Source organism: Pseudomonas putida NBRC 14164 (assembly GCF_000412675.1).
Lineage (GTDB): Bacteria > Pseudomonadota > Gammaproteobacteria > Pseudomonadales > Pseudomonadaceae > Aquipseudomonas > Aquipseudomonas putida.
In genome coordinates this window covers 397,580-455,250 of record NC_021505.1, presented here as the reverse complement: position 1 = coordinate 455,250, position 57,671 = coordinate 397,580, and the positions used below count along the sequence as shown (strand labels likewise).

45 protein-coding genes and 1 pseudogene (2 of these 46 running past the window's edge) are annotated in these 57,671 nt (G+C 62.6%); 21 read left to right on the top strand and 25 right to left on the bottom strand.

Going from position 1 to position 57,671, the window contains the following annotated elements; all coding sequences use genetic code 11:
* The 8 genes from PP4_RS01955 to PP4_RS01920 form a co-directional block, all read left to right on the top strand.
* Nucleotides 1–638 carry the 3' end of a DUF294 nucleotidyltransferase-like domain-containing protein gene (locus PP4_RS01955; RefSeq protein ID WP_016497661.1) on the top strand. Its footprint begins 1,300 nt before the window's first position, so 638 of the gene's 1,938 nt are visible here — the last part of the coding sequence; its start codon lies beyond the left edge, outside the window; the stop codon is at nt 636–638.
* Nucleotides 635–1,345, top strand: coding sequence for a 3'-5' exonuclease (locus tag PP4_RS01950; RefSeq protein WP_016497660.1), 711 nt, complete (start codon nt 635–637; stop codon nt 1,343–1,345). The genes PP4_RS01955 and PP4_RS01950 overlap by 4 nt, the downstream gene beginning before the upstream one ends.
* A 269-nt stretch (nt 1,346–1,614) precedes the next feature.
* Entirely contained in the window at nt 1,615–2,133 is a 519-nt protein-coding gene (locus PP4_RS01945; RefSeq protein WP_016497659.1) for an RNA polymerase sigma factor, read from the top strand.
* On the top strand, nt 2,130–3,086 hold the full coding sequence (locus PP4_RS01940; protein ID WP_016497658.1) for a FecR domain-containing protein: 957 nt from the start codon (nt 2,130–2,132) through the stop codon (nt 3,084–3,086). Before PP4_RS01945 ends, PP4_RS01940 begins: the two co-directional genes overlap by 4 nt.
* A gap of 220 nt (nt 3,087–3,306) precedes the next feature.
* A complete protein-coding gene (locus PP4_RS01935; RefSeq protein ID WP_016497657.1) occupies nt 3,307–5,742 on the top strand; it encodes a TonB-dependent siderophore receptor in 2,436 nt (811 codons plus the stop codon).
* A 55-nt stretch (nt 5,743–5,797) separates the two neighbouring features.
* A complete protein-coding gene (locus PP4_RS01930) occupies nt 5,798–6,910 on the top strand; it encodes a PepSY-associated TM helix domain-containing protein (RefSeq protein WP_041167499.1) in 1,113 nt (370 codons plus the stop codon).
* On the top strand, nt 6,907–7,092 hold the full coding sequence (locus PP4_RS01925; RefSeq protein WP_016497655.1) for a hypothetical protein: 186 nt from the start codon (nt 6,907–6,909) through the stop codon (nt 7,090–7,092). Before PP4_RS01930 ends, PP4_RS01925 begins: the two co-directional genes overlap by 4 nt.
* Before the next feature lie 66 nt (nt 7,093–7,158).
* Nucleotides 7,159–9,936 (top strand): dermonecrotic toxin domain-containing protein, encoded by a 2,778-nt coding sequence (locus PP4_RS01920; protein ID WP_016497654.1) that lies wholly within the window; start codon nt 7,159–7,161, stop codon nt 9,934–9,936.
* A gap of 18 nt (nt 9,937–9,954) precedes the next feature.
* Here the strand turns inward: PP4_RS01920 and PP4_RS01915 are convergent, their stop codons facing one another.
* The 8 genes from PP4_RS01915 to glnE form a co-directional block, all read right to left on the bottom strand.
* A complete protein-coding gene (locus PP4_RS01915; protein WP_016497653.1) occupies nt 9,955–11,397 on the bottom strand; it encodes a lipopolysaccharide kinase InaA family protein in 1,443 nt (480 codons plus the stop codon).
* Nucleotides 11,397–12,149 (bottom strand): lipopolysaccharide kinase InaA family protein, encoded by a 753-nt coding sequence (locus tag PP4_RS01910; protein ID WP_016497652.1) that lies wholly within the window; start codon nt 12,147–12,149, stop codon nt 11,397–11,399. Before PP4_RS01910 ends, PP4_RS01915 begins: the two co-directional genes overlap by 1 nt.
* Entirely contained in the window at nt 12,146–12,880 is a 735-nt protein-coding gene (locus PP4_RS01905; RefSeq protein WP_016497651.1) for a lipopolysaccharide kinase InaA family protein, read from the bottom strand. Before PP4_RS01905 ends, PP4_RS01910 begins: the two co-directional genes overlap by 4 nt.
* Nucleotides 12,880–13,686, bottom strand: coding sequence for a lipopolysaccharide core heptose(I) kinase RfaP (gene rfaP / locus PP4_RS01900; RefSeq protein ID WP_016497650.1), 807 nt, complete (start codon nt 13,684–13,686; stop codon nt 12,880–12,882). Before rfaP ends, PP4_RS01905 begins: the two co-directional genes overlap by 1 nt.
* Entirely contained in the window at nt 13,683–14,807 is a 1,125-nt protein-coding gene (locus tag PP4_RS01895) for a glycosyltransferase family 4 protein (RefSeq protein ID WP_016497649.1), read from the bottom strand. The genes rfaP and PP4_RS01895 overlap by 4 nt, the downstream gene beginning before the upstream one ends.
* Complete coding sequence (gene waaC, locus PP4_RS01890) at nt 14,807–15,865, bottom strand: lipopolysaccharide heptosyltransferase I (RefSeq protein ID WP_016497648.1); 1,059 nt, start codon at nt 15,863–15,865, stop codon at nt 14,807–14,809. Before waaC ends, PP4_RS01895 begins: the two co-directional genes overlap by 1 nt.
* Nucleotides 15,866–16,915 carry a lipopolysaccharide heptosyltransferase II gene (gene waaF / locus PP4_RS01885; protein ID WP_016497647.1) on the bottom strand — a complete coding sequence of 350 codons (1,050 nt, stop codon included), beginning with the start codon at nt 16,913–16,915 and terminating at the stop codon, nt 15,866–15,868.
* 226 nt (nt 16,916–17,141) lie between these two features.
* Complete coding sequence (glnE, locus tag PP4_RS01880; RefSeq protein ID WP_016497646.1) at nt 17,142–20,075, bottom strand: bifunctional [glutamate--ammonia ligase]-adenylyl-L-tyrosine phosphorylase/[glutamate--ammonia-ligase] adenylyltransferase; 2,934 nt, start codon at nt 20,073–20,075, stop codon at nt 17,142–17,144.
* 383 nt (nt 20,076–20,458) lie between these two features.
* Here glnE and aceE point away from each other — a divergent pair, with 383 nt between their 5' ends.
* The 5 genes from aceE (at nt 20,459) to PP4_RS01855 (ending at nt 29,268) form a co-directional block, all read left to right on the top strand.
* Nucleotides 20,459–23,104: a pyruvate dehydrogenase (acetyl-transferring), homodimeric type gene (gene aceE / locus PP4_RS01875; RefSeq protein ID WP_016497645.1), complete on the top strand. Its 2,646-nt coding sequence runs from the start codon at nt 20,459–20,461 to the stop codon at nt 23,102–23,104.
* A 13-nt stretch (nt 23,105–23,117) separates the two neighbouring features.
* Nucleotides 23,118–24,755, top strand: a complete 1,638-nt coding sequence (gene aceF / locus PP4_RS01870; protein WP_016497644.1) for a dihydrolipoyllysine-residue acetyltransferase — start codon at nt 23,118–23,120, stop codon at nt 24,753–24,755.
* Between the two features lie 361 nt (nt 24,756–25,116).
* On the top strand, nt 25,117–27,804 hold the full coding sequence (locus PP4_RS01865; protein WP_016497643.1) for a putative bifunctional diguanylate cyclase/phosphodiesterase: 2,688 nt from the start codon (nt 25,117–25,119) through the stop codon (nt 27,802–27,804).
* 168 nt (nt 27,805–27,972) lie between these two features.
* Nucleotides 27,973–28,641, top strand: coding sequence for a peptide-methionine (S)-S-oxide reductase MsrA (gene msrA / locus PP4_RS01860; RefSeq protein WP_016497642.1), 669 nt, complete (start codon nt 27,973–27,975; stop codon nt 28,639–28,641).
* 3 nt (nt 28,642–28,644) lie between these two features.
* The gene (locus PP4_RS01855; RefSeq protein ID WP_041167498.1) at nt 28,645–29,268 is read left to right on the top strand and encodes a glutathione S-transferase; all 624 of its coding nucleotides are present in this window, start codon (nt 28,645–28,647) and stop codon (nt 29,266–29,268) included.
* Nucleotides 29,269–29,415: 147 nt separating this feature from the next.
* On the opposite strand, the gene creD is transcribed toward PP4_RS01855, so the two are convergent.
* From creD to rloA2, 5 genes are all read right to left on the bottom strand, one after another.
* On the bottom strand, nt 29,416–30,744 hold the full coding sequence (gene creD, locus PP4_RS01850) for a cell envelope integrity protein CreD (RefSeq protein WP_016497640.1): 1,329 nt from the start codon (nt 30,742–30,744) through the stop codon (nt 29,416–29,418).
* A gap of 200 nt (nt 30,745–30,944) precedes the next feature.
* The gene (gene creC / locus PP4_RS01845) at nt 30,945–32,381 is read right to left on the bottom strand and encodes a two-component system sensor histidine kinase CreC (RefSeq protein WP_016497639.1); all 1,437 of its coding nucleotides are present in this window, start codon (nt 32,379–32,381) and stop codon (nt 30,945–30,947) included.
* Entirely contained in the window at nt 32,381–33,061 is a 681-nt protein-coding gene (creB, locus tag PP4_RS01840) for a two-component system response regulator CreB (protein WP_016497638.1), read from the bottom strand. Before creB ends, creC begins: the two co-directional genes overlap by 1 nt.
* 210 nt (nt 33,062–33,271) lie before the next feature.
* Nucleotides 33,272–34,225 (bottom strand): IS110 family transposase, encoded by a 954-nt coding sequence (locus tag PP4_RS01835; RefSeq protein ID WP_016497637.1) that lies wholly within the window; start codon nt 34,223–34,225, stop codon nt 33,272–33,274.
* Between the two features lie 245 nt (nt 34,226–34,470).
* Nucleotides 34,471–34,971: a retropepsin-like aspartic peptidase RloA2 gene (rloA2, locus tag PP4_RS01830; protein ID WP_016497636.1), complete on the bottom strand. Its 501-nt coding sequence runs from the start codon at nt 34,969–34,971 to the stop codon at nt 34,471–34,473.
* Between the two features lie 182 nt (nt 34,972–35,153).
* Between rloA2 and PP4_RS01825 the strand changes: the two genes are divergently transcribed.
* The 3 genes from PP4_RS01825 (at nt 35,154) to PP4_RS29760 (ending at nt 38,407) form a co-directional block, all read left to right on the top strand.
* On the top strand, nt 35,154–36,041 hold the full coding sequence (locus PP4_RS01825) for an acyltransferase (protein WP_016497635.1): 888 nt from the start codon (nt 35,154–35,156) through the stop codon (nt 36,039–36,041).
* Nucleotides 36,042–36,272: 231 nt separating this feature from the next.
* Nucleotides 36,273–37,622 carry an APC family permease gene (locus tag PP4_RS01820; RefSeq protein ID WP_016497634.1) on the top strand — a complete coding sequence of 450 codons (1,350 nt, stop codon included), beginning with the start codon at nt 36,273–36,275 and terminating at the stop codon, nt 37,620–37,622.
* An 89-nt stretch (nt 37,623–37,711) separates the two neighbouring features.
* Nucleotides 37,712–38,407 (top strand): RHS repeat-associated core domain-containing protein, encoded by a 696-nt coding sequence (locus tag PP4_RS29760; RefSeq protein ID WP_016497633.1) that lies wholly within the window; start codon nt 37,712–37,714, stop codon nt 38,405–38,407.
* A gap of 76 nt (nt 38,408–38,483) precedes the next feature.
* Here the strand turns inward: PP4_RS29760 and PP4_RS01810 are convergent, their stop codons facing one another.
* Complete coding sequence (locus PP4_RS01810; protein ID WP_016497632.1) at nt 38,484–39,059, bottom strand: DUF2780 domain-containing protein; 576 nt, start codon at nt 39,057–39,059, stop codon at nt 38,484–38,486.
* Between the two features lie 194 nt (nt 39,060–39,253).
* On the opposite strand from PP4_RS01810, the gene PP4_RS29755 reads away from it, so the two are divergent.
* Nucleotides 39,254–40,015: an RHS repeat-associated core domain-containing protein gene (locus PP4_RS29755; RefSeq protein WP_080642752.1), complete on the top strand. Its 762-nt coding sequence runs from the start codon at nt 39,254–39,256 to the stop codon at nt 40,013–40,015.
* A gap of 191 nt (nt 40,016–40,206) precedes the next feature.
* Here PP4_RS29755 and fdhA read toward each other — a convergent pair whose 3' ends face one another.
* The 7 genes from fdhA to PP4_RS01775 form a co-directional block, all read right to left on the bottom strand.
* Nucleotides 40,207–41,406: a formaldehyde dehydrogenase, glutathione-independent gene (gene fdhA / locus PP4_RS01805; protein ID WP_016497631.1), complete on the bottom strand. Its 1,200-nt coding sequence runs from the start codon at nt 41,404–41,406 to the stop codon at nt 40,207–40,209.
* A 270-nt stretch (nt 41,407–41,676) separates the two neighbouring features.
* Nucleotides 41,677–42,534: a formyltetrahydrofolate deformylase gene (purU, locus tag PP4_RS01800; protein WP_016484540.1), complete on the bottom strand. Its 858-nt coding sequence runs from the start codon at nt 42,532–42,534 to the stop codon at nt 41,677–41,679.
* Nucleotides 42,535–42,546: 12 nt separating this feature from the next.
* Nucleotides 42,547–43,179, bottom strand: coding sequence for a sarcosine oxidase subunit gamma (locus PP4_RS01795; protein WP_012270121.1), 633 nt, complete (start codon nt 43,177–43,179; stop codon nt 42,547–42,549).
* 179 nt (nt 43,180–43,358) lie between these two features.
* Entirely contained in the window at nt 43,359–46,373 is a 3,015-nt protein-coding gene (locus PP4_RS01790; RefSeq protein WP_016497630.1) for a sarcosine oxidase subunit alpha, read from the bottom strand.
* The gene (locus PP4_RS01785; RefSeq protein ID WP_016484537.1) at nt 46,370–46,705 is read right to left on the bottom strand and encodes a sarcosine oxidase subunit delta; all 336 of its coding nucleotides are present in this window, start codon (nt 46,703–46,705) and stop codon (nt 46,370–46,372) included. Before PP4_RS01785 ends, PP4_RS01790 begins: the two co-directional genes overlap by 4 nt.
* Before the next feature lie 14 nt (nt 46,706–46,719).
* Nucleotides 46,720–47,970, bottom strand: a complete 1,251-nt coding sequence (locus tag PP4_RS01780) for a sarcosine oxidase subunit beta family protein (RefSeq protein ID WP_016484536.1) — start codon at nt 47,968–47,970, stop codon at nt 46,720–46,722.
* 15 nt (nt 47,971–47,985) lie between these two features.
* Entirely contained in the window at nt 47,986–49,239 is a 1,254-nt protein-coding gene (locus tag PP4_RS01775; protein WP_016497629.1) for a serine hydroxymethyltransferase, read from the bottom strand.
* 323 nt (nt 49,240–49,562) lie between these two features.
* Between PP4_RS01775 and PP4_RS01770 the strand changes: the two genes are divergently transcribed.
* Nucleotides 49,563–50,603 carry a threonine aldolase family protein gene (locus tag PP4_RS01770; protein ID WP_016497628.1) on the top strand — a complete coding sequence of 347 codons (1,041 nt, stop codon included), beginning with the start codon at nt 49,563–49,565 and terminating at the stop codon, nt 50,601–50,603.
* 105 nt (nt 50,604–50,708) lie between these two features.
* On the opposite strand, the gene mcpH is transcribed toward PP4_RS01770, so the two are convergent.
* From mcpH to PP4_RS01755, 3 genes are all read right to left on the bottom strand, one after another.
* Nucleotides 50,709–52,646, bottom strand: coding sequence for a methyl-accepting chemotaxis protein McpH (gene mcpH, locus PP4_RS01765; protein WP_016497627.1), 1,938 nt, complete (start codon nt 52,644–52,646; stop codon nt 50,709–50,711).
* Nucleotides 52,647–52,841: 195 nt separating this feature from the next.
* Nucleotides 52,842–53,144, bottom strand: a complete 303-nt coding sequence (locus tag PP4_RS01760; RefSeq protein WP_016484532.1) for a cell division protein ZapA — start codon at nt 53,142–53,144, stop codon at nt 52,842–52,844.
* Nucleotides 53,141–53,371, bottom strand: coding sequence for a hypothetical protein (locus PP4_RS01755; protein WP_016497626.1), 231 nt, complete (start codon nt 53,369–53,371; stop codon nt 53,141–53,143). Before PP4_RS01755 ends, PP4_RS01760 begins: the two co-directional genes overlap by 4 nt.
* A 276-nt stretch (nt 53,372–53,647) precedes the next feature.
* On the opposite strand from PP4_RS01755, the pseudogene PP4_RS29750 reads away from it, so the two are divergent.
* A pseudogene (locus PP4_RS29750) lies at nt 53,648–54,418 on the top strand (MCP four helix bundle domain-containing protein); the annotation flags it as partial.
* Nucleotides 54,401–55,273, top strand: coding sequence for a methyl-accepting chemotaxis protein (locus tag PP4_RS29745; RefSeq protein ID WP_408002852.1), 873 nt, complete (start codon nt 54,401–54,403; stop codon nt 55,271–55,273). The pseudogene PP4_RS29750 and the gene PP4_RS29745, both read left to right, overlap by 18 nt.
* Before the next feature lie 132 nt (nt 55,274–55,405).
* On the opposite strand, the gene gbcB is transcribed toward PP4_RS29745, so the two are convergent.
* On the bottom strand, nt 55,406–56,506 hold the full coding sequence (gene gbcB, locus PP4_RS01745) for a glycine-betaine demethylase subunit GbcB (protein ID WP_016497624.1): 1,101 nt from the start codon (nt 56,504–56,506) through the stop codon (nt 55,406–55,408).
* Between the two features lie 308 nt (nt 56,507–56,814).
* Here gbcB and gbcA point away from each other — a divergent pair, with 308 nt between their 5' ends.
* On the top strand, nt 56,815–57,671 hold the 5' portion of the coding sequence (gene gbcA / locus PP4_RS01740; RefSeq protein WP_016484527.1) for a glycine-betaine demethylase subunit GbcA. Its footprint extends 436 nt past the window's final position; the window shows 857 of its 1,293 coding nt (coding positions 1–857); its start codon is at nt 56,815–56,817; its stop codon lies off the right edge, out of view.

The window sequence follows — 57,671 nt, the reverse complement described above, 5'->3', positions numbered from 1 at the left end:
TCATGGCCGGCAACCCTGACCTGTGCCTGTCACGCAGCGAGTGGGCACGGCGCTTTGCCGGCTTTGTTCGTGAAGCCAGCCCGGAGAACCTGCTGGGCTCGAGCATCTACTTCGACCTGCGCGTGGTGTGGGGCGATGAGCAAGGTTGCGAACAACTGCGCCAACGCCTGTTGGACCAAGTGGCCGACAACCGCATCTTCCAGCGCATGCTGGCGGAAAACGCCTTGCGCCAGCGCCCGCCGGTGGGCCGCCTGCGCGAGTTCGTGCTGACCCGCCAGGGCAATGACAAGGCCGCCACCCTCGACCTCAAGGTTCAGGGCCTGACGCCCTTCGTCGACGGTGCCCGGCTATTGGCGTTGGCCAATGGCGTCGGTGCCTGCAACACCCTGGAGCGGCTGCGCCAGCTGGTGGCCAAGGGCGTGATCGAGCCACTGGATGGCGCGGCCTATGAAGAGGCTTACCACTTCATCCAGCAAACCCGCATGCAGCAGCACCAGCGCCAGGCTCGCGACAACCTGCCTTACTCCAACCGCCTCGACCCGGACAGCCTCAACCACCTGGACCGGCGCATCCTGCGCGAGGCGCTGCGCCAGGCCCAGCGCCTGCAAAGCAGCCTGGCCCTGCGGTACCAGCTATGAGCCTGTTCACCTGGCTACGCCCCAGCGCGCCCGAACTGGACCCCGCCACACGCCAGCGCCTGAGCCGGTTGCCCAAGCCCACGCCGCTGGGGGTATGCACCCTGCGTGAACAGCGCTGGGTGGTGCTGGACCTGGAAACCAGCGGGCTCAACCCCAACCGGGACCAGGTATTGTCGATTGGCGCAGTGGCCATCGAAGACGGCGCCATCGATTTTGCCCAGCAGTTCGAACGCACCCTGCACAGGCCTTTGCAGAAGACCAACGCCAGCGTGCTGATTCATGGCCTGGGCCCCGGCGCCCTTGCCGCCGGTTGCGACCCGGCCGAGGCCCTGCTCGACTTGCTCGATTTCATTGGCAACAGCCCGGTGCTGGCGTTTCATGCGCCCTTCGACCAGCGCATGCTGGCCCGTGCGCTGAAGGAAAGCCTTGGGCATCGTCTGCAGTCACTGTTCCTCGACGTTGCCGAACTGGCGCCGATGCTAAACCCCGACACGGTGCTGCGCGAGGCCGGGCTGGATGACTGGGTGGCGCGGTTTGGTTTGCAGGTGGAAGAGCGCCACCATGCCAGTGCCGATGCCCAGGTGACCGCAGAGCTGGCGCTGATACTGTTCAGCCAGGCCCGGCGCCAGCAGCTGGACAGCCCGTTGCAACTGGAGCAGCGGTTGCGTGGGTGGCGGCGGCGCAAAGCACAGAGTCATGGCCTGTAGCTTTGCATTGGCCTGACTGGCCCAATCCCCGGCAAGCCAGCTCCCACGGTACTGCACAACCCCTGAAAAGTACTCGACACCTGCTCCACAGGGCTGCACAAGGCTTGAAAATCATACGATCCCTGTGGGAGCTGGCTTGCCGGCGATTGGGCCATCAGCCTTTTCCATGGTGGCAATCCGATAAGCGTCCATTGCACCCACCCCCTCCCCTCTGCAACAATCGCGAATAATTATCGTTAGTTAATGCATTCGTTCCGGGGGGACGCTGCTTGTCTTCAGCACAGAGCCCACACGCCGATCTGGTCGGTGCGCTGTACCGCGACCACCGCGGCTGGCTGCTCGCCTGGCTGCAACGCAGCATGGCCTGCCGCCAACGTGCCGAAGACCTGAGCCAGGACACCTTCGTGCGCCTGCTCGGCCGTGAGCAGCTGGACACGCCCCGCGAACCCCGTGCGTTTCTGGCCGCCGTGGCCAAAGGGCTGATGTTCGACCACTTTCGCCGCGCCGCGCTGGAACAGGCCTATTTGGCCGAGCTGGCGCTGATCCCGGAAGCCGAACAACCTTCCCCGGAAGTGCAGCTGCTGATCCTCGAAGACCTCAAGGCCATCGACCGGCTGCTCGGCAAGCTGTCGAGCAAGGCCCGGGCGGCATTCCTGCACAACCGCCTGGACGGCATGGGCCATGGCGAAATCGCCGAGCGCCTGGGTGTGTCGGTGTCGCGGGTGCGCCAGTACATCGCCCAAGGCATGCGCCAGTGCTATGTGGCCCTGTACGGGGAACCGACGTGAGCAACGCACCGGTTTCGTCCCAGGTACTGGAAGCTGCCATCGCCTGGAAACTCAGCCTCGGCGACGCCAGCGGCACGCCCGATGAACGCAACGAATTCATGCGCTGGCATGCCGCCAGCGAAGAACACGCGCGTGCCTGGCGCCAGCTCGGCGCCATGGACCAGCGCGTCAGCGCCGCGGCCGGCCCGGCACGCCAGGCGTTGCTGCAATCACGCACCAGCCTGCGTCGACGCATCGGCAATGTGGGCGGCGGGCTTGCTGGCATGTTCCTGCTCGGGTCGCTGCTAGCCTGGGTCGGCGCACCGTCGCTGGCCCCAAGCTACTGGCTGGCCGACCAGCGTACCGCTACCGGCGAGCTGCGTACCCTGCGCCTGGAAGACGGCACACTGCTGAGCCTGAACACCCACACCGCCGTAGACATCGACTACGCCGGCGAGCAGCGGGTAATCGTGCTGCACCAGGGCGAGATCTCGGTCGAAACCGGCCACCAGGACCCGCGCCCGCTGCTGGTACGCACCGACGATGGCCGCCTGCGGCCTTTAGGCACGCGCTTCCTGGTGCGCCGCGAAGCCGACGGTACACGCCTGGAAGTACTGCAAGCCTCGGTCGCAGCCATGCCGCACAACAGTGGCGACGAGCAAGTGCTGCGCGAAGGCCAGCAGGTACTGATGAACGCCAACGGCCTCGGCCAGGTCGGCGCAGTACCGGTCGGGGCCGATGCCTGGACCCGCGGCATGCTGGTGGTGGACAACGTGCGGCTGGGCGACCTGCTGGCCGCACTGGGCAAGTACCGCAGCGGCCACCTGGGGGTAGACGAGCAAGTCGCCGACCTGCGCGTGACCGGCAGCTTCCCGCTGACCAACACCAACCTGGCGCTGGAGTCGTTGGTGCCGCCCTTGCCGGTGAAGATCGAGCGGCATACCCAATGGTGGGTCAACGTCGTTCCCAAATAAACCTTCTCTGGCCTCTTCGCGGGCTCGCCCGCTCCCACAGGTACCCCACAAGTTTCATGCTCTGTGGTGTACCTGTGGGAGCGGGCAAGCCCGCGAAGAGGCCGGTACAGGCAAACATTCATTTCAAATAACTCTCAATATTTTTCAGATTCACCCTGTCACTTTTCAATTCTCGCTCGGCAAGGAAGCAGCAAGCACTTACCCGTCGAGGAACCGCCGCATGTCCCGTGCCGTTGATCGTATCCTGCGCCCCAGCCTGATGGCCCTGGCCATCGGCCTGGCCGCCCCGCTGGCAAGCTCCGCCTTGTTCGCCGCCGAGCTATCCACGCCGCGCGCCTACAACCTGCCCAGCGCGCCGCTAGCCACCACCCTCAACCAGATCGCCAGCCAGGCCGGCATTGCCCTGGCCATCGACCCGGCACTGGTAAGCGGCCGCACCTCGGCCCCGGTAAGCGGCCAGTACGACGGCCTCGGCGCCCTGCAAGCGGCCCTGCGCGGTACCGGCCTGCAGTTGCAACAGAGCAGCGTGGGTAGCTACAGCCTGGTGGCCACACAAGAAGGGGCATTGGCGCTGCCAGAGACGGCCATCAACGCTACGTCCAATTATGAAAGCGCCTGGGGGGCGGTCGAGGGTTACACCGCAACCCGCACGGCAGCGAGCACCAAGACAGATACCGCCATCGCCGAACTACCCCGCTCGGTAAGCGTGATCACCCGGCAGCAGATGGAGGATCGCCCAGTACTCAGCCTGAATGATGCCCTGCGCTACACGGCAGGCGTGCAGAGCAGCGGCTACGGCTCCGACTCCCGCAGCGATTGGTTGCTGGTACGTGGTTTTGTGCCCACCCAGTTCCTTGATGGCCTGCCATTGCCCAAGGGGAACTATGCCACTCCCAAAATTGAACCCTGGAACCTAGAGCGCATCGCCGTGCTGCGCGGCCCAGCTTCATCAGTGTACGGTCAGACCCCGCCAGGCGGGCTGCTGGACATGACCAGCCGTCGACCGCAGCTGGAAAGCAGCCATGAAATCGAAGCCCAGGTTGGCAGCAACAATCACAAGCAGATCAACTTCGACAGCACCGGCAAGCTCGACGATGAAGGCCAGTTCCTGTACCGAGTGAGCGGTACCGTGCGTGACAGCGGCTCGCCGATCGACCATATACCGGACAAGCGCTATAACATCGCGCCCAGCCTGACTTGGAATATCAACGACGACACCAAGCTGACCTTCATCTCCCAGTACACCCGCGATGATACTGGCATTACTGGCCAGTTCTTGCCTCTGCAAGGCACCAAGCTGGACAGCCCGGCTGGCAAAATTTCTCACCACAAGAACTTGGGTGACCCGGATTGGGAATCCTACGACCGCACCTATTACCACTTGGGCTATGCGTTTGAAACCCGTCTGAACGATACTTGGCAGTTCCGCCAGAACCTACGCTATGCGCGCAACGAACTGGATTTCAAGGGCATTACTGCCGGTGGCTCGATCTGGCCAGCTGGGCCGGACGAAGCTGTCAGCGCCGATGGCACCGTGCAACGTACTGCCGGTATCGTCGAAGAAGATATCTCCCAGTTCGCAGTGGACAATAACTTCCAAGCCGATTTCCAGACTGGCCAGCTCGCCCATACCCTACTGCTAGGCCTCGACCATCAGCGCTCGGACAGCAATGCTCGCTGGCGTTGGGGCTCGGCCGGCGTGCCATCAAGCAATATCCATAACCCGGTATACGGCCAGGATTTCTCGAACGTCCAGTACTTCGACATGTACGACTACGATCAGAAGACCCAGCAGACCGGCCTGTACGCCCAAGACCAGATGGCCTTGGACAACTGGCGCCTGACCCTGGGTGGACGTGAGGACTGGGTGCACACCGGCACCACCTTCCACAATCAGGGCGATGCTACCAATACCCAGCGCGACAAGAAGTTCAGTGGTAACGCAGCACTCAGCTATGTGTTCGATAGCGGCCTGACGCCTTACATCTCCTATGCCGAGTCGTTCCAAGCCGCGACCGGCTCCGCCGTCAATAGCACCGATGCATTCAAGCCGACCGAAGGCAAGCAGTACGAGCTGGGTATCAAATACCAACCGCCAGGCAGCAAAAGCCTGTTCACCGCAGCTGTATTCGACCTGACGCAGCAGAACATGTCGGTGACCGAGGGTGGCGTCACCCGCCAGGTTGGCGAAGTGCGTGTGAAAGGCCTTGAGCTTGAGGCTACTTCGGATGTGAGCGAGAACCTCAAGCTGGTGGGCTCCTACACCTATAACGACAGCGAAATCACCAAAGGCACCAGTGAAGAGAAAGGCAAGCGCATGGCACAGGTTCCGCGTAACCAGGCCACTGCCTGGGCCGACTACACCTGGCACAGCGGGGCACTGGACGGCTTTGGCGTAGGCGTTGGCGTGCGCTATGTGGGCGACACCTACGGCAACACCACGAATACCGACTGGGGCCATGTGGGCTCGTACACTGTCTACGACGCCTCTGTACATTACGACCTGGGCCGCCTGAACAGCACACTCAAAGGCGTGACCGTGGCCGTAGATGCGAAAAACCTGTTCAACAAGGACTACCTGTCGACGTGCGACGGGTACTACTGCTACTACGGCGACGAACGCAACGTGGTCGCCAGCGTCAACTACAAGTTCTGAGTGAACGGGGGCCGCGTTGCGGCCCCCGTTCCAACAGGCAAAAATCGGTACCGTGATGAAAAGCCCAACCATCCGCCGCTGGTCCGTGATCCATACCTGGAGCAGCCTGGTCTGTACCCTGTTCCTGTTGCTGCTGGCACTCACCGGCCTGCCGCTGATCTTCCACCACGAACTCGAACACCTGCTCGGCGACGCCCCCGAACTGCGTGAAATGCCAGCTGGCACCCCGCACCTCGACCTGCAGCAGCTTGTACTGAAAGCCGAACAACACCGCCCCGGCGAGGTGGTGCAGTACTTCGGCTATGAGGAGGACGAACCCAACGGCGTGGTGGCCATCACCGCCGCTACCGCTGGCACCGACCCCAACCTGTCGCACACCTTCATGCTCGACGCCCGCACCGGCGAAGCAGTGGCCATGCCGGCTGCCAATGGCGGCTTCATGATGATCATGCTGCGCCTGCACGTGGACATGTTCGCCGGCCTGCCCGGCAAGCTGCTGCTGGCCTTCATGGGCGTGCTGTTCATCGTCGCGATTGTCTCCGGCACCGTGCTCTATGCGCCGTTCATGCGCCGTCTCGCCTTCGGCACCGTGCGCCACGAAAAGTCCCGCCGCCTACGCTGGCTCGACCTGCACAACCTGATCGGCGCAGTTACCCTGGCCTGGGCGCTGACCGTGGGCGTAACGGGCGTGATCAGTGCCCTGTCCGACCTGGTCATCGCGGCCTGGCGCAACGACAGCCTGGCAGCGATGGTTGCCCCCTACCGCGACGCGACGCCGCTCGTCGATCGCGCCCCAGCCACTCGCCTGCTGGAAATTGCCGAACAGGCCGCCCCCGGCATGCGCCCGGACTTCATCGCTTTTCCAGGCACGCGGTTCTCCAGCGAGCACCACTATGCGGTATTCATGAACGGTGCCACACACCTGAGTTCTCACCTGTTCACGCCGGTATTGATCGATGCTCGCACCCTTGCTGTGACTGCCGTAGGCGACCGTCCCTGGTACATGGATGCCATGGGCCTGTCGCAGCCGTTGCATTTTGGCGATTACGGCGGGCGACCGATGCAAATCCTCTGGGCTTTGCTGGACGTGCTGACAATCATCGTGCTCGGCAGCGGCCTCTACCTGTGGTGGGGCAAGCAGCGCAAACCCAGGGAGGTGCGCGCATGAGCCACAGGTCGCAATCCACTGCACGCCTCTTCGCATGGCCAGCGTTGATTGCCATGCTTGGGTTCCTGGGCCTGTTCGCCGCACTGCTTGGCGACGGTGGCTGGGACGTTCTGGCATGGGCCGGCCTGGGCCTGCCGGCCCTGTTGAGCCTGCGCGGGCTGCTCTGGCGTCGGGGGCGCTAGCCCGCTACCGCCACGCAACCGCAGGTATTGCCAGCATGGGGTTTTCCTCAACCAAGGACCCGCCCCATGCGCCCCCTCGAACAACTGGAACAGATCGACCGACAGATCAGTGACCTGCTCGGCGGCCTTCCGACGATTGCCCTTCAGCACCCCATCAACCCCGACACACGCACTTGGTTGCACGGCGAACTGGCCAGCTTCTGGACCACGGCCGATGAGCAAGGCGAAACCCCAAGACAAAAGCTGCTGGCACTGCGCAAGGCGCTGATGCTGGCCGAGGTTGAATTGCGCCTGGGCGACGAGACCTTGGGCTACCGCTCAGCCGATCAACTATGGGCCTGCCTGCAACAGCCACTACCCTCCCAGCGCAGGCATATGCCCCTGGCCAAAAGGCCACAGGTCTACCGCGTTCTGCTGGAAGGCCTACGGCCCAACTGGCGAAGCTACCTGCCAGGCACACTGATCATCGTTGCCGGCACCGCCGAGGGCCCTATGCTCACACCCGAGGATGCCGCAGGCATGGCGTTGCTGTGCAGCCTCTCACAAGGCGTTGAGGCCTTCGAGTCCCTTGCCGCACTGCACCAGGAGCTTTGCGAACGCCTGGAAGACCCACTCCAGAGCAAACCGCTGCTGCATCTGTACACTGACGCGCAGGCGGACCGCGTGCGGCTGTCACAGCGCCTGCGCTATGACTGGTACGCCGATAGCCTGCTGGAGGCCCAGATCGACAGTGTGATAGAAGCCCAGCGCCAACGCTTGAGTGACACCGGCTTGTGGAGCAGCTCACCCCAGCCCAACCGAATACATAAAGCCATGGAGCTCTGGCACGAAGTCGGCGCCAAACCCATCCTGCAGACACGTTACTCCCGATTGCTTGAGAAGAACCTGCCGAACTGGCTGCGCAATACATCTGCGCAAGGCCTGAGCCATATGATGCAGGCGATGCAAGAGCTGGTGGCAATCGCCGAGCAGGCTGCCGCACCGGGGGTGCTGAGCTTCAACGACTTCAAGCAACGCAATAGCCTGCTGGGCTGGGCCAACGCACGCCTTCGCGAGCGGCTGCGCCATGACCTGGGGTACGCCGCAGATCCCCGCGATATCAAGATCGTGGTCGTGCGTGCCCGCCGCACTGGCGCCGTCCTGCATCCCTTCGCCATCTCATCCTATGTCACCTATGCAGGCATGCGACGCGTGGGCGACGAGATGGTCGAAATGGTCGAGGAAATCAACACCCTCGAAGAGATCGCCCTCAAGAACTTGCCGTGGTTCGATACCGACTACTGGCTTACTGCCCGGGTGATCCATGCCCATGGCAATGCCATGCCCGCCGGGCTCACGCCGCAGTATGTCAAGCACATGGTCCGGGAACTGAACGTGGGTGACAGTTACGCAGAGTACCTGCGCACCCAACTTATCAGTTCCAGAGCGGGCAAATGGCGGCTCACTGCGCACAGCAAGGTCAACCGTGCACGCATGCACGCTGAAGCAGTCAAGGCGCGCTACGCAGGGCACTTTGGCGAAGACCCTTTCGAACACGGCTACAACTGGGTGCGCGCAGTGCTGGACCAACCACACAATGCCTTGCGTGCGCCGGTAGCAGGCTACCCGGTCACTGTCCGGCAGCTGAACATCATGGGTCATACCCTGCAGGGGGTGCTTCTGCTTAACAGCATCACCTACAAGTCTCCGGCATGTGTGCTGTACACCCCGGATGCCCCCGACCGCAGGGCCTGGCGGCGTTTCCGAACAACCCGCGAACTGCTTCGCACATTGCGCCAACAGCCCGCATTAAGAGCATACGTAGCCCTGCGCCTGCCATTGCTACCTGCCGTCACGGTGCAGCGGCTGCTGGACAAGGGGCGCATGAGCACACATTTGACGACACCTGAGATCAAGGACGACCTTTTCTTCGTTTACTACATGGCCGAAGCCCGGGCGCTGATCGCTCAGGCCGATGCCGACAGCATGACGACCAGGGAAGTGAACGTGGAATCGGTCATGGCGCTGAGCTGGCGCTTACTGGACTTCATCAGCCTGCTGCTGCCGAACCGTGCGCTGCTGGTGCTGTCGATCGGCCGCATGGCAATCGATATCTGGGACGGCGCCGAGGCCTTCAAGCAAGAGGATGTCGAAGGGGTGATGCGGCATGCGTATCAGGCGCTTAGCCACCTCAACGATGCAGGTACCAGTTTTCTGGGCTCCAGAGTGCTACGCCGATCCCTGCGCGGGATCCCCAAACAACCGCCACTGCCGCTGCCCGCACGCCAACAGGTACAACCGAGCAGCAGCCTGCGCTATCGCATAGACGGTATCTACGGTGAAGGTGTATACGAGCAAAGTTCGGTGTTTGGGGGGCAGTCGCTGTACTTCGTCAAGGACAACGACAACCGCTATTATCAGGTCAGCTTCGATGGCTACCGCTGGCGGGCCATCGACCCTGCCCAGCCAGACACCTACCTGCAGCAGCCGCTCAAGCGCAAGGCCGACGGGCAGTGGGTCATCGACTCACCGGTACTCTGGTACGACGGGCTGCCCGACCTTAAGCAGTTACTGCAAGACTGCTACCTGCAGGTGCCTGTGGCTGGCCTGCCACTGAATAGCGAACAAGGGCTCTTCGAGGCTGACGACCAGTTGTACCTGGGGCTCGAGAGCGGGCAGTTGCCGGTGCGCCGCCACCTGCTGCCGGATCATTACCACTTGCAGATGGCTAGCCCCGACAACGCCGGGGTGGTGCCGTGGGCGGTGATGCGTCACGAAAGCGGCCAGTGGCTGATACGCGTTCGCCAGGCAGGGCGCAGCAGTGACTGGCTGACACTGCCAGACCAACCACCGCCAGCCCAATGAAAGCCCGAACCGGCTGCCTTACTCGACCAGTTTTGGCAAAAGCCGGTCCAGTCGCTGATGCAAGGCACTGCCACTCGGCCAGTTGCGCAGCAGCCGTGCCCGGTCGCGGGCATAGGCCGGGGCGAAGCTGAGCTGGGTGGCGTGCTGGCACATGGCATCAAGGTCGATCAGCGACCACTGGCCGTTGTGCCAGAACAGGTTATGGCCTTTGAAGTCCCCATGGCTGATACGCTCGCGAATCAGCTGCTGCATCACATGGACCAAGGCATCCACTTGCTCCTCGGGTGCATCGCCACTTTCGACGTAGGGCGCGAAGCATGCCGTCAGGTCCGGGCCGTCGACATACTCGGTGACCAGGTAGGCACGGCTACGCAGGCCCAGCACCCGCTGTTCCAGCACCGCGAGAGGGCGAGGCGTGGCGATGCCGAGGAATTCCAGGCGGTGGCCTTCAATCCACGAATGCCAGGCCCGGCTCGGGCGCCAGAAGCGCTTGAACCAGTGCGCGGTGTTCTTGATGTTGTAGCGCTTGAGCACCAGCTTGCGACCGTTCACCTCGATACGCGCCACGCTGGCGGCGCCACCGGTCTTGTACAGGTGGCCCTTTTCGATCAGCGCATCGGCCTGCTCCAGCACCCGCTGCATGGCGTCGACTTCGGTGCGGCGGATCGCCTGCAAGCCCGAAAGGCTGCGCTGGACGCTGAACAGGCTGCACTCGCGGCCCGCTTTGTCCAGGTAGTCCTTCTGGCGCCAGTTGCGCACCTTGTCCACCTGCTTTTGCAGGGCTTCCAGGGGCAACGCATGCTCGGCGTTGGCCAGCAGGTAGTGCACCAGCAGCTCTTCGATGAACGGTTCCAGGCGCTTGGGCAACTGGGCGAAGAACACCCCGAGGTTTTCCAGCACCCGCGGGCGTGACAGTTGCTGGCCAGGCGTTTCGGCCTTGATACCGGCGCCGTCGATCAGGTACAGCTTGCCGCCATGGCGCAGCAGGTTGTCCAGGTGCAGGTCTTCCTGCCAAAGGCCCTGGGCGTGCATGTGCGCGACAGCCGTCAGTGCTTCACCCAATACCAGATGTTGCTCGTCAGCCAGCACCGGCAGGTTTTCCACCGCCGCCCAGGCATCGGCCAGGCTTTCGGCGCCGTCGAGGAATTCGAACAGCAGCCAGCCGCCCTCGCCTTCCTTGAGGCCATCGGCCAACAGTTTTGGCGTGGTCAGGCCTTGCTCGGCCAGCAGCTTCACACCTTGCAGTTCGCGCTGGAAATGCCGGGCGGCGTTACCGCCCACCAGCAGCTTGGCCAGCACCGGGGTTCCGCGCCACACTCCGGCGCCAACATAGCGCTGGCCCGGCAACACGCGCAGCAGGCTGAGCAGTTGCAACTCGGCGCTGCCGGCGGCATCCGCCAGGGTGATGTTCAAGGGCAACGACGGGCTGCGCCCGGCATCTTTCAGTTCGGACAAACGCATCAGCGGGCCTCTTTTTCACGACGGCGTTGCGTCAGGCGTTGCAACCAGTTGTTCACCAGCGTGCTGTCAGCCGGCTGCGCCAGGTAGGTCGCCAGCATTGTCCGCACATCGGCCTCGCTCCAGGCCGGGGCGCGGCGCAGCAGCGGCTCCAGGTCCTTGAGGCGGTCACGCATGCCGAGCAGCAATGGCCGGGTCTTTTCCAGGTCGATCAGTTGCGCGTCCCAGCCTTCACGGCGCTGGCGCAGGAAAATGTGCTTGGGGTAGAAGCAGCCATGCACCTGGCCGGCGCTGTGCAGGGTGCGCGCCAGCTGGCCGCACGCCTTGAGGATGCCATTGCGTTCGGCATCGCCCAGCTGTGGCCACTGGGCCAGCAGGCTGTCGAGGTCGGCCCACTCGTCCAGCGCGCGGGTCATCAGGATGGCCCGGTGCTTGCCGCCCTGCTTGCGCTCGCCATAGAACACCGCCTGCAAGGCCGGAATGTGCAGCTTCTGGTAGCGGCTGATGTTGCGGAATTCGCGGGCGAAGGTGGGCTCGCCAAACGGCCGGTGCAGGGTGCGGGTCAGGTAGTCGCTCTGGCGCTTGAGGTAGTAGCCCTTGCCTTCGAGTTCCAGGCGGAACACGCTGCTCCAGCCGCCACGGCCGGTGTTGGGTTCATCCACTGCCTCAAGTTGCAAGGCCCACAGCGCCTCGAAGTCGTCCAGGCCATGGCGTTTGAGCAGCGCGAGGTCCGCGCTGGCCAGGTAATCGGTCATTCCCTTCCCTCGAAAAAGCCCAGCACCTGGCGAATGCGCTTCTTGTCACGCTCATTCAGCCGGTCGCGGCCACGGTATTGCAGATAGAAACGCAGGCGCTGGGTGGCCGACAGGTGGTATTTGGCCACTTTGTCCAGGCACGCCAGGTCCTTGATCATCCGGTGCCGCCACATGAACCCGCGCCAGAAGTCGCCGGTGGGGCAGTCGATGAAGAATAGCGTGCCCTGGTCATCGACCAGCAGGTTGCGCCACTTCAGGTCGTTGTGAGCAAAGCGGTGCTCGTGCATGACCCGGGTATGGCGCGCCAGCTGGCGGCTGAGGTGGTCGACCCAGGCGCGGTCGGCAAGGCGCGCATCGTTGCGCTCGGCGAGTGCCGACAGGTCTTCGGTGTTCGGCAGCTCGCGGGTGATCATCGCCCCACGACCAAAGGCCAGGCCCTTGCGCTCCAGCCCCCAGGCCACCACTTCCGCGGTAGGGATGCCCCACTTGGCGAATTGCTTGAGGTTCTGCCATTCGGCCTTGATGCGCGGCCGGCCCAGATAGCGGCGCATGTGCTTGCCGGCGCCGGTGTAGCGCTTGACGTAGTAGTTGACCCCGTCACGCTCGATGCGCACCACCTCGCTGAGCGGGTCGCGGGTCAGGCGCTCGCCTTGCAGGGCAAATACCGCATCGAGGCTGCCGAAGTCCGTCGCCAGATGTTCGTAACCCGGCGCCAGTGTCCAGCCCGCCATCAGAGCGCATCCCCGTAGCGTTGTTTGCGGTCGTAGAGTTTCTGCGCCTTGCGCTCCAGCCAGGTGAGCAACTGGGCTTCGTCCTTCAGCACTTGGCGCAGCGGGCGCTGGAAATAACCCCGCAGGAAGCGCAGCTTGTCGCGCTGGGTCAGGCCGATGTCCAGCGCCGAGAAGTACAGCGCGGCCAAGTCCTTGTCGCGCCAGCGGCGGCTAATGGTTGCACGGGTCTGGGCGCGGTGCAGGTCGATCACCGACAGCTTGAAATCGTCCGCCGTTACCGGGCGGTCGGTGTGCAGCAAGAAGTGGCAGATGTAGCAGTCGCGGTGGTTGACCCCGGCGCGGTGCATGCCGCCAGTCATCTTCGCCACTTCGGCGATCAGCGCACGCTTCAGCCGCGGCTCGGGCGGCTGCTTGGCCCAGTCGATACTGAAGTCTTCCAGGCTGATGGTGGGCGCCAGTTCCTCGGTGATGATGAACGAGTGCTGCGTGGCCGGGTTGCTGCCCCGCTCGCCATAGGCGACTGCGGTCATGGTCGGCACACCCACCTCGTGCAGGCGCTGGATAGCCCGCCATTCCTGGCCGGCACCGAGCACCGGAAGCTTGGCGGTGAACAGGTTCTTGAAGATCTCGCCCCAGCCGATGCCGCGGTGGATCTTGACGAAAAAACCCTCGCCAGCCACTACGGTACGCAACGTGCGGCGCCCTTCCAGCTCGCGATAAACCTCGCCTTGCAGCGCTTCTACGGCATCGAAGGCATCACGCCCGGCCCACAGGCGCTTGAACGGTTCGGCCAGTATCAGCTTCATACGGTTTTCTGCCCCAGGATCACGTCGGCAGCATGCTGCGGCATGCTGTACAGATCGGCGGTTTCAGCAAACGCCAGGCCGTTGCGCGACCAGCTGGCGCGGGCCTGCGGGTCTTCGAGCATGCGTTGCAGGTAACCGTTGAGCTGGTCCTGTTCGAACGGTTCGTCCAGCACCAGGCCGCAATCGGCCTCGGCAATGTAGTGGGCGTAACCGCACACTTTGGACACCAGTACCGGCAGGCCGGCCACCAGCGCTTCAAGCAGCACGGTGCCGGTGTTCTCGTTGTACGCCGGGTGAATCAGCACGTCGGCACCCAGCAGGAAACGCGGGATGTCGCTGCGGCCCTTGAGGAACTGCACCTGGTCGCCCAGCCCGAGGGTGGCGCTTTGCAGCTGGAACACCTTGGGGTCGTCCTGGCCGATCACCATCAGCTTCGTGCGTTTGCGCAGGGCCGATGGCAGCGCGGCCAGCGCCTTCAGGCTACGGTCCACACCTTTGGTCTTGAAGCCCGAGCCAATCTGTACCAGCAACAGGTCGTCATCGCCCAGGTTGAATTCCTTGCGGAACTCGGCGCGTATCTCGGCAGCGTTGGCCGGCGCGCGGCGATCCTGGGAAATGCCCGGCGGCAGCAGGTGGAAGCGCTCCACCGGGGTGCCGTAGTGCTTGATGAACAGCGGCTGCTGCACCTCGGAAATCATCAACACTTCGGTGTGGGCGTCCTTGGCGAACACCGCACGCTCGTACTCGGCAAAGTGCCGGTAGCGGCCCCAGCGGCGGTACAGGCCGCCACGCAGGGTCTGCGCCTTGTCTTCGAAGCAGCCGTCGGCGGCGTAGTACACGTCCAGCCCCGGCATCTTGTTGAAGCCGATCAGGCGGTCGACCGGGCGCTTGGCCAGGTCGGCGGCCATCCAGGCGCTGAGCTTCTCGTTGCGACGGTGGTTGAAAATCGCCTTCACCGGCGCCACCAGCACTTCGAAGCCCGGCGGAATGTCACCCTCCCAGATCAGCGTGTACACACGGATCTGGTGGCCCCGCTTCTGGCATTCCAGGGCAATGCGCATGAAATCGCGCTGCAGCCCGCCGAAGGGGAAATATTTGTAAAGCACGAAAGCCAGTTGCATCAACGGACATCCTCAGCCAGCAGCAACGCGCTCAAGCGGCCCGCCACATGCTCGGGATTCAGGCGAGTGAAGCACAGCGGCCACTCGCGTTTCAGATCGAACCGGCGCAGGTCGTCAGCGCTCGGTTTATAGGTGCACTTCTTCTGCAGGCAGGGAGCGCAAGGCCAGTCACTGGCCTGGTGAATCTGGGTCCGTCCGTAGGCACCCGTCAGGCCCGGGTTGGTCGGGCCGAACAGCGAAATGGTCGGCACATCGAGTGCCGCTGCCAGGTGGCCAAGGCCGGTATCGACCGCCACACAGGCTTTTGCCGCCGCCAATACACGCGCAACGCCGGCAAGGTTCAATTTGGGGAGCACCTGGCAGTTGTTCAAGCCCTGTGCAATGCGCTCGGCGCGCGCCTTTTCGGCCGGGTTGCCCCAAGGCAGGCGCACTTCCAGCTTGCGCCGGCCCATGCGCTCGGCCAGCTCGCGCCAGTAGGCTTCGGGCCAGTGCTTGGTCGCCCAGGTGGTGCCATGCAAGAACACCACGTAAGGCGCGGCGGGCGGCAATTGCAGGCGCTCCAGGTCCAGCCCGTAGTCGCCAATGCCTTCTGGCAAGTCGTAGGCCAGGGCCATGGCGAACAGCTGGCGCACCCGCTCCACCGCGTGCTGGCCGGTGGCAACCGACAGGCGCCGGTCATAGAAGCGGCTGGCCCAGCCTTCACGGGCCGAGTAGCGGTCCAGGCCGGCGACCGGGGCCTTCACGTAACGGGTCAGCCAAGCCGACTTGACCAGGCCCTGGGCGTCAATCACCAGGTCGTACTTGCGCTCGCGCACACGCTGCTTGAACGCCTTCCACTCGCCGCTCTTGAGGGTTTGCCAAAGGTTCTTGCGCCAGCGGCGAATGGCCACCGGGATAACCTGGTCGACCGCAGGGTGCCAGCTGGGGATTTCGGCAAAGCCTTCTTCCACAACCCAGTCGAAACGAATGCCCGGGATGGCGTGGGCGGCATCGGTGAGCGCCGGCAGGGTGTGGATCACATCACCCAGCGACGAGGTCTTGATGATCAGTACCCGCACTTAGTCGACCTCGGCCACGGTATCGATCAGGTCCGGCCCGCTCAGGCTGTGCAGGGCGGCGATGACTTTGCCCGGTTCCAGCAGGCGCAGGCAGTTGTAGTGGCCGAAACGGCAGGTACGGTCGAAGCATGGGCTGCACTCGATACCGGTACGCACCACCTCTACCTGGTCGGCCAGCGGCGGGGTGAAGCCGGGCGACGTCGAGCCGTACACCGCCACCAGCGGGCGGTTCAGCGCGGCGGCCACGTGCATCAGGCCGGAGTCGTTGGACACCACGGCATGGGCACAGGACATCAGGTCGATGGCCTCGGCCAGCGAGGTTTCACCGGCGAGGTTGGACGATTCTTCACGCAAACCCGGGATCAGCCGGTCGCGGATCTGCTCACCGACCGGGTGGTCGTTCTTCGAGCCGAACAGCCATACCTGCCAGCCCTGGCGGACCATCGCGTCGGCCACCGCAGCGTAATGCTCGACTGGCCAACGCTTGGCCTCACCGAACTCGGCGCCAGGGCACAGCGCCAGCACTGGGCGGTCCAGCTCCAGGCCGAACTTGGCCAGTGCAGCATCGCGGCTTTGCGCTTCGATCTGCAGGCTGGGGCGCGGGTACGGCTGCGGCAGCTCGGCGCCGGGCGCGTAGGCCAAGGCCATGAAGCGCTCGATCATCAGCGGGTAGCGGGCCTTGTCCAGCTTGCGCACATCGTTCAGCAGGCCGAAGCGCAGTTCACCGCGCCAGCCGGTACGCTTGGGGATGCCAGCGAAGAACGGCACCAAGGCCGACTTCAGCGAATTGGGCAGCAGGATGGCCTGGTCGTACTGGCCGGCCAGGGATTTGCCGATACGCCGACGCGTAGCCAGCTCCAGCGCGCCGTGGCCGAGCGGGAAGCTCAAGGCTTGGCGTACCTCGGGCATACGCTCCAGGATCGGCCGGCTCCACTCGGGGGCCAGCACGTCGATCACGCAGTCGGGGTGCTGCTGTTTCAGGCACTGGAACAAGGTCTGCGCCATCACCATGTCGCCGACCCAGCTGGGGCCAATGATCAGTATTCTCATGCTTAGTCCAGAAACGCTCGGGGAGGCTACAGGCTGCGGTACAGCCTGGCCTCCCCTCTTTATATTCAGGCTATGTGGCGGACAGTGTAACACCGGTGGTGAGGCATAAACCTTTAGGGCTGCTTTGCAGCCCATTCGCAGCACAAGGCTGCTCCTACAAGGGATCGCGTTCCCCTGTAGGAGCAGCCTTGTGCTGCGAATGGGCCGCAAAGCGGCCCCAGCACTCTCAAGTCAAACCCAATTCACCCCAGATCCGCCGCACTTCGCGGCGTTCATCGGCAAATTGCGTCGCGTCGATCACCCCGGCCTGCTTCTGCAGGGCCTGGCGGTGCGAGGCCGAGCGGAACGCCTTGTACACTTCACGCAACAGCACCGCGTCACTGGCCGGCATCAGGTTCGCCTGCTCCAGCTCTTCCAGAATGCGGATGTTATCGGTCCATCGGAGTATGGCCGGATGGTCGTGAGACCAGGCCAAAGCGGCGTATTGCACCATAAATTCGATATCGACGATACCGCCGGCATCTTGCTTGATATCAAACGGCACACCGGCCTCGAAGGCATTGGCCGCGGTACCGGCAGCCGTGGCCTTGGTACCGAGGTTGCCGCGCATCTTGGCGCGCATTTCACTCACTTCGGTGCGCAGTTTCTCCAGGTCGCGTGTCTGGCCCAGCACCTTGGCGCGCACGCCTTCGAACGCCGCGCCCACCTGCTTGCAACCCACCAGCACGCGGGCTCGCACCAGCGCCTGGTGCTCCCAGGTCCACGCTTCGTTCTGCTGGTAGCGCTCGAATGCACCCAGCGAACTGACCAGCAGCCCGGAAGCACCGGACGGGCGCAGGCGCATGTCCACGTCATACAGCTGGCCCGAGTTGGTCTGGGTGGCCAGCAAGTGAATGATGCGCTGGCCCAGGCGGGTGAAGAACTGCGCACTGTCGATGGGCTTGCTGCCGTCGGTTTCTGCGTGCGGGTCGCCGTCGTGGATGAACACCAGGTCCAGGTCCGAGCCATGGCCCAGCTCCAGGCCACCGACCTTGCCGTAACCAATGATGATGAACCCTGGGTCGCACAGACTGCCGTCGCTGCGCCTGGGCTGGCCGTGGCGGGCCACGGTCTGGCGCCAGGCAAGGGCCAGCACCTGGTCGAGGATGGCTTCGGCCAGCCAGGTCAGGTAGTCGCTGACCTTCATCAACGGCAGGTTGCCGCTGATTTCCGAAGCTGCCACACGCAGGCTGTGCGCCAGCTTGAAGTGGCGCAGCGCTTCCATCTGCTGCTCCAGGTCGTCTTCGGGGATGCGCGTCAGGCGTTCGCGCAACTCGCTGGCCAGCTCTGGGGCCAGTGGCGGGCTGAACAAGCGGCCTTCGTTGAGCAATTCGTCGAGCAGCAGCGGGTAGTGCGCAATTTGTTCGGCAATCCACGGGCTGGCGGCGCACAACGTCAGCAGACGGCGCAAGGCACCCGGGTTTTCGGTCAGCAGCACCAGGTAGGCAGAACGCCGCGCCACCGCCTCGACCAGCGGCAACACACGTTCAAGCACCAGGTCGGGGTTGTCATGTTCCACCGCCTGGGCCAGCAGCCGCGGGATGAAGGCATCCAGGCGTTCACGGCCGATACGCTGCATCGAGCGCAACTGCGGGCTGGAGCGCAACCCGGCCAGGCGCCGCAGGGCTTCGACGGGCTGCTTGAAACCGGCCTCTTCCAGCTGCCGGCCAGCGGCTTCCTCGTCCTGTGCCTGCTCCCACAGCGGCGACCATTCGCCGCCCACCACCAGTTCGCCCTCACCGTCTTCGTCATCCGGGTCGGCGATCACCTGGCGGAAGTGCCAGTCGATACGGCCACGCCAGTACATCAACTGGTCGTGGAAGCTCTGCCAGTCGGCAAAGCCGAGAATGTAGGCCACCCGCGCCTGGTCGGTCTCACCTTCCGGCAGCATTTGCGTCTGGCGGTCGGCGATGGCCTGGATTGCGTGCTCAGTATAGCGCAGGAACTCATAGCCCTCGCGCAGCTCGGCGACCACTGCCGGCGGCAGGTAACCCTGGCCCTCGAGGGTGGCCAGCACCTTGAGCAACGGCCGCTGCTGCAGGCTGAGGTCGCGCCCGCCGTGGATCAGCTGGAAGGCCTGGGCGATGAACTCCACCTCGCGGATGCCACCGGCACCCAGCTTGATGTTGTCGGCCATGCCCTTGCGCCGCACTTCCTGCTGGATCAGCTGCTTCATGGTGCGCAGCGCTTCGATCGCGGAAAAGTCCAGGTAACGGCGGTACACGAACGGCCGCAGCACCTCCTGCAACTGCGCCCCGGCCGCCTGGTCGCCCGCCACCACCCGCGCCTTGATCATGGCGTAGCGTTCCCAGTCGCGGCCCTGGTCCTGGTAATACTGCTCCAGGGCATTGAAGCTGAGCACCAGTGCGCCGGCCGAGCCATAAGGGCGCAGGCGCATGTCGACGCGGAACACGAAGCCATCGACGGTCACCGGGTCCAGCGCCTTGATCAGCCGCTGGCCAAGCCGGGTGAAGAACTCCTGGTTTTCCAGCGAGCGCTTCACCCCCTCGGTTTCGCCACCTTCGGGGAAGCCGAAGATCAGGTCGATGTCCGACGACAGGTTCAGCTCCACCGCCCCCAGCTTGCCCATGCCCAGCACCACCATGTGCTGCGGCTGGCCGCTGCGGTTGCCGATGGGCGTGCCGAACTGCTGGCAATGGCGGGGGTATAACCATTGGTAGGCTTCGTCGATGGCGGCATCGGCCAGGTCCGACAGGTCGCGGCAGGTTTCGCCAAGTTCTGCCTGGCGGGTGATGTCGCGCCAGATGATGCGCAGTTGCTGGCGGTTGCGCGCGCGGCGCAGGTTGCGCGCCAGCTCGTCGTCGCTCTGCGCGGCCTGGGCGGCCGCAGCGATTTGCCCACGCAGCTCACCCGGCGCATAACGCCGCTCCAGCTCGCCACTGGCCAGCAGCTCGAACAGCATGGCCGGCTCGCGCTGGGCCAGGCCCAGAACAAAGTCGCTGGCGGCGGCAACCTGGTCGAATTGTTGCCGGTGCACCGGGCTCCAGGCATTCAGGTCGAGGTCGGCGTGAGCGGCCACTGCATCACTGAGGAATTGCCGGTTGCGGGCCAGCAATGGCTGGAGGGTGGCGGGCAGATCGGACGGCAAAGGCAGGCGCATGGTCTATCCTTGATCGGCGTGAAATAGAAGGGAAAAAGCGGCCAAGGGGAAGCCGGACCACGGTTGGACTGTCGTACAAAAGTTGGAAATAGCTGAAAAAAAAGAAAACTTGGCAACAAACATCAAGAACCACCCGTTCGCGTCACAATGCCAACCACCATGAACGTTTTTCCTCACAAGCCAAGGTGCGACCAAACGTCGCAGAAATGTAGTTTTACTACTACCCATGTCGTGTAAAAGCATGAAATGCGCAAGCAAATGTAGTAAAACTACACGGCGCCGGAAGACACCCCGGTAATCCAAGAATTCACGACGTCTGCCCATAAGGCCAGTCGCAACTTCAGGCAATCGATTCTGGTTGCCTTTCCGCCCTGGAGCAAGCCATGCAAGACCTCGATCCAATCGAAACCCAGGAATGGCTGGATGCCCTGGAGTCGGTCCTCGACAAAGAAGGCGAAGACCGCGCTCATTACCTGATGACCCGTATGGGCGAGCTGGCCACCCGCAGTGGCTCCCAGCTGCCGTATGCGATCACCACGCCATACCGCAACACCATCCCTGTCACCCACGAAGCACGCATGCCTGGCGACCTGTTCATGGAACGCCGCATTCGCTCGATGGTGCGTTGGAACGCCCTGGCCATGGTCATGCGCACCAACCTGAAAGACTCGGACCTGGGCGGACACATCTCCAGCTTCGCCTCCAGCGCCACCCTGTATGACATCGGCTTCAACTACTTCTTCCAGGCGCCGACCGAAGAACACGGCGGCGACCTGATCTTCTTCCAGGGCCATGCTTCGCCAGGCGTCTACGCCCGTGCCTTCATGGAAGGCCGCATCAACGAAGACCAGATGAACAACTTCCGTCAGGAAGTGGACGGCAACGGCCTGTCTTCGTACCCGCACCCATGGCTGATGCCTGACTTCTGGCAGTTCCCGACCGTATCTATGGGTCTGGGCCCGATCCAGGCTATCTACCAGGCACGCTTCATGAAGTACCTGGAAGCCCGTGGCTTCATCCCGGCCGGCAAGCAGAAGGTCTGGTGCTTCATGGGCGACGGCGAGTGCGACGAGCCGGAATCCCTGGGCGCCATCGCCCTGGCCGGCCGCGAGAAGCTGGACAACCTGATCTTCGTCATCAACTGCAACCTGCAGCGCCTCGACGGCCCGGTTCGCGGCAACGGCAAGATCATCCAGGAACTCGAAGGCGTGTTCCGTGGCGGTGGCTGGAACGTCAACAAAGTGGTCTGGGGCCGTTTCTGGGACCCACTGCTGGCCAAGGACACCAACGGTGCCCTGCAGCGCCGCATGGACGAAGTCATCGACGGCGAGTACCAGAACTACAAAGCCAAAGACGGCGCGTACGTTCGTGAAAACTTCTTCAACACGCCAGAACTCAAGGCCATGGTCGAAGACCTGTCCGACGACGAGATCTGGAAGCTCAACCGTGGCGGCCACGACCCGTACAAGGTCTACGCGGCGTACCACCAGGCTGTGAACCACAAAGAGCAGCCGACCGTCATCCTGGCCAAGACCATCAAGGGTTACGGCACCGGTGCTGGCGAAGCCAAGAACACCGCGCACAACACCAAGAAGGTCGACGTCGACAGCCTGCGTCACTTCCGTGACCGCTTCGACATCCCTGTCAAGGATGCCGACCTGGAGAACCTGCCGTTCTTCAAGCCGGAAGAAGGTTCTGCCGAAGCCAAGTACCTGGCCGAGCGTCGCGCTGCCCTGGGCGGCTTCGTACCACAGCGCCGCGCCAAGAGCTTCAGCGTACCGACCCCATCCCTGGAAACGCTGAAAGCGATCCTGGACGGCTCGGGCGACCGCGAAATCTCCACCACCATGGCCTTCGTGCGTATTCTGGCGCAGCTGGTCAAGGACAAGGAAATCGGCCAGCGCATCGTGCCGATCATCCCGGACGAAGCCCGTACCTTCGGTATGGAAGGCATGTTCCGCCAACTGGGCATCTACTCGTCCGTCGGCCAGCTCTACGAGCCAGTCGATAAAGACCAGGTGATGTTCTACCGCGAAGACAAGAAGGGCCAGATTCTCGAGGAAGGCATCAACGAAGCCGGCGCCATGTCGTCGTTCATCGCTGCCGGTACCTCGTACAGCTGCCACAACCAGCCGATGCTGCCGTTCTACATCTTCTACTCGATGTTCGGCTTCCAGCGCATTGGCGACCTGGCCTGGGCCGCTGGCGACAGCCGCACCCGTGGCTTCCTGATCGGCGGTACCGCCGGCCGTACCACCCTGAACGGTGAAGGCCTGCAGCACGAAGACGGTCACAGCCACATGATGGCGGGTACCATCCCGAACTGCCGCACCTACGATCCAACCTACGGCTACGAGCTGGCGGTGATCATCCAGGACGGCATGAAGAAGATGACCGAAGAGCAACAGGACATCTTCTACTACATCACCGTGATGAACGAATCCTACCAGCAGCCAGCCATGCCGGCCGGTGTCGAGGAAGGCATCATCAAGGGCATGTACCTGCTGGAAGAAGACACCCGCGAAGCCGCGCACCACGTACAGCTGATGGGCTCCGGCACCATCCTGCGCGAAGTCCGCGAAGCCGCGAAAATCCTGCGTGAAGAGTTCAACGTCGGTGCCGACGTATGGAGCGTCACCAGCTTCAACGAACTGCGTCGCGACGGCCTGGCCGTTGAGCGCGCCAACCGCCTGAAGCCTGGCCAGAAGCCACAGCAGACTTACGTCGAAGAATGCCTGGCCGGCCGCAAGGGCCCGGTCATCGCCTCTACCGACTACATGAAGCTGTTCGCCGAGCAGATTCGCCAGTGGGTGCCGAGCAAAGAGTTCAAAGTCCTGGGTACCGACGGTTACGGTCGCAGCGACAGCCGCAAGAAGCTGCGTCACTTCTTTGAAGTCGACCGCCACTTCGTGGTACTGGCTGCCCTGGAAGCCCTGGCTGACCGTGGCGAGATCGAACCCAAGGTTGTGGCTGACGCCATCGTCAAGTTCGGCATCGACCCGGACAAGCGCAACCCACTGGACTGCTGAGGAGTATTTTTAAGTGAGCGAACTCATTCGCGTACCTGACATCGGCAGCGGTGAAGGTGAAATCATCGAGCTGTTCGTCAAGGTCGGTGACCGTATCGAGGCTGACCAGAGCCTGCTGACCCTGGAGTCCGACAAGGCCTCCATGGAGATCCCGGCCCCCAAGGCCGGTATCGTCAAGGAACTCAAGGTCAAGCTGGGCGACCGCCTGAAAGAAGGCGACGAGCTGCTGGTGCTGGAAGTCGAAGGTGCCGCTGCTGCGGCGCCTGAGGCTCCGGCCGCGGCCGCTGCCCCGGCTGCTGCTCCAGCGCCTGCCGCCGAAGCCGCCCCTGCTCCTGCCGCAGCCCCGGCTGCTGCCAGCGTGCAGGACATCCACGTGCCGGACATCGGCTCGTCGGGCAAGGCCAAGATCATCGAAGTGCTGGTCAAGGTCGGCGACACCGTCGAAGCCGACCAGTCGCTGATTACCCTGGAGTCCGACAAAGCCTCCATGGAAATCCCGTCGCCGGCTGCCGGCGTGGTCGAAGAAGTACTGTGCAAGCTGGAAGACGAAGTCGGCACTGGCGACCTGATCTTCAAGCTGAAAGTCGCGGGCGCTGCACCGGCTGCTGCACCGGCACCTGCTGCTGCACCGGCGCCAGCCAAGGCTGAGGCTGCTCCGGCCGCCGCGCCTGCCGCTGCTGCCCCTGCTGCTGCCCCTGCACCGGCGGCTACCGCACCGGCTGCTGGCAACAATGCCAAGGTTCACGCAGGCCCGGCTGTTCGTCAGCTGGCCCGTGAATTCGGTGTCGAGCTGGGCGCAGTGGCTGCCACCGGCCCGCACGGCCGTATCCTGAAGGAAGACGTGCAGGTTTACGTCAAGGCGATGATGCAAAAGGCCAAGGAAGCCCCGGCAGCCGCCGGTGCAACCGGTGGCGCTGGCATCCCGCCGATCCCGGTGGTGGACTTCAGCAAGTTCGGTGAAGTGGAAGAAGTGGCCCTGACCCGCCTGATGCAGGTCGGTGCCGCCAACCTGCACCGCAGCTGGCTGAACGTGCCGCACGTGACCCAGTTCGACTCCGCCGACATCACCGAGCTGGAAGCCTTCCGCGTTGCGCAGAAGGCCGTGGCCGAAAAAGCTGGCGTGAAGCTGACCGTGCTGCCACTGCTGCTCAAGGCCTGCGCCTTCCTGCTCAAGGAACTGCCGGACTTCAACAGCTCGCTGGCGCCAAGCGGCAAGGCCATCATCCGCAAGAAGTACGTGCACATCGGCTTCGCTGTGGACACCCCGGACGGCCTGCTGGTCCCTGTGATCAAGAACGTCGACCAGAAGAGCCTGCTGCAACTGGCTGCCGAAGCCGCTGCACTGGCCGAGAAGGCGCGTACCAAAAAGCTGTCGGCCGACGACATGCAAGGTGCCTGCTTCACCATCTCCAGCCTCGGTCACATTGGCGGCACCGGCTTCACGCCGATCGTCAACGCGCCGGAAGTGGCTATCCTGGGCGTCTCGAAGGCGACCATGCAGCCAGTGTGGGATGGCAAGGCCTTCCAGCCGAAGCTGATGCTGCCGCTGTCGCTGTCCTACGATCACCGTGTGATCAACGGCGCTGCCGCCGCGCGCTTCACCAAGCGCCTGGGCGACGTGCTGGGCGATATCCGCACCATGCTGCTGTAAGGCAGCCCGCTGCCCCTCCTTGCGAGGGGCAGTACCCTTTTCGAGCTGCCACGCTCGTACCTCAACCCCGCCAATTGGCGGGGCTTTTTTTGCCTGGAGAAAGCCGGGAGGGCTTCGCCCTCCATCGCGACACAAGGCCGCTCCTACAAGGCGATCGCGGTTCCCTGTGGGAGCGGCCTTGTGTCGCGATGGGCCGCAAAGCGGCCCCAAAATCTCCAGCCAAACTACAGAATCGGCCACGTCAGCCGATAACCTGTCCACAGCATCAAGCATGGCCGCTTGCCAGCCCTCGGGACATGATGCAACCTTGCCGAATCCGCCGCCGCTCCAAGGCCGCGCTCCCTGTTCAAGCGAGTCTTCGATGAAAAGCCAACCCGATGCCGCCAGCCGTGTGGCGGCCGAGGTCGTCACGCCGTTACCCGTGCCCTCGCGGCTCGGTATGCTGCGTTTCGAAAGGCTCAACGAAGCCACCTGGTCCATGCTCTACCTTGACCCGGCCTGCGAGCGCCAGTTTGGCCTGCACGCCGCCGACCTGTGTGCCCTGGTGGACGCGCCCTACGCCAGCCTGATGGAGCCCGAGGCCCGCTACCGGCTGCACGACGAGATCCAGCTGCAACTGGCCCAGCGCGGCTACTACCGCGTGCGCTACTCCCTGCACACACCAACCACCTCGCTGCGCCTGCTGGAAACCGGTGAAGCCTACAAGCAGCACAACCGCCAGCTGTTGCGCGGTTACCTGAGCGTGCTCGACGACCAGCCCGACGACGCAGGCGAGAGCGCCAGCGACCTGGAGTCGCGCAACAACCGCCTGCAACTGGCCCTGCAACTGAACCAGCGTGCCCAGCAGGAACAACTGGAACACCTGGAGCGGGTACGCGGCCAGCAGGACCTGATCCTGCGCCTGGCGCGCCAGCGCTACAGCGCCGAGAACTCCCTGCTGGAAGCCGCCCAGCTGATCACCCAGAGCGCCTGCGAAATTTACAAGGTCGACAGCGCCAGCATCTGGCACCTGGACGACCAGCGACTGGAACCGATCACCGCCTGGTACCGCGACGCGCAGGAGCATCGCCAGCCCGAAGCCATCGATGCCAGCCGCTTCCCCGACTACCTTGAAGCACTACACGCCAGCCGCGCCATCGACGCCCACAACGCCGGCCACGACCCGCGCACCCGCGCCCTGACGCAAAGCCTGCGCCCCGAAAACAAGGCCATGCTCGATGCCAGTATCCGCGTCGATGGCCAGGTGGTCGGCGTGTTGTGCCTGGAGCAGAGCGGCCAGCCACGGGCCTGGCAATCGGACGAGATCGCCTTTGCCGGCGAGCTGGCCGACCAGTTCGCCCAGGTCATCACCAACCACAACCGGCGCGCGGCGGCCAGCGCACTGCACCTGTTCCAGCGTGCGGTGGAGCAAAGCGCCAGCGCCTTCCTGCTGGTCAACCGCGATGGCCGGGTGGAATACGTCAACCCAAGCTTCACCGCCATCACCCAGTACAGCACCGACGAAGTGCAAGGCCGCCAGCTGGGCGAGCTGCCTGCACTGGAAAACCTGAGCGAACTGCTGTTCGACTCGCCCTCCAGCCTGGCCATGGGCAATAGCTGGCAGGGCGAATTCAAGAGCCGGCGTAAAAACCTGGAGCCCTACTGGGGCCAGTTGTCGATTTCCAAGGTGTACGGCGACAACCGTGAGCTGACCCATTACATCGGCATCTACGAAGACGTCACCCAGACCAAGCTGGCCCAGCAGCGCATCGAGCGCCTGGCCTACACCGACAACCTGACCAACCTGGGCAACCGCCCGGCGTTCATCCGCAGCCTGGACGAGCGCTTCGTCCGCGATGGCGAAAGCGCGATGTGCCTGCTGCTGGTAGACATCGACAACTTCAAGCGCATCAACGACAGCCTCGGCCACCAGACCGGCGACAAGCTGCTGATCAGCCTGGCCCGGCGCCTGCGCAACAGCCTGCACAGCGGTGGCATCCTGGCGCGCTTTGCCAGTAACGAGTTCGCCGTGCTGCTCGATGACACCAGCCTGGAAGATGGCCAGGGCGTTGCGCTGCAGTTGCTGAGCACACTCGACAAGCCGATGTTCGTCGACAACCAGCTGATCAACGTCACCGCCTCGGTAGGCCTGGCTTGTGCACCGCTGCACGGCGTCGACCCCGCCAGCCTGATGAAAAATGCCGGCCTTGCCCTGCACAAGGCCAAGGCCAACGGCAAGCATCAGGTACAGGTGTTTACCGAGGTGCTGAACGCCGAGGCCAGCTACAAGCTGTTCGTCGAGAACAACCTGCGCCGCGCCCTGACCCAGAACGAGCTGGAGGTGTTCTACCAGCCCAAGATCTGCCTGCGCAGCGGCCGCCTGCTGGGGCTGGAGGCATTGCTGCGCTGGAACCACCCCGAGCGCGGCATGATCCGCCCGGACCAGTTCATCAGCGTGGCAGAAGAAACCGGCCTGATCATCCCCATCGGCAAGTGGGTAGTACGCCAGTCGTGCCGCATGAGCAAGCAACTGCGCGAGGCCGGGCTGGGCAACCTGCACGTGGCCATCAACCTGTCGCCCAAGCAGTTCTCCGACCCGGACCTGGTGGCGTCCATCAGCACCATCCTCAACGAAGAAGCCCTGCCCCCGCACTTGCTTGAGCTGGAGCTGACCGAAGGCCTGCTGCTGGAAGCCAGCGAAGACACCCACCGCCAGCTGGACGAACTGAAGGCCCTGGGCCTGACCCTGGCCATGGACGACTTCGGCACCGGCTATTCGTCGCTGAGCTACCTGAAGAAGTTTCCGATCGACATCCTCAAGATCGACCGCAGCTTCATCAACGAAATCCCGGATAACCAGGACGACATGGAAATCACCTCGGCCGTGGTGGCCATGGCCCATAACCTCAAGCTGAAGGTGGTGGCCGAAGGTATCGAGACGCCGGAGCAGTTGGCGTTCCTGCGCCGGCACCGCTGCGACGTGGGCCAGGGCTACCTGTTCGACCGGCCGATTCCGGGGCGCGAGCTGGCCGAGCGGCTGAAGCGTTATCCGCGCGGACCAGTGGCCTGACAGCGGCGTAATCCTCGGGCACTATAGAACCTATTCGGGCCCTATCGCCGGCAAGCCAGCTCCCACAGGGACCGCACAGATTTCCAGACCTGTGATATGCCTGTGGGAGCTGGCTTGCCGGCGATGGCCCCAACACCTATCCCACTGAATAAACACAGAGGAACGGCCATGGTCCTGCGTTCGGAAATCCTGGTGAACAAAAACGTCCTGCCAACTGCGGAACAGGCCCTGCCTGGCCGCGAAACGCCAATGAGCCTGCCCGAGTTCCACTACGTGTTCGAAGGCACCCCGCTGCTCGGCCCCTTCTTCGAAGGCGCCATCGACTTCGCCATCTTCGGCCTGGGTTGCTTCTGGGGCGCGGAGCGGCGCTTCTGGCAGCGTGAAGGTGTGGTCAGCACCGTGGTCGGCTACGCCGGCGGCTTCACCCCTCACCCTACCTATGAAGAAGTCTGCTCGGGCCTGACCGGCCACACCGAAGTGGTGCTGGTGGTGTTCGACAAGGACAAGGTCAGCTACCGCGAGCTGCTGGCGATGTTCTGGGAACTGCACAACCCGACCCAGGGCATGCGCCAGGGCAACGATGTCGGCACTCAGTACCGCTCGGCCATCTACTGCACCAGCCCTGAACAGCTGGAACAGGCCAAGGCCAGCCGCGACGCCTTCCAGGCGGAGCTGAACAAGGCCGGCTTCGGTGAAATCACCACCGAAATCGACCAGGCACCGACCGTGTACTTCGCCGAGGCCTACCACCAGCAGTACCTGGCCAAGAACCCGCAAGGCTACTGCGGCATCGGCGGCACCGGTGTATGCCTGCCACCCAGCCTGCAGGGCAACTGAACCATGGCCACGATGACCCTGTTCCACTCGCCATTGTCGCCTTTCGTGCGCAAGGTCATGGTGGTGCTGCACGAGACCGCCCAGCTTGAGCGCGTGACGCTGCAACCGGTCAACATCAGCCCGGTCAGCGGCGACCCGCAGCTCAACCACGACAACCCGATCGGCAAGATCCCGGCCCTGCGCCTGGACGACGGCACCGTGCTGCATGACAGCCGGGTGATCTGCGAATACCTCGACCTGCAACATGTCGGCCTGCCACTGCTGCCCCGCGAAGGCTCGGCGCGCTGGCGGCGCCTGACACTGGTGTCGCAGGCCGATGCGATCATGGATGCAGCAGTATCGTCGCGCTATGAAAGCTTCCTGCGCCCAGAAGACAAACGCTGGGACGGCTGGCTGCAGGCGCAAGGCGACAAGATCCGCCGTAGCCTGGCCAACCTGGAGCAGGAGCACCTGCCCGAGCTGGTGTCCGGGTTCGACCTGGCGGCGATTGGCGTGGCCTGTGCGCTGGGATACCTGGATCTGCGTCAGCCGGAGTTTGGCTGGCGTGAGCGCCAGCCTGGGTTGGCGGCGTGGTATGCAGAGGTGGCCAAGCGGCCGTCGATGGTCGCCACAGCACCGACAGCCTGACAGGGACATTCGCAGCCCAGGCTGCTCCTACAGGGGATGCCACCGCCTGTAGGAGCAGCCTTGTGCTGCGAATTCCTCACTTGGCTGCCACAGGAAACAACAGCCCAATCCTGTAGGCCAACCACCGCCCGATTTCTTTGTCCTCCCTCATGCCGACCTCCCCACCCGCGCCCAGTCCAGCCGTCGGGTCAGCACCATGAACACCCCCAGCAAGCCAAAGCACAGCAGCGAGCCCATCAGCAGCGCATAGTCCTCGGCACTCAGCAGCCCATACAGCAGCGCATACAGCGCCGCCAACCCCGCCGCAAACCCCACCCCTCGTGCCAGGCTGCGCAACACATGGCTGAGGTAGAAGCCGATCAGCAGCACACACGCCGAAGCCGACAGCCCGTACGCCAGGCCAAAGCCTATGTGCTCGGACAATGACAACAGCAGCAGGTAGAAGAACGCCAGCGCCACACCCACCAGGATGTACTGCACCGGGTGCACACTCAGGTTTTTCAACACTTCGAACAGGAAGAAGCCTGCAAAGGTCAGCGCGATGAACAGCAACGCGTATTTGATCGCCCGCTCACTCTTCAGGTACTGGTCCACCGGGTCGACAAAGCTCACGCCGAAGCTGCGCTCGCTGATGTCTTCGCACTGGCCGGCAGTGGCGCATTGGCGCAGGGCATCTTCAAGGTTGGTGGCGAAGAACGACGTCTGCCAGTGGGCGCTGAAGCCTTGCGCATCGATGTCTCGGCGGTTGGGCAGATAGCTGCCGACAAAGCTCGGATGCGGCCAGTTGGCACGCATGTCAACGCTGCTGGTGCGGCCCACCGGCACGATGTGCAACTGGCCGGTGCCTTGCAAAGCAAGGTCAAAGCCGTAGCTGAATTTCCGTGCCTGCATACCGTCCAAACCCGGCAGGCTGGCATGCACGCCACCGCGCATCCAGTCGAGCTGGGTGCCGGCCTCGAACGGCACCTTCTGTTCGTCCATGCTCAGTTCCAGGCCATTCTCGATGCCGCGGATATCGCTGATGCCCACCACCAGGAAGGGTTTGTCGAAGCGGTAGTCGTCGAAGTCCTTGTCGATACCCCAACGCTCCGGGAGCTTGAAGCGGCCGCTGATACGTCCCTTGGCGTGGAACAGCCGGGCCTGATAGATGCCGCGGGCACGCAGTTCGGTGTCCACGCCCAGGTCGGCGGCGAAGGTGTCCGGCAGGAAGTACAAGTGGCCGGCAATGGTGCTGGTTTCCTGGGTGCGCTCGCCGTCCTTTTCGATCCAGCGGCGCTGGTATTTGCGGTACGGCACCACCAGCAGCGGGCCGCTGAGCTGTTGGTCGAAGCTGGCACTTTGGGCGATGTCGCGCAGCACATTGTCGCGCAGGGCCTGGCGCTCATCGATCAGGCCGTTGATCAGCAGCAGCGGGATGAGCAGCAGCAATATGAGCACGGCGATCATGCCGAGTTTGTAACCGAGGGTCTTGGTCATGGGGCCTCCTGTGGCAGTGGGCGCAAGTGTCTGCGCCTTGCGTGGAGGCTTTGGGGAGCTTGTGTGGAGATCGTGTGTACTTTCAACGGCCAGATCGCCGGCAAGCCAGCTCCCACAGGTCCAGCACAAAGCCGGAAACCTGCGCAGTACCTGTGGGAGCTGGCTTGCCGGCGATGGGCTGCAAAGCAGCCCCGGCTATCTCAGCTGATACGCCGCACCGGCAGCCACAATCGCACCCGCACCCCGCCATCGACGTTATCCACCGCCAGCGCCCCGCCATGCAGTTGCATTACCTCGGCCACAAAATTCAGCCCCAGCCCGGTGCTCTTGCGCCCGCTCCCTGGCCGCGGCAGCGAGTAGAAGCGCTCGCTGACCCGCCCGATGGCATACGCCGGTATCGCCTGCCCCTGGTTGAACAGGCTCAATGCCACCCGCTCGCCGTCGCGCTCCAGGTCAAACAGCAGGGCGCCACCTGCGGGGGTGAAATCCAGTGCGTTATCCAGCAGGTTGGCCAGCGCCTGGCGCATCAGGAACGGATCACACAGCAAGCGCAAACCAGCCGGCACCCGCTGACGCACGTGCAAACCGGCGCCTTCGATCCGCGCCCCATGAGCCAACAGCAACTCGTCCACCAGCGCCGCCAGCGCCACCTGCTGTTCATCCTCCAGGGCCTGCATCTGCTCGACCCTGGCCAGGTTGAGCAGGCGCTCGACCATCTGCTGCAAGCGCTCGCTCTCGCGCTCGATATTGCCGGCAAAGCGCGCGCGCTGGTCGGCGGGCATGCCCTCGTCCTGCAGCAGCTCGCAAGCCCCACGAATGGCCGCCAGCGGGCTTTTCAGTTCGTGCGTCAGGGTATGCACATAGCGCTCGACATAGGCCTTGCCCTCCAGCTGGGTGCGCATGCGTTCCACCGCCTGGGCCAGGTGCGCCAGCTCGCCGCCCTTGTAGTGCGGCAACGCAGCCCGCTCACCCTCGCTGACCGCCTGGGCATAACGGGCCAGCCGGCGGAGCGAGCGTGCCAGCCACCACGACAGCGCCGCGCCAATCAGCAAGCCCAGGCCGATCAGCCCCAGGCCCAGCGTGAGCAGGCGCCGCTCGGAACGGTCGATGTACGGCTGCAGCGAGCTGTTGGGTTTGGCCACGGTGACCACGCCGATGACCTTGCCGTCGTCGATGATCGGTGCGCCAACGTGCATCACCGAGGTGCTTTCATCATTGGGGTCGCTGCGGGTGGAGCGGGCGCCGTACTGGCCACGCAGGGTCAGCAGTACGTCATTCCACTGCGAGTAATCCTTGCCCAGCGCCTCACCGCTGGAGTCCAGCAGCACGATACCCTTGGCGTCAGTGACATAGATGCGGTGGCTGACCTGGTTCTTGGCCAGCCCCCAGATCTGCGCGCCCGGGCTGCGCGAGCCGTAGGCCTTGAGTACTTGCGGCAGGCGGCTCTGGCTCAAGGTGCCGGCCTTGACGTCATCGCGCAGGATCTCGGCCAGCAGGTTGGCGGTGTCGACCAGTGTTTCTTCGGAAGACTGGCGTACCACCGGGCGAATCTGTTCACGCACCGTGTTGAGCAGAAAGTAGCCCGCCAGGCCGACGAACAGGAAGTACACCAGGAAGATCCGGATGCCCAGGCGCATCAGGCATGGTCCGGGCTGTAGCTGTAGCCGAGGCCGCGGTGGGTCTGGATCGGCTCGGCATCACCCGCGACCTGGCGCAGCTTGGCGCGCAGGCTTTTGATATGGCTGTCGATGGTGCGCTCGTACCCGGCATCGGAGGCCACCCCCAGGGCATCAAGCAGCTGTTCTCGGCTGAACACCCGCTGCGGCTGCTCCAGCAGGGATTGCAGCAGGCGGAATTCGTGGCGGGTCAGCGTGAGTGGCTGACCGCGATAGGTGATCTGCATGCGCAGGGTGTCGAGCTGGAACAATGCCGCATCGGTAGCCGGGTCGGCCCTGGGGCCCATGCGTTTGAGGATCGCCCGCACCCGCGCAGCCACTTCACGCGGGCTGAAGGGTTTGACCACGTAGTCGTCGGCACCAATTTCCAGGCCCACCACCCGGTCGATTTCACCATCACGGGCGCTGAGGAACATCACTGGCACGTCGCTGAAACGGCGCAATTGGCGGCAGGTTTCGAAGCCACTGATGTCAGGCAGGCCGATGTCGAGGATGATCAGGTCGGCCGGGCGCTGGCGCTGCTGGTCGAGGGCAGCGCCGCCCAGGGTCACCCATTCGGTGCTGTGGCCGTCGGCCTGCAGGGCGTAGACCAGGGTGTCGGCGATGGCGGCTTCGTCTTCGACGATGAGGATATGGGGCATGGATGCGCGGCCTGTGCAGATGTCGATGGCGACGCACTATTGTGTAGGAGCGGCCTTGTGTCGCGAAAGGGCCGCAGAGCGGCCCCGGCAATATCTGCTTCAGCGCTGAGATCATGGGGCCGCTTTGCGGCCCATCGCAGGCAAGCCAGCTCCTACACATACTGCCCAGCCTTCGAGAGCAGCGTTAACCTGTGGGAGATTCTATGGTTTTCAGCAAGGCGCTTTCCCACCCTTGGTGACATATTCGTCCTGATTCTTCATCAGGGCGAATGCCACTCGTGCAAGCTTCCTGGCCAGGATTACCAACGCCTGGGTTGTTGCTTTACCCGCATTGCGATGCTGTTCGTAGAGCCCTTTCCAAGTGGCCGTCCGGCTGGCTGACATCGCCGCGTTATGCAGCAGGCGACGGATTTCTGAGCAGCCTCGCTTGGTAAGGCGACGACGTCCATTCTTCTGCCCAGAATCAATCACTCGTAGATCCATTCCCAGGAATGCAATGTACGAATCACTGCTCTTGAACTCGCCCCGCATAAAAGCCATTACCAAGGCAGTGGCCGTGAGAAACCCAATACCCTCTACCGCCTGGCAGCGAGCAACTTGCTCGTGCAGCCCTGCTTCGCGCAGCACTTCTTTAATTTTCTTTTGGATCAACAAATCCAGCCGGTCTATCGATTTTACAAAGGTTGTGAAGGCGGCTTTCAAAAGGGCTTCATTAGCCCAGCTCTGAGTCATCGCCGTGCGGGCAGTCACCAAGGCCGCTCGGCGTCGCAGAAGGCTCTGAAGCTTGCCGTAGACGGCGGGAGGGGGAGTCCAAGGGCGGAGGTCTTCCCCCTCGTTTCTCAAAAAACGGGACAACAACCGAGCATCAGTGGGGTCCGTTTTTACCCGTACACCCACGCTTTTGCGGTAGTTGCTCAGTTGGAATCCATCAATGACATAGACCTCGAAACCCAGGCTATGGGCCAGCTCAACCAAGTCCAGGTGGTAAACATTGGTCGCCTCAACAGCAATTGCCGTGTTGAGAGGCTGTTGCTTCAGCCATTTCTTGATTTCTGGTTTGGTATTTTTCACCTTGATGATCTCATCGCGATCATCGTGATGAATCACTAACTCAGCTTTCGCGACATCCGCACCGACGATCAATTTGCCAACCTGCATTGCCACGGGAGCCTCCTCACGTTATGGTTTTTTGGCTTGAAGGGGTTTCACCAAGAGGCGCTGGCTTGCTTCTATCGTCGTTTGCAAACGATGCATTCTTTATCGGCGCTTTGGTGGAAGGGGTGGGGCGATGTCTCCCACGGTCTGTACTGCTGTGAACAGTCAGAATCGGGCATTTAGTCCCACCACCCCTTCAAGTCTAACCATACAAGCGGGCGTGCCCGCGAAGAGGCCAGTGCAGGCAGCCTGAATCAGCAATCGGGCTTGCCAGCGGTAAACTTCTTGGCCGGGTTGACCGCGGCCTTGAACTCACGCAGCGCCTTGGACCCCACCAGCAGCGGGTAGTTGAAGCTGCTGCGGTCCACCAGGTTCACTTCCACGGTGCGCTTCACGTCACCCAGGCACAGCTCCAGGTCCACCACCGGGCGCTTGGAAATTTCCGGCGCATCGCCCTCTTCCTCTTCATCGGCACGGCCCTTGATCTTGCTGATGCGCGAGACCTTGTGCTCGTACACCTTGCCGTCCGAGTCCTTGGTCGCCAAGCGGAAACGTACCCACTCGTCGCCATCGCGGTTGAACAGCTCAATGTCCTTGGCCGACAGCGACGCGGTGAAGGCACCGGTGTCCATCTTGGCCTTCAGGGTTTCGCCCAGCTCAGGCAGGGCGATGTTCTCGTACCGGCCGTAGATTGTAGGTTCGGCGGCCATTACTGGCAGCGCCAACAGTGACAACATGGCAAACAGAGATTTCACAAGCAGGCTTCCTTGAGAAGGGTCAGTGCTTAGACTGCACTGGCAGGATAGGTTCGCTGTCCCAAGCCTAATCAACATAATGTGAAACATTTGTTGCCGCCGCAGGGCATTGGACATTTGGCGTAGGCCACTGCCCTGCTTATCATTGCCAGCCGATTATTTCCCACAACAAGAGTCTCTTTATGCGTCGCCTGCTGACCGGCATTCTTACCACCACTCTGCTGCTGCTCAATACTGTTGTGTTGATCTGCCCGCTGCTGGTCTTTGCCCTGCTCAAGCTGGTGCTGCCGGGCCGTGGCCGCGACTATGCCTCGTGGGCAGTGATGTGGGTGGCCGAAACCTGGTCGGAAATCGACAAGGCCATCTTCGCCCTGTGCATTCCTACAGAGTGGGACATCCGCGGCGTAGAGAACCTGCGTAAGGACACCTCCTATCTTGCGGTAAGCAACCACCAGACCTGGGTCGATATCCCGGCGTTGATCGAAAGCCTCAACCGCCGCACGCCTTTCTTCAAGTTCTTCCTCAAGAAGGAATTGATCTGGGTTCCGCTGCTGGGCCTTGCCTGGTGGGGGCTGGATTACCCGTTCATGAAGCGCTACAGCAAGGCGTTTCTGGAAAAGCACCCCGAGCTCAAGGGCAAGGACCTGGAGATCACCAAGGCGGCCTGCGAGCTGTTCAAGCGTCAGCCAGTGACCGTGGTCAACTACCTGGAAGGCACCCGGTTTACCGAAACCAAGCGCCAGGAACAGCAGTCACCGTATCGCTACCTGCTCAAGCCCAAGGCTGGCGGCGTGGCCTTTGTGCTGGCGGCGTTGGGTGAACAACTGGATGCACTGCTGGACGTGACCATCGTGTACCCCGGCAACCAGGCACCGGGGTTCTGGGCATTGCTCAATGGCAGCATTAGCCGGGTGATTATCGACATTCAGGTGCGGGAGCTGGACCCGGCATTGTGGGCGGGCGATTACGAGAATGACCCCGAGTTCCGGCAGACCGTACAGGCCTGGGTGAACCAGCTGTGGGCGGCGAAGGACCAGCGGATCGAGGAGCTGCGGGGAGAGCTGGGCTGATCTGTACTGGCCCTATCGCCGGCAAGCCAGCTCCCACAGGGACTGCACAAGCATTGGCCAATGCGGGCATTCTGTGGGAGCTGGCTTGCCGGCGATAAGGCCGGTGAAGCCACTGTAAAGCCCGATTAAAACCCTGGCTAATAATCGACATTAGGATTACTTCTTTGTCACACCCCACCTAAGTGGATAAAAATCGATCAAAGCACAATTACAAAAAGCCTGGATCGATCAATGGCCAACCAACCTAGCTCTACCCCCGCCCAGCTTCGCCGTGTTCTCGGCCTCCCCGCCCTGGTGTTCTTCGGCCTGGTCTACATGGTCCCGCTGACCATCTTCACCACCTACGGCATCGTCACCGAACTCACCGGTGGCCGCACCGCCGGCGCCTACCTGGTCACCCTGGTGGCCATGCTGTTCACCGCTGCGTCCTACAGCTTCATGGTCAAACGCTTCCCGGTGGCGGGCTCGGCGTATTCCTACACCAACATGGCCTTCGGCCCCAATATCGGCTTCCTTGCCGGCTGGTCGCTGCTGCTCGACTACCTGTTCCTGCCGATGATCAACTACCTGCTGATCGGCCTGTTCCTCAACATCGCGTTCCCGGCAGTGCCCGCCTGGGCCTTCGTACTCGCCTGCATCGCCCTGGTGACAGTGCTGAACGTGGTCGGCATCAACTCGGTGGCCAAGACCAGCAACCTGATCGTCGGCGCGCAGATCGTATTTATCGGCGTGTTTGTCGCGCTGTCCTGCCAGACACTCGCCGGCCAGCCGCTCGATCTGCTGTCGCCGCTGCTGGGTGACGGCAGCAAACCAGGCTTCGGTCACTTGATGGCTGGCGCAGCGGTGCTGTGCCTGTCGTTCCTCGGCTTCGACGCCGTATCGACCCTGGCCGAAGAATGCCGCGACGCACGCCGCGACGTGCCACGGGCGATCATCCTCACCACCCTGTTTGCCGGCTTGCTGTTCACCCTGCTGGCCTACGTCAGCCAACTGGTGCTGCCGGGCAGCAGCTTCGCCAATGCCGATGCGGCGGCCAACGAAGTGATGTTCAAGGCTGGCGGGCAGTTCCTTACCAACTTCTTCACCGCCGCTTATGTTGCAGGCAGCCTGGGTTCGGCGCTGGCCTCGCAGGCGGCGGTGTCGCGCATCCTGTTCACCATGGGCCGCGACAACGTGCTGCCACGCCGTAGCTTCGGCTACCTGTCGCCGCGCTTTGGTACGCCAGTGTTCGCTATCTTGCTGGTGTCAGCCTTCTCGCTGCTGGCGCTGGTGATCGACCTGGCTACCCTCGCCTCGCTGATCAGCTTCGGCGCGCTGGTGGCGTTCTCGGCGGTGAACCTGGCGGTGGTGAAGACGCACCTGATGGACGATGCAAGCCAGCGGGATGCCAAGGGGCTGCTGAGCTATGGCGTGGTGCCACTGGTGGGATTGGGGCTGACACTGTGGCTGTGGACGAGCCTGTCGGCGCTGACGCTGGTGATCGGGTTGTGCTGGTTTGCGCTGGGGTTGGCGTATCTGGCGGCGCTGACTGCCGGTTTCCGCCGCCCAGTGCGTATGGTGGACTTCTCCGAAGCCGGCTGACCTCAAAGACGGGTACTGATAATTCTGCTAGTTGTGCATGGCCTTGCAAACATCAAGACTGAGGCAGACCGTCTTGCGAGGCCAGCCCTGTGTCAGTAGCAATGTTTACGTACTGCCCATATGGGCAGAGTAATAACTACACAAACCAGAACGCTGTGCTTGGCTTTAATGGTGAGCGATATGATCTTGCCGCCCGCGCCTATGCGTTGGGCCAAGGCTACCGCAGCTATAGTCCTGTTCTGATGCGCTTCCATGCTCCGGACCACCTCAGCCCGTTTGAGCAGGGCGGGCTCAACGCTTACGCTTTTTGCGAAGGTGACCCGGTCAATTATCAAGACCCCACAGGCCATATGCGAGGGGCGAGTATATGGCTAACTCCAAAGAAAGCGTTCAAACGCCTGATATCGATTTTTGATCGACCCGCTCCTCCTACTGTTGGGGTCGAGGTAATACCGGGCACTCTGACCACGCCGGTCACAGCGATCAAAAAAATAACACGATTCAGTAATCTACCCTTACGCATAAACTATACAGATGAAGCAGAGCTGACTAGACTTGACCAGTTTCGATACCGGGCAGAACTTATAAAATATTACGAAAGAGAGCTCATGAAAAATGAGCCATTGCTAAATAAGTTCGCTGACCTCCGCAAAAAAATCGAAATGCGCGCGTCCAATGGAATTGAGATTGACGTAGCAGATGAAGAAAGATTTGGAATTCTTGAAAATACGAAACAACGATTTGATCAACTCAGAAAGGAGATCCGTAAAACCCGCTCAATTTAAATATGAGACTAAAGAAAAGGGCACTGATCTCGCGCCTAAGCGCTGACTATGAATACGTTTCAGTGCCCTCTATTTTTTACACCGAAGGGGCTGGTGTAGATGCCGGCGCGGTCCACAGGCTACTCAGGTTCTGCAACAATGACCCAGCAATCCCCTGCTGCCCCAAATACTGCAGAATCAGTGGCGCAAACTGCCCGATCATCCCGGTATCCATCCCCAGCGCCTTGAACGCACTGTCCAGGTCGCTGCGGTTTTCCACGTTGTTGCCCAGCGCGTTGCTCAGGGCCGACTCGCTTTCGCTGTTCTTGCCCAGCAAATCGCCGAACCCACTTAACCCGCCCAACGCATTCGCACCGGCCAGCAGGTCCAGCCCTGGCACTGCCTTGGTCAGTTGGCCGTAGTCATCGCTGCTCAGGTTGTTGCGCGCCAGCCCCAACATCGCCCCAGCTCCGCCCACGGCCTGTTCGGGGGTGATCTTCAATTCGCTGCCCAAGGTGTTCAGCAGATTGGCCTGTGCCTCGGGAGCCTGTACTTGGCCCTGCTGCTTCTGAGTTTGCATGGCGGACACGGCGTTGGCAGCATCGCTGAGGTTGAAGGCAAACACCGGGCTTGCGGCCAGGGTCATAAGGGTTGCCAGGGTGAATGCTTTCATCGGGAGGGACCTCGTGGGCCGGGATGGCCTGGGAAACGAGGGTTTTGACTTAAGGTTTCACGGTTTGTTCCGGGCCGGTTGTCGAGGCTATCAAACAGCCCAGGTCAGTGGTACCAACCTGTCATTTCTATCAGTAGCGCTATGCGTTCGACATCCTAATACTGGTAACAACAATTCACATCAAGCAGGCCAAGATGATGAAGCAGCACCCTGATTCTGACCGCACACCTCATTCCTCTGCCTACACGCCGTACGGTTATGCAATCAATGCACCCGCAGAGCAACGTCTCTTGGCGTTCAATGGCCAGCTCCGAGATGCATTTACAAGTTTCTATGCCCTTGGTAACGGTCATCGCATTTACAATCCCGTCCTGCAGCGATTTCACTCAGCTGACAGATTAAGTCCGTTTGACGCAGGTGGTATTAATGCATATGCCTACTGTAGTGGCGATCCAGTCAATCGGTTAGATCCATCAGGTCAAAGTTGGCTGAGTCCAATTAAAGGCATCGCCAACCTATTCGGGCGGACCAGAAGTCGTGATAGAGCTCAAGCCCAAGCACAACTGCAACCCGAACTCACCCCACAAGAACTACAACCTGCTCGACAACAGGGCACACAGCCCCCATCCTTTGCTCAAGCTGAATCGGAGAATCTACTGCTTCCGAACTATCAGTATTTTGAAGACAACTTTCCTCCACGGATACAGCAAGGCCTTTCCAAGATTCGAGAGCGTAGAAGAATAATCCATGCTGACTTGAGATATATGAGAATACATCCCGACAACGCCCCTGAGCACATGAAGGAAGAACTGAAGCGTCTCGGTGAATTATCGTTGCGCCTTCGCAGTCGCTTACGCAGCGATCTAACGCAACCCGTCAATTTCTCGCCAAAGTATTCAACTGCCATTAATGAAATTTCGCCACCAGCTCCAGAACCTAGTCGTATCAGGCGTTAATGTTCCGCGGGCAGATCTACTGCGAAGCTTCCCCAGGAACTTGGTGCAAGTGCTCGTACCGTCGGGGGCTGCTTCGCACCCCTTTCGCGACACAAGGCCGCTCCTACAATGGGCGAGGCAGACTTTAAAGTCGGTAATGCAGCCGTAAAAAAGCCCCTCTGGAGAGGGGCTTTCTGTCCAAGTGAATTAAATCACGCCGCGCCCCACATCTTGTGCGGGTCAATCACAAACTTCTTCGGTACACCCGCATCAAACTCGCCATACCCTTCTGGCGCCTGATCCAGGTTGATCACCTGCACCCCCACCACTTCAGCAATGTTGATACGGTCCCACATGATCGCCTGCATCAGCTGGCGGTTGTACTTCATGGTCGGGGTCTGGCCGGTGTGGAAGCTGTGCGACTTCGCCCAGCCCAGGCCGAAGCGGATGCTCAGCGCGCCGATCTTGGCAGCGGCATCTACCGCGCCTGGGTCTTCGGTTACGTACAGGCCCGGGATACCGATGTTGCCGGCCACGCGGGTCACTTGCATCAGCGAGTTCAGCACGGTGGCCGGGGCCTCGTGCTTGGCACCTTCGTGACCATGGCCACGGGCCTCGAAGCCGACGGCGTCGACGGCGCAGTCCACTTCCGGCTCACCGAGGATGTCGATGATCTGCTCGTGCAGCGGGGTGTCCTTGGACAGGTCGACCACTTCAAAGCCTTGCGACTTGGCGTGGGCCAGGCGGGCCGGGTTCAGGTCACCGACGATGACGCAGGCCGCGCCCAGCAGGCGGGCCGAGGCAGCAGCGGCCAGGCCGACCGGGCCAGCGCCCGCAACGTAAACGGTGCTGCCTGGGCCTACGCCAGCCGTCACGGCACCGTGGTAGCCGGTAGGCAGAATGTCGGACAGGCATGTCAGGTCACGGATCTTTTCCATGGCCTTGTCGCGGTCCGGCAGTTTCAGCAGGTTGAAGTCGGCGTATGGCACCAGCACGTACTCAGCCTGGCCGCCGGTCCAGTCGCCCATGTCGACGTAGCCGTAGGCACCACCGGCGCGGGCCGGGTTGACGGTGAGGCAGACGCCGGTGTGCATCTCTTTGCAGGAGCGGCAGCGGCCGCAGGCAACGTTGAACGGTACCGACACCAGGTCACCGATTTTCAAGCGTTCGACGTCACGCCCGATCTCGACAATTTCACCGGTGATTTCGTGGCCCAGAACCAGGCCGACCTGGGCAGTGGTGCGGCCACGGACCATGTGCTGGTCAGAGCCGCAGATGTTGGTGGAGACCACCTTCAGGATGACGCCGTGCTCGATCTTCTTGCCACGCGGGTCCTGCATTTTCGGGTAGTCGATGTGTTGCACTTCGACCTTGCCGGCGCCGAGATATACCACTCCACGATTGCCAGACATGCTCTTACCTCGCTTGATTTTTATTTATGCAGCGGTGGTTGAACGCGCCGCCATCCATGGGCGGCTTGTGTTACTGGAATGCAGGGAATTGTGGGCCTGATAGGCCGGGGTGCGCTGACTGGAAGCGACAGGGGGATGTCTTTTAGCGGCAGGTACAAAGGTGTGAGGCCATTCGCGGGCAAGCCCGCTCCCACAGGCTCACCGCTCTTTCGAACATGGCGATGAACCTGTGGGAGCGGGCTTGTCCCGCGAAGAGGCCGGTACAGGATGTCAGAGCACGACCGTGCGGTTGGCGTTGAGGAACACCCGCCGCTCGATGTGATAACCCACAGCCCGCGCCAGGGTCAGGCATTCGATATCCCGCCCCTTGGCAATCAGGTCTTCCGGATAGTGGCTGTGGTCCACCACCTCGACGCCCTGGGCAATGATCGGCCCTTCGTCCAGGTCGTTGTTGATGTAGTGCGCGGTGGCACCGACCATTTTCACGCCCTTGTTGTACGCCTGGTGGTAAGGCTTGGCGCCTTTGAACCCTGGCAACAGCGAGTGGTGAATGTTGATCGCCCAGCCATCCAGGCGCCGGCACAGCTCGGGTGACAACACCTGCATGTAACGGGCGAGGATAACCAGCTCGGCACCTGTCTCCTCGATCACCTGCAGCACCTTGCGCTCTTGCCCCGCCTTGTCATTGGGGTCAAGGGCGAAGTGGTAATAAGGAATCTTGTGCCAGTGCGCCAGGGGCTCGAGATCGGGGTGGTTGGAAACCACCGCTACCACGTCCATGCCCAGCTGGCCAATGCGCTGCCGGTACAGCAGGTCATTCAGGCAGTGGTCAGCCTTGGACACCATGATCACCACCTTGGGGCGGTGATTGGGTGCGGTCAGCTCGAAGGCCATGCCGAACGCTTCGCTGCGCTCGGCCAGGCCGGCACGGAAGCCCGTTTCGTCGAAATCATCCGGCTGGCGGAATTCGACGCGAATGAAGAAACGCCCCGACTGCCGGTCATCGAAGGAGTGGTGCTCCGTCACGTAGCAGCGCTGCTCGAAGAGGTAACGCGTCACCACGTCGACGGTGCCGAGCATGCTCGGGCAGTCGGCGGTGAGAATCCAGGTATCCGGTGCCCGACTCATGTTCTGCTCTCCTTAAGCTTCGATGCTCAGGCCGTATTCGGCCGAAGCGTCCTGCAGCCACAGCCACCAGTAGTCGGCGAAGCTGCGGCGAATCACCAGCTCCCAGGTGTCTTCGGCGGTACGGCGGATCACCAGTTGCGACTTGGCGAACACGGTGCCCACGGCCTTGCCCACCGGGAAGTTGTTCGGGTGAACATCATAGCTGGTGGATTTCATCAGCACTTCGCGCACGTTCGGGCCGCGCAGTTCCAGCAGGCTTTGCCCGCCGCTGACGTTGACCACCTGGATGTGCTGGCCATCAAGGGCCGCGCGCAGCTTTTGCTCGACCGCCAGTTCCTGGCCACCGGGCACGATCAGCAGCCACTCGTCGGGGCCAACCCATTGCAGCGACATGTCGTTGTTGGCGACCACGGTCAGGGCCACTGGCAGCTCCAGGCCCAGGGCCTTGTGCACGCCGGCGGCGAATTCCGGGTTGTGGCCGTCGCCACGCAGGGTCAGGTGGCCAAGGAACTTGCGTTCACGCAGGGTCACGCCTGCGTTCTTGCGGCCTTTGCCAACCAGGCTGGCCAGGTCGGCGTGGTGCAGTGGCGACTGGGCCTTGGCCTCGGCGCCGGGGTTTTGCTGGAAGACGTTGATAGCGCTCATTTCTTACCTGCCTTGAATTCTTGTTCGTCGATGCGACGCAGCTTCTGTGTGGTGGCTACCGGCCCTATCGCCGGCAAGCCAGCTCCCACAGGGATTTCACCCACCTTCAAAGCTGCATCGATCCTGTGGGAGCTGGCTTGCCGGCGATAGGCCTGGCCTGCCCCCCACAGGGCCCGGAGTCAAACGTTCTGCCGCTCACCCTTCGGATCGAAGAACACCGAAGACACGATTTCCGCCTCGATCACGCTGCCATCTGCCTGCGGCGAGTAGACACGCTCGCCCATGCGCTTGAGGCCGCCTTTGACCACCCCCATGGCGAACGAGTAGCCCAGGGAGTTGGACGCGTAGCTGGAGGTAACGTGGCCAACCATGTCCATCGGGATCGGCTGTTTGGGGTCGAACACCAGCTGGGCGCCTTCCGGCAGCCACTTGGTCGGGTCGACCGGCTTCAGGCCTACCAGCTGCTTGCGGTTCTCGCGCACGCAGTCTTCGCGGTTCATGCCACGCAGGCCGATCCACGAATATGGTTTGTTGCGGCCCACACACCAGCTCATGTTCAGGTCGTCCGGGTTCATCGAACCGTCGGTGTCCTGGCCCACGATGATGAAGCCCTTCTCGGCACGCAGTACGTGCATGGTCTCGGTGCCGTACGGGGTCAGGTTGTACTTCTTGCCCGCCTCGATGATCTGTTCCAGCACGCCCATGGCGTAGTTGGCCTGCACGTTGACTTCGTACGACAGCTCACCGGTGAACGAGATACGGAACACACGGGCCGGCACGCCGCCGACGTTGCCTTCCTTCCAGGTCATGAACGGGAAGGCTTCCTTGTCCATGTCGATGTCGGTCAGCTCGCTGAGCAGCTTGCGGCTGTTGGGGCCGGACAAGGTCATGGTGGCCCAGTGGTCGGTAACCGAGGTGAAGTACACCTTCAGCTCCGGCCATTCGGTCTGGTGGTACAGCTCCATCCACTGCAGCACACGGGCGGCGCCACCGGTGGTGGTGGTCATGATGAAGTGGTTGTCGCCAACGCAGGCGGTTACGCCGTCGTCGAAGACCATGCCGTCTTCCTTGCACATCAGGCCGTAGCGGGCCTTGCCCACGTCCAGCTTGGTCCAGGCATTGGTATAGATGCGGTTGAGGAACTCACGGGCGTCCGGGCCCTGGATGTCGATCTTGCCCAGGGTCGAGGCGTCCAGCAGGCCCACGCTGTCGCGCACGGCCTTGCACTCGCGGGCCACGGCGGCATGGATGTCTTCACCGGCTTTGGGGAAGTACCAAGGGCGCTTCCACTGGCCGACGTCTTCGAACTCGGCGCCGTTCTTCACGTGCCAGGCATGCAGGGCGGTGAAGCGCACGGGCTCGAACAGGTGGCCACAGTGACGGCCCGCTACCGCGCCGAACGTCACCGGCGTGTAGTTGGGGCGGAACATGGTGGTGCCCATTTCCGGGATGGTGATGCCGATCGAACGGGCGGCGATGGCCAGGCCGTTGATGTTGCCCAGTTTGCCCTGATCGGTACCGAAACCCAGCGCGGTGTAGCGTTTTACGTGCTCGACCGACTCGAAGCCTTCACGGGTGGCCAGCTCGATACCTGCGGCGGTCACGTCGTTCTGCTGGTCGACGAACTGCTTCGGCCCCTTGCTGCCTTTGTCGTGCGGCACCTGGAACAGTGCCACGGTGGCCTCTTCCTTGCGCGCCACGGTTTTTGGCAGGGTGCCGACAGAGGCCTTGAAGCCCGCCTCGGTGGCTGCGCGAACGCCGCCTTCGAAGCCATCGGCAATCACGTCACCGAGGGCGTAGACGCCATTGATACCGCCCACGCACTCGCGTTTCTGCGGCGCATCGCCCGGTACGAAGCCGAGGATGTCGTCACGCCACACTGGGCGACCGCCCAGGTGCGAAGCCAGGTGCACGATCGGGCTGTAGCCACCGGAGGTTGCGATCAGGTCGCACTCAAGGGTTTCGCCTGGGCTGGTGACTTTGTGCGCCTGCACATCAATAGCCGCCACGCGGGCGCCGGTGACATGCTTGCTGCCTTTGGCCTCGACCACGGCGCTGGAGGTGAGGATGCGGATGCCTTTGGCACGCGCTTCTTCAACCAGCGAGCCACGTGGGTTGTGGCGGGCGTCGGCGATGGCGACCACTTGCAGGCCAGCGTCGTGCCAGTCAAGCGCAGCGCGGTAGGCGTGGTCGTTGTTGGTCGACAGCACCAGCTTGCGGCCCGGTGCCACGCCGTAGCGGCGAACGTAGGTGGACACAGCACCAGCCAGCATGTTGCCCGGTACGTCGTTGTTGCCGTACACCAGCGGGCGCTCGTGGGCGCCGGGCGCCAGTACCACGCGCTTGGCGCGTACACGGTGCACACGGTGGCGTACCTGGCCGATCGGGGCGCGGTCGCCGAGGTGGTCGGTAAGGCGCTCGTGAATGGTCAGGAAGTTGTGGTCGTGGTAGCCGTTGACCGTGGCACGTGGCAGCAGGGTCACTTCCGGCAGGCCTTCCAGCTCTTTGATCACGGCGTTGACCCAGTCGGCGGCAGGCTTGCCGTCGAGGGTTTCGCGGCTGTCGAGCAGGCTGCCGCCAAACTCTTCCTGCTCGTCAGCCAGGATCACACGGGCGCCGCTGCGCGCAGCAGCCAGTGCAGCGGCCAGGCCAGCAGGGCCGGCGCCGACGATCAGCACGTCGCAGTGCTGGTTCATGTAGTCGTAGCTATCCGGGTCGTTCTGCAGCGGTGCACGGCCAAGGCCTGCCGCTTTACGGATGTACTTTTCGTACGTCATCCAGAACGATTTCGGGTACATGAAGGTTTTGTAGTAGAAGCCCGGCGGCATCATGCTGCCGCCCACCTTGCCGAGGATGCCCATCACGTCATTGTTGACGTTCGGCCAGCCGTTGGTGCTGGTGGCGACAAGGCCTGCGTACAGCGCTTGTTGAGTAGCGCGCACGTTGGGGATCTGGGTGGCTTCGCTGGAACCGATCTGCAGGATGGCGTTCGGCTCTTCGGTACCGGCAGCGATGATGCCGCGTGGGCGCGAATACTTGAAGCTGCGGCCGACAATGTCTACGCCGTTGGCCAGCAGTGCGGCGGCCAGGCTGTCACCGGCATAACCCTGGTAGGTCTTGCCGTTGAAAGTGAAGTTCAGGACCTTGCTGCGGTCGATGCGGCCGCCGCTGGCGAGGCGATAGGTCTGGCTCATACTTTTTCCCCTTGGCCTTTGACGGTCGACGGTGCGTTCGCAGCTTTACCGTTGGCGGTCACTTGCGGCTTTTCGCCAATCTTGTAGGTTTCCAGAATTTCGTAGGTCACGGTGTCGCGGGTGACGTTGAAGTACTGGCGGCAACCGGCAACGTGGTCCCACAGTTCATGGTGAATACCGCGTGGGTTATCACGGTAGAACATGTAGGTACCCCACTCCTCGTCGGAGCAGGCGGCAGGGTCCAGCGGGCGGGCGATGTGCGCCTGGCCAGAGGCGTGGAACTCTTCTTCGGAGCGCAGCTCGCCGCAGTGGGGACAGAAAATATGCAACATGACGGTGTCTCCGGTTAGTGGGCGACGGCGGCGGCGCCGTGTTCGTCGATCAGTGCGCCGTTGTAGAAACGGTCCATGGAGAACGGCGCGGCCAGTGGGTGCATTTCGCCCTTGGCCAGGCTCGCGGCGAAGACGTTGCCCGAACCCGGGGTCGCCTTGAAGCCGCCAGTGCCCCAACCGCAGTTGAAGAACATGTTCTTGACCGGGGTCTTGGTGATGATCGGGCAGGCGTCCGGCGAGGTGTCGACGATGCCGCCCCACTGGCGGTTCATGCGCACGCGAGAGAGGTTGGGGAACATCTCCACGATGGCCTGCAGGGTGTGCTCGATCACCGGGTACGAACCGCGCTGGCCGTAGCCGACCCAGCCGTCGATACCGGCACCGATTACCAGGTCGCCCTTGTCGGACTGGCTGATGTAGCCGTGCACGGCGTTGGACATGATCACGCTGTCGATGATCGGCTTGATCGGCTCGGATACCAGCGCTTGCAGCGGGTGCGATTCCAGCGGCAGGCGGAAACCGGCCAGCTTGGCCATGTGCCCGGAGTTACCCGCGGTGACCACGCCGACGCGTTTGGCGCCGATGAAGCCTTTGTTGGTTTCCACGCCGATGACCGCGCCGTTTTCCTTGCGGAAGCCGATCACTTCGGTCTGCTGGATCAGGTCCACGCCCAGGGCGTCGGCAGCGCGGGCATAGCCCCAGGCCACGGCGTCGTGGCGGGCCACGCCACCACGGCGCTGAACGGTTGCGCCAAGGATCGGGTAACGGGTGTTCTTCGAGCAGTCCAGGTACGGGATTTCGGCCGCGACCTGGGCGGTGTTCAGCAGCTCGCCATCGACACCGTTGAGGCGGTTGGCGCTGACGCGGCGCTCGGAGTCACGAATGTCCTGCAGGGTGTGGCACAGGTTGTACACGCCGCGCTGGGAGAACATGACGTTGTAGTTGATGTCCTGGGACAAGCCTTCCCACAGCTTCATGGCGTGCTCGTACAGCTGCGCCGACTCGTCCCACAAGTAGTTGGAACGCACAATGGTGGTGTTACGGGCGGTGTTGCCGCCGCCCAGGTAACCTTTCTCGATCACGGCAACGTTGGTGATGCCGTGCTCTTTGGCCAGGTAGTAGGCCGTGGCCAGGCCATGGCCGCCACCGCCGACGATAACCACGTCGTAAACCTTTTTAGGGGTTGGCGTGCGCCACATGCGCTGCCAGTTTTCGTGGTGGCTGAGGGAGTGTTTGAAGAGGCCGAAGCCCGAGTAGCGTTGCATGGTCGTTTACTCCACTCAGCGGTAAACAGGGAAGTCTGCGCACAGCGCCGCGACGTTCTTCGCCACATCGGCTTCGACGTCTGCGTCACCGAGGTTGTCGAGGATGTCGCAGATCCAGCCGGCCAGGGCCACGCACTGCGCAACCTTGAAGCCGCGGGTGGTGACGGCCGGGGTGCCGATGCGCAGGCCCGAGGTGACGAACGGCGACTGCGGGTCGTTCGGCACGGCGTTCTTGTTGACGGTGATGTGCGCGCGGCCCAGGGCGGCGTCGGCATCTTTGCCGGTGAGGCCCTGGCGGATCAGGCTGACCAGGAACAGGTGGTTGTCGGTGCCACCGGACACCACGTCGTAGCCGCGGTCGATGAACACCTGGGCCATGGCCTGGGCGTTTTCGATCACTTGCTGCTGGTAGGCCTTGAAGCCAGGCTCCAGCGCTTCCTTGAAGCACACGGCCTTGGCGGCAATCACGTGCATCAGCGGGCCGCCTTGGGCGCCCGGGAATACAGCGGCGTTCAGCTTCTTCTCGATCTCTTCGTTCGACTTGGCCAGGATCAGGCCGCCACGAGGGCCGCGCAGGGTCTTGTGGGTGGTGGTGGTCACCACATCGGCGAACGGGATCGGGTTCGGGTACAGGCCAGCGGCAACCAGGCCGGCTACGTGGGCCATGTCGACGAACAGCAGCGCACCGACCTTGTCGGCAATGGCGCGGAAGCGTGGGAAGTCGAGGGTCTTGGAGTAGGCCGAGAAACCGGCAACGATCATTTTCGGCTTGTGCTCGACCGCCAGGCGCTCGACTTCGTCGTAGTCGATCAGGCCGGTGTCGGTGTTGATGCCGTACTGCACGGCGTTGTACAGCTTGCCCGAGGACGACACTTTTGCGCCGTGGGTCAGGTGACCGCCGTGGGCCAGGCTCATGCCGAGGATGGTGTCACCGGCTTGCAGCAGGGCCAGGTAGACGGCGCCATTGGCCGACGAGCCGGAGTGCGGCTGGACGTTGGCGTAGTCGGCACCGAACAGCTGCTTGGCGCGCTCGATGGCCAGGGCCTCTACTTTGTCCACGTGTTCGCAGCCACCGTAGTAGCGCTTGCCCGGGTAGCCTTCGGCGTATTTGTTGGTGAGGCCGCTGCCTTGGGCCTGCATGACGCGCTGGCTGGTGTAGTTCTCCGAGGCGATCAGCTCGATGTGATCTTCCTGGCGCTGTTCTTCGGCATTCATCGCCGCCAGCAGTGCGTCGTCGTAACCCTGGATCTGGTCTTGCTTGCTGAACATCGTGTATCTCCCGGCAGCGATCGTTTTTTGTCGTGGGGCACTGTGGCCCTTTGTGGCGATGGTATGACTGGCGGGGGCGGGTCAGATGCCTGCGCACGCCTTGCAATGGCGCGTTTACGACATTCTCTTTGTGCCGCCCATGCTGGCCCCTTCGCGGGCGCGCCCGCTCCCACAGTGATTGGCGTGTGCAGGACCATTGTGGGAGCGGGCGTGCCCGCGAATAGGCCGGCCCAGAATGAACAGAAATCGCTGTACCGGTTGTATAGGCAAGTGCTGAATCGATGGTTTAGAGTGCTGTTCTGCGTCGTTCACAGGACCGTGTCATGACAGATAAGAGCCAACAATTCGCCAGCGACAACTATTCCGGTATCTGCCCCGAAGCCTGGGCGGCGATGGAGAAGGCCAACCACGGCCACGACCGCGCCTATGGCGACGATCAGTGGACCGAGCGCGCCTCGGAATACTTCCGCAACCTGTTCGAAACCGACTGCGAGGTGTTTTTCGCCTTCAACGGTACCGCAGCCAACTCCCTGGCCCTGGCCTCGCTGTGCCAGAGCTACCACAGCGTGATCTGTTCCGAGACTGCCCACGTCGAAACCGACGAATGCGGCGCGCCGGAGTTTTTCTCCAACGGCTCCAAGCTGCTGACGGCGGCCAGCGTCAACGGCAAGCTGACCCCGCAGTCGATCCGCGAAGTGGCACTGAAGCGCCAGGACATCCACTACCCCAAGCCACGCGTGGTGACCATCACCCAGGCCACCGAAGTGGGCACCGTATATCGCCCCGATGAGCTCAAGGCCATCAGCGCCACCTGCAAGGAGCTGGGCCTGAACCTGCACATGGACGGCGCGCGCTTTACCAATGCCTGCGCGTTCCTGGGCTGCAGCCCGGCTGAGCTGACCTGGAAGGCCGGCGTCGACGTGCTGTGCTTTGGCGGCACCAAGAACGGCATGGCGGTGGGCGAGGCGATCCTGTTCTTCAATCGCCAACTGGCCGAGGACTTCGACTACCGCTGCAAGCAGGCCGGGCAACTGGCGTCGAAAATGCGCTTCCTGTCCGCGCCGTGGGTGGGCCTGCTGGAAGATGGCGCGTGGTTGCGCCATGGCAACCACGCCAACCATTGCGCGCAGCTGCTGGCGTTGCTGGTGAGTGACTTGCCGGGGGTGGAACTGATGTTCCCGGTGGAGGCCAACGGGGTGTTCCTGCAAATGCCGGAGCACGCGATTGAAGCGCTGCGCGCCAAGGGCTGGCGGTTCTATACCTTTATCGGCAGCGGCGGGGCGCGGTTCATGTGTTCCTGGGATACCGAGGAAGAGCGGGTGCGCGAGCTGGCGGCGGATATCCGCAGCATCATCACCGCCTGACAGGCCCCAATCGCCGGCAAGCCAGCTCCCACATGGACCACACAAGGCTCAGGCCTGCGGTGATCCTGTAGGAGCTGGTTTGCCGGCGATGAAGCCCACACCGATCTAAAGCCTGAACCCGCCCATCTGCCGAGCCAGGTCATCAGCCAAGCCACGCAACGCCTGGCACTCCTCACGGCAGCCCTGCACCTCTGCCGCCGTCTCCCGCGCCAGGTCGGAAATGCCCTGCACCGTGCGGTTGATTTCCTCAGTCACCGCCGACTGCTCTTCGGTCGCCGTGGCCACCTGATGGTTCATGTCGCTGATGTGTTCCACCTGGTCGGTAATCGCCCCCAGCGACGCCCCGGTACGCTGGCTCGATTCCACCCCACTGCCGGTCGCCTGCTGCCCCGCCTGCATCGAGCTCACCGCCGAACCCGCGCCCTGCTTCAGGCGCTGGATCATCTGTTGCACTTCGTCGGTGGATAGCTGCGTGCGCCGCGCCAGCGTGCGCACTTCGTCGGCCACCACAGCAAATCCGCGGCCCATTTCCCCTGCCCGCGCAGCCTCGATAGCGGCGTTCAGCGCCAGCAAATTGGTTTGCTCGGAAATACTGCGGATAACCGCCAGCACTTCATCGATAGAGGCGACTTCGTTGGCCAACTGGCTGACTGCATCGGCTGCCTTGCCGATGTCGCCCGACATGCCCTCGATGCCCTGAATTGAACGCCGTACCACCTCGCGCGCCTGCAAGGCCTCATCCCGTGCCGACTGCGAGGCCTGAGCTGCATCACCGGCATTGCGGGCAATGTCCTGCACGGTCAGGCCCATTTCATGTACGGCAGTGGCAACCATTTCGGTCATTTCCTGCTGTCGCCCGGAGCGCTCGGCCGTGTTTTCCACCACCTGGGTCACCTGCTCAACCGCCCGATGCAGCCGTTCGGAAGTCTGCAACACCTCGCCAATCAGGCTGCGCTGGCTGTCGAGAAAGCGGTTGAAGCCCCGGGCCAGGTCACCCAGTTCGTCCTGGCGCGAATCATCCAGGCGGTGGCTAAGGTCGCCTGCGCCACTGCCAATCTGCACCAGCGCAGCGGTAACGCGGCGCACAGGGCGCACCAGGCCTCGCGCCAGCAGCACCACCAGCAGCAGCGACACAAGCGCCACGGCGCCACCGATCAGGCTGGTCAGCCATACCGCCTGATGCATTTGTGCGTAGATTTCCGACTCCGGCACCTCGGCCACCAGCGTCCAGTTGAGGTCACGCAGGGGCAGGCCCAGCGCCAGGTAGCGCTCGCCGTCACGGCTGAAACGGCTGTTGCGCAGGCCTTCGCCGCCGGTCATCACGGCCTTGGCAGCATCCGTGCCGAGCTGCTCGGCGAGCTGGCGCTTGCCGCTGAAAGCAGCGTCCGGGTGCACCTGGATCAGGCCGTCGTTACGTACCAGGAAGACCTTGCCATGCTCGCCAAAGCTGAAGTCGTGAATCAGCTGCGACAGCTCGGTCATGCGCAGGCCCATGCCGGCCACGCCCACCAGCTTGCCGGCCTTTTCCACGCGATAGTCGATAAACAGCGCCAGCTCGCCAGTGGCACCGTCAATGTCGATATTGATAAACCGTTCGGCGCCGCTGTCGATGTAGCCGTAGAACCATTTGTCCTTGGGGTTGCTGCGGCTGAGGGTGCGGTCCAGGCCATTCTCGTTGTAGTAGTGGCCGGTTTCGGTCGAGGCAAACAAGGTGGTGAAGGCCCGGTTACGCTGTTTGGCGGCGCCCAGGTATTCGATGAATGCCGCAGCCTGGGCGGGGTCTTCGCCGGCCGCCAGCCAGTCGCGCAGCAGGGTGTTGCCGGCAATGTCCGCCGCAGCCACCAGTGGCTGGCCGAGCATGCGTTCGATGTCGTTGCGGATCGCCTCGACACTGGCGGGCAGGGCAGTGTCGACCAGGTAGCGGTCGGTGAGGCGGTTGAGCGCCACGGTGAAGATGATGACCACCACCAGGATGCTGGCCAGCAGGGCGGCGCCCATGCTGGTGATCAACTGCCACTGGATGCTTTTACGCCAGATACGCATGCCCCTACTCCCCCGCACATTATTGTTTTGCGAGAAGTGTATACACTTGCGTATCCAGTTAATCCAGTGACCTGGAACAATGAGTTGGGCTTTGGGGCTTTGGGGCTGCTGCGCAGCCCATTCGCAGCACAAGGCTGCTCCTACAGGGGAAGGCATAACCCTTGGAGGAGCGGCCTTGGGCCTTTCAGCTATCGATCAGGACTCTGCAATAGTCCGCACGATGGCGTCCACCGTGGCGTCGATCTGCGCCTGAGTACGCGCAAGGGTCTGCTGGTGTTCTTTCTGCAGTTCAACCTGTTTGGAGCACAGGTTAAGGGCAGCCAGCACCAGCAATTTGTCACCGATCAGGGTCGGGTACTGACGCTTGGTTTCGTTCAGGGCGGTGTTGAGCATCCGCACCGCCTGGGCCAGGGTTTCTTCCTGGCCTTCGGGCGCCTTGATCGAATAGTCGATGCCGAGAATCGACACGACATTGACCGGCTGCTCTTGCAATCTCATGCGCCAACAACGCCAGCGCTGGCGCGATCAACCAGGGCCTGCAGGCGAGCGGCGGTGCTGCCGTTCTTCTCTTCCTGCTCCATCAGCGACAGCTGCAGGGTTTCGTTCTCTTCCTTGGCCTGGGCCAGTTGCGTGCCCAGGGTGGTGTTCTGCTCGGTGAGTTGAGCGTTTTTCTGCATCAGGTCGCTGACCAGTTGCTCGATTTGATTCAGGGAAGCTTCCAGCATGGGTCTATCTCAGGTTGTTGCGAGGGGCGCACACGATAAAGAAAAGCGCGGCCCATCGCCATTAAAAATCGGATTCACAAGGTGTCTGGCCCGCAGATTGACAGGGTAATCACCCCCTTGTTCCGACCTGGGTCAACCGCCGGTCAGGAAAAGGTTAGCTACCTCACAATTTTTGCGGGTTGCACTCAAGACTGGCCAGTCACGACCGATAGCCCGGCAAGTCATGTTTTGTCGCACTTTGCGCACTCTTTATCCCTTGCCTGGATCCTCCTCTCCATGTCTCTACGTAACATGAATATCGCCCCGCGCGCGCTGCTCGGCTTTGCGCTTATCGGCCTGCTGATGCTTGGCCTCGGGGTCTTCTCGCTGGTGCAGATGGGCAACATCCGTCAGGCGGGCGTGGCCATCGAGCAAGTCAGTGTGCCCAGTATCAAGATCCTCGACGAAATCACCGCGCTTAACCTGCGCATGCGCACCCTCTCCTACCGCCTGCTGACCAACCGCGAGCCTGCAATCCAAAGCGATACCCTCAACCTGCTGGCCCAGCGCAACAGCCAGATCGACCGCGCACGCCAGGCCTACCTGCCAATGATCGGCGCCGCCGACGAACAGGCCGCGTTCGACCAGTACGGCCAGTTGCTTGAACAGTACCGCCAACTGGAATCGCGCATGCGCAGCCTGAGCCAGGCCGACCGCGTCGACGAACTGCGCGACCTGCTCAACCGCGACCTGTTGGCCAACTCCGAACAGATCAACAAGGTCATGGACACGCTGGTGCGCATCAACACCGACCAGACCCGCGCCACTAACGAGAAAGCCGCCAGCCAATACGCTGCGGCCTTTGCCTTGGTTATCGGCCTGCTGGTTGCCGCCACCGTGCTGACCTTCGCCTGCGCCTTCCTGCTGACCCGCAGCATCGTCAAGCCGATCGATGAGGCGCTCAAGTGCGCAGAGCAAGTCGCCGACGGTGACCTGACACATGTCATCCGCGCCGAGGGTACCGATGAAGCCGCGCGTTTGCTGCGCGCCATGGCCCGCATGCAGGACAAGCTGCGCGACACCCTGCAGCAGATAGCAGGCTCTGCCACCCAGCTGGCCTCAGCCGCCGAAGAGCTGAATGCCGTTACCGACGAAAGTGCCCGTGGCCTGCAACAGCAGAACAACGAGATTGAACAGGCCGCCACCGCCGTCACCGAAATGACCAGCGCTGTGGAAGAAGTGGCGCGCAACGCCGTGAGCACCTCGGAAGCGTCCAGTGAAGCCAGCCGCTCCACCGGTGACGGTCGCGACCTGGTGATGGAGACTGTGGGCGCCATCGAGCGCATGAGCGGTGATGTGCAGGCCACTGCCAAACTGATCACTCACCTGGCTGAACAGTCACGCGACATTGGCAAGGTACTCGACGTGATCCGTGGCCTGGCCGACCAGACCAACCTGCTGGCGCTCAACGCTGCCATCGAGGCGGCGCGTGCCGGCGAAGCGGGCCGTGGTTTTGCCGTGGTTGCGGATGAGGTGCGCGCACTGGCGCACCGCACCCAGCAGTCGACCAGCGAAATCGAGCGGATGATCGGCAGCATTCAAGGCGGTACGGAAGAGGCTGTGGAATCGATGCGCACCAGCACCGAGCGCGCCGAGTCGACGCTGAACATCGCCAAAGGGGCCGGCATGGCGCTGGACACCATTGCCGGTGCGGTCGCGCAAATCAACGAACGTAACCTGGTAATCGCCAGCGCGGCGGAAGAGCAGGCGCAGGTGGCGCGGGAAGTGGACCGCAACCTGGTGAACATCAATGACCTGTCGGTGCAGAGCGCTACCGGTGCCCATCAGACCAGTGCGGCGAGTGCAGAGCTGTCGCGCCTGGCGGTTGACCTTAATGGTCTGGTAGCCCGTTTCCGCACCTGAAAAAGTCGGGGCCGCTTTGCGGCCCATCGCCGGCAAGCCAGCTCCCACATCGACCGCGTGTGCAGTACCTGTGGGAGCTGGCTTGCCGGCGATGGGCTGCGAAGCAGCCCCCGGCAATCTCGGATCAGTGGATCAGTAATCGATCCGCACATCCCCTTTCGGCACACTGCAGCACGACAGGATGTAGCCCTCGGCTTCATCCTCTTCGGTAATGCCGCCGTTGTGCTCCATCTCTACTTCGCCGCCCAGTTTGAGCACCTTGCAGGTGCCGCAGATGCCCATGCCGCAAGCTTTCGGGATCATCAGGCCAACTTTGGCTGCCGCAGCATGCACGGTCTCGCCCGGGGCAACGCGGATGCTCTTGTCGCTGCCGATGAACTCCACCAGGTTGAGGTCGGAAATATCCAGCTCCGGTGCATCGGCCGCCTGCTCTGCGTGCTCCACTGCATCGGCCTTGGCTTCTGGTGGCGTCGCGCCGAACGACTCCTCGTGGTAGTTCTTCATGTCGAAGCCGGCCGCTTCGAGCATGCGCTTGACTGCCGTCATGTAAGGCGTCGGGCCGCAGCAGAACACCACGCGCTCCATGTAGTCAGGAGCAATCAGCTCCATCAGCCGCTGGTTCAGGTAACCGCGGTACCCCGCCCATGGCTCGCCCAGGCCATGCTTTTCGCAAATGATGTGCAGGCTGAAGTTGGGGATGCGCGAAGCCATCTGTTCCAGCTCGCGGTGGTAGATGATGTCTTTCGGCGAACGGGCGCTGTGCACGAACACCATGTCGACATTGGCGTTGGTGTCGTAGAACCAGCGCGCCATCGACATCACCGGGGTAATGCCCACACCGCCCGACAGGTACAGCGCCTTGCCCGCCGGGAAATCGATGGCGTTGAACAGCCCCACCGGGCCATGCACCGGCAGCTCGGCGCCTTCGTGCATGGTGTCGTGCAGGAAGTTTGACACCAGGCCGCCCGGCACGCGCTTGACGGTGATCGAGAAGCTGTACGGCACCGACGGCGAACTGGAGATGGTGTAGGAGCGCATCACCGGCTTGCCTTCGATCTCCAGCTCCAGGGTGACGAACTGCCCGGGCTTGAAGAAGAACATGATCGGCTGATCGGCCATGAAGCAGAACGTGCGCACGTCCCAGGTCTCCTGGATGACCTTGACGCAGCGCACGATGTGGCGGCCGTTGGCCCAGGTCTGGGTGGTGACCGGATTGAGGAAGGTATCGGACATGTTCATCTCCAGCAGCCGACTATCGGGCTTTTTATGGCTTGGATAATGCGCAAGCTGAGAGCGACGTACATTCCTGCCAGCGACATCGGCGTGCTTATCGCGACCAGCCCCGCGCTACAAGGGCTGGCGCGTCGTAATTCAATTCGGCCATGTCGCCCATGGATACGGTTCGCGGCGTCTTCGGACGCACACTCCACGGCAAATAAACAAGCCTGCTGTTTAAACAAAAAGCCGCTGATAACCGCCTTGCGGCAACAACAACGATTAGCCACCTTTTGCCGGCCGCACACGGCCCCGAGGAATACACGATGGACGTCACCGCAACCCTGAGCCTGGGCGATCCACTTGAACCTGCACGCAAGGCTACCGCCGAGATGCTGCAGACCCGCGAGCGCACCTACTCGCTGCCCCAGCCTTTCTACACCGACGAGCGTCTGTTCCAGATCGACATGCAGGAGATCTTCCAGAAAGAATGGTTGATCGCTGGCATGACTTGCGAAATTCCGGCGAAAGGTAACTACATCACTTTGCAGATCGGCAAAAACCCGATCCTGGTGGTGCGTGGTGCCGAAGGCAAGGTGCACGCCTTCCATAACGTCTGCCGCCACCGTGGTTCGCGTTTGTGCGTCAGCGACAAAGGCAAGGTGGCCAAGCTGGTCTGCCATTACCACCAGTGGACCTACGAACTGGACGGCCGCCTGCTGTTCGCCGGCACCGAAATGGGCGCCGACTTCGACATGAAGGAGTACGGCCTGAAGCCGGTGCATGTGAAGGTGGCCGGTGGCTATATCTTCATCAGCCTGGCAGAAAACCCGCCTGCCATCGACGAGTTCCTGGCTACCCTGGAACACTACATGGAACCGTACGACATGGAGAACACCAAGGTGGCGGTGCACACCACCTTGATGGAAAAGGCCAACTGGAAGCTGGTGCTGGAGAACAATCGCGAGTGCTACCACTGCAGCGGTTCGCACCCGGAGCTGCTGCAAACCCTGCTGGAGTGGGACGACACCAACGACCCGCGCGCCAGCCAGGAATTCAAGGACCATGTGGCCGCTTCGGCCGCCGCCTGGGAAGCCGAAAAGATCCCGTACCTGCACAAGAGCCACGGCCTGCGTAACCGTATCGTGCGCATGCCGCTGCTCAAAGGCACGGTATCGATGAC

Coding starts and splice junctions, on each gene's coding strand:
- PP4_RS01950 (WP_016497660.1), top strand. CDS start 635: ATGAGCCTGTTCACCTGGCTACGCCCCAGCGCGCCCGAACTGGACCCC.
- PP4_RS01935 (WP_016497657.1), top strand. CDS start 3,307: ATGTCCCGTGCCGTTGATCGTATCCTGCGCCCCAGCCTGATGGCCCTG.
- PP4_RS01930 (WP_041167499.1), top strand. CDS start 5,798: ATGAAAAGCCCAACCATCCGCCGCTGGTCCGTGATCCATACCTGGAGC.
- PP4_RS01925 (WP_016497655.1), top strand. CDS start 6,907: ATGAGCCACAGGTCGCAATCCACTGCACGCCTCTTCGCATGGCCAGCG.
- PP4_RS01920 (WP_016497654.1), top strand. CDS start 7,159: ATGCGCCCCCTCGAACAACTGGAACAGATCGACCGACAGATCAGTGAC.
- PP4_RS01915 (WP_016497653.1), bottom strand. CDS start 11,397: ATGCGTTTGTCCGAACTGAAAGATGCCGGGCGCAGCCCGTCGTTGCCC.
- PP4_RS01910 (WP_016497652.1), bottom strand. CDS start 12,149: ATGACCGATTACCTGGCCAGCGCGGACCTCGCGCTGCTCAAACGCCAT.
- PP4_RS01905 (WP_016497651.1), bottom strand. CDS start 12,880: ATGGCGGGCTGGACACTGGCGCCGGGTTACGAACATCTGGCGACGGAC.
- rfaP (WP_016497650.1), bottom strand. CDS start 13,686: ATGAAGCTGATACTGGCCGAACCGTTCAAGCGCCTGTGGGCCGGGCGT.
- PP4_RS01895 (WP_016497649.1), bottom strand. CDS start 14,807: ATGCAACTGGCTTTCGTGCTTTACAAATATTTCCCCTTCGGCGGGCTG.
- waaF (WP_016497647.1), bottom strand. CDS start 16,915: ATGAGAATACTGATCATTGGCCCCAGCTGGGTCGGCGACATGGTGATG.
- glnE (WP_016497646.1), bottom strand. CDS start 20,075: ATGCGCCTGCCTTTGCCGTCCGATCTGCCCGCCACCCTCCAGCCATTG.
- aceE (WP_016497645.1), top strand. CDS start 20,459: ATGCAAGACCTCGATCCAATCGAAACCCAGGAATGGCTGGATGCCCTG.
- PP4_RS01865 (WP_016497643.1), top strand. CDS start 25,117: ATGAAAAGCCAACCCGATGCCGCCAGCCGTGTGGCGGCCGAGGTCGTC.
- msrA (WP_016497642.1), top strand. CDS start 27,973: ATGGTCCTGCGTTCGGAAATCCTGGTGAACAAAAACGTCCTGCCAACT.
- PP4_RS01855 (WP_041167498.1), top strand. CDS start 28,645: ATGGCCACGATGACCCTGTTCCACTCGCCATTGTCGCCTTTCGTGCGC.
- creD (WP_016497640.1), bottom strand. CDS start 30,744: ATGACCAAGACCCTCGGTTACAAACTCGGCATGATCGCCGTGCTCATA.
- creC (WP_016497639.1), bottom strand. CDS start 32,381: ATGCGCCTGGGCATCCGGATCTTCCTGGTGTACTTCCTGTTCGTCGGC.
- creB (WP_016497638.1), bottom strand. CDS start 33,061: ATGCCCCATATCCTCATCGTCGAAGACGAAGCCGCCATCGCCGACACC.
- PP4_RS01825 (WP_016497635.1), top strand. CDS start 35,154: ATGCGTCGCCTGCTGACCGGCATTCTTACCACCACTCTGCTGCTGCTC.
- PP4_RS01820 (WP_016497634.1), top strand. CDS start 36,273: ATGGCCAACCAACCTAGCTCTACCCCCGCCCAGCTTCGCCGTGTTCTC.
- PP4_RS01810 (WP_016497632.1), bottom strand. CDS start 39,059: ATGAAAGCATTCACCCTGGCAACCCTTATGACCCTGGCCGCAAGCCCG.
- PP4_RS29755 (WP_080642752.1), top strand. CDS start 39,254: ATGATGAAGCAGCACCCTGATTCTGACCGCACACCTCATTCCTCTGCC.
- fdhA (WP_016497631.1), bottom strand. CDS start 41,406: ATGTCTGGCAATCGTGGAGTGGTATATCTCGGCGCCGGCAAGGTCGAA.
- purU (WP_016484540.1), bottom strand. CDS start 42,534: ATGAGTCGGGCACCGGATACCTGGATTCTCACCGCCGACTGCCCGAGC.
- PP4_RS01795 (WP_012270121.1), bottom strand. CDS start 43,179: ATGAGCGCTATCAACGTCTTCCAGCAAAACCCCGGCGCCGAGGCCAAG.
- PP4_RS01790 (WP_016497630.1), bottom strand. CDS start 46,373: ATGAGCCAGACCTATCGCCTCGCCAGCGGCGGCCGCATCGACCGCAGC.
- PP4_RS01785 (WP_016484537.1), bottom strand. CDS start 46,705: ATGTTGCATATTTTCTGTCCCCACTGCGGCGAGCTGCGCTCCGAAGAA.
- PP4_RS01780 (WP_016484536.1), bottom strand. CDS start 47,970: ATGCAACGCTACTCGGGCTTCGGCCTCTTCAAACACTCCCTCAGCCAC.
- PP4_RS01775 (WP_016497629.1), bottom strand. CDS start 49,239: ATGTTCAGCAAGCAAGACCAGATCCAGGGTTACGACGACGCACTGCTG.
- PP4_RS01770 (WP_016497628.1), top strand. CDS start 49,563: ATGACAGATAAGAGCCAACAATTCGCCAGCGACAACTATTCCGGTATC.
- mcpH (WP_016497627.1), bottom strand. CDS start 52,646: ATGCGTATCTGGCGTAAAAGCATCCAGTGGCAGTTGATCACCAGCATG.
- PP4_RS01760 (WP_016484532.1), bottom strand. CDS start 53,144: ATGAGATTGCAAGAGCAGCCGGTCAATGTCGTGTCGATTCTCGGCATC.
- PP4_RS01755 (WP_016497626.1), bottom strand. CDS start 53,371: ATGCTGGAAGCTTCCCTGAATCAAATCGAGCAACTGGTCAGCGACCTG.
- PP4_RS29745 (WP_408002852.1), top strand. CDS start 54,401: ATGGCCCGCATGCAGGACAAGCTGCGCGACACCCTGCAGCAGATAGCA.
- gbcB (WP_016497624.1), bottom strand. CDS start 56,506: ATGTCCGATACCTTCCTCAATCCGGTCACCACCCAGACCTGGGCCAAC.